Source organism: Microbacterium sp. MMO-20, assembly GCF_037147735.1.
Classification (GTDB): domain Bacteria; phylum Actinomycetota; class Actinomycetes; order Actinomycetales; family Microbacteriaceae; genus Microbacterium.
Genome location: NZ_JBBCUU010000001.1, coordinates 674,355 through 727,975, shown reverse-complemented (window position 1 = coordinate 727,975; position 53,621 = coordinate 674,355). Strand labels below are relative to the sequence as shown.

Below are 53,621 nucleotides of genomic sequence, written 5' to 3'. Positions count from 1 at the left end.
TCTTCGCCGATCCGTCCCGGGCGACGTGCTCCATGAGGACGATGACCTGACCGGCGCCGTGGACGAGGTCCATCGCGCCGCCGGGGCCCTTGACCATCTTGCCGGGGATCATCCAGTTGGCGAGGTCGCCCGAAGCGGAAACCTGCATCGCCCCGAGGATGGCGGCGTCGATCTTGCCGCCCCGGATCATCCCGAAGCTCAACGCCGAGTCGAAGAAGGCGGATCCGGGCAGGACCGTGACCGTCTCTTTGCCCGCGTTGATGAGGTCGGGGTCGACGTGTTCCTCGGTCGGGTACGGACCGACACCGAGGATGCCGTTCTCCGACTGCAGCACGACGGTGACGCCGTCGGGAACGTAGTTCGGGACGAGCGTCGGCAGACCGATGCCGAGATTGACGTAGGAGCCGTCGGCGAGTTCGGCGGCCGCGCGCGCGGCCATCTCATTGCGTGTGAGTGCCATGGTCAGGCTCCTTCCGGGACGGGACGGCTGAGGGCTTGGTCGACCGAGACGGTGCGTCGCTCGATGCGCTTCTCGATGTCCGAACCCACCTCGACGATGCGGTGCACGTAGATCCCCGGCAAATGGATGCTGTCGGGGTCGAGCTCCCCCGCGGGGACGAGTTCTTCCACCTGGGCGATGCAGATCTTGCCGGCCATCGCGGCGAGCGGGTTGAAATTACGGGCCGCCTTGTTGAAGACGAGGTTGCCGTGCACGTCGCCGCGCGCTGCGTGCACGAGCGCATAGTCGGTGACGATCGCCTCTTCGAGCACGTAGTCACGCTCGGTGCCGTCGGGCGCGAAGGGCCGGACGTCCTTCCGCGGGGATGCCACGGCGATGCCGCCCCGCCCGTCGTACTTGCGCGGCAGGCCGCCCTCGGCGACCTGCGTGCCGACGCCGGTCTGTGTGAAGAAGGCGGCGATGCCCGCGCCGCCCGCGCGCAGCTTCTCGGCGAGCGTGCCCTGCGGGGTGAGCTCGAGTTCGAGCTCACCGGAGAGGAACTGACGCTCGAACTCCTTGTTCTCGCCGACATAGGAGGACGTCATCTTCCGAATGCGCTTCGCGTTCAAGAGCACGCCGAGGCCCCAGTCGTCGACCCCGCAGTTGTTGCTGACGATGGACAGGTCCGTCGTACCCTGCGCGAGGAGCGCTTCGATGAGGGCGATCGGATTGCCGGACAGCCCGAAGCCGCCGACGGCCAGCGAAGCTCCGTCGGGGATGTCGGCGACCGCCTCCGCTGCCGATCCGTAGGTCTTGTCGATCACGTGAACTCCTTCGTCATCCGTGTGTCTCTATCGTGCGCCCCGTCGAGGCACCGTGCGTCACGCGTGTTTGCGATGTGGGCGCCGCTTCGCCTAATGTCCACATCATGGACACCACGTCGTCGCGCAGCGTGCCGGGCGCGCAAGCGATCGCGCGCGCTGCCGCCCTCCTCCGCCTCGTGACGGGCGCGGGCGAGAGCGGGACAACCGTCGCCGAGCTCGCGCGGCGGGCCGACCTCACCCGCCCGACGACCCATCGACTTTTGACGGCGCTGCGTCACGAGGGCCTCGTCGATCAGGATGACCGGTCCGGACGATGGATGCCGGGGCCGGAGCTGTATCTCATGGGCACCGTCGCGGCATCCCGCTACGACATCACCGCGATCGCCCGCGACATCGTGCGCTCACTGGCCGTGCGTACCGAAGAGAGCGCGTTCCTCTCCGTCCGACGCGGCGACGAGACCGTGTGCCTCCTGCGCGAAGACGGCGCGTTCCCGATCCGTTCGTTCGTCCTCTCCGAGGGCACGCGGTTCCCGCTCGGAGTCGCCTCGGCAGGGCTGGCGATCCTCGCGTTCCTGCCGCCCCACGATGTGGACGCCTACTTCGAGCGCCACCCGGAGCTGCCCGAGCGGTACGGCAGCCCCCACGCGGAGCCCCGCCTGCGCGCGCGGCTGCGCGAGACGCACGCCCGCGGCTTCGCCCTGAACCCGGGGCTCATCGTCGCGGGGAGCTTCGGACTCGGTGCGGCGGTGTTCACCTCGTCGGGACACCCGCAGTGGGCTCTGAGTCTCACGGGCGTCGAGTTCCGGTTCACGCCGGAGCGCATTCCCGAGCTCGGGCGCACCCTCCTCGCGCACGCGCACCAGCTGTCCACGCGCGTCGCCGCCTCCGCCCGCTGAGGATCACGCCGCCGCGAGTGCCAGCTCGTCAGCGACGACGCGGGCGAGCCGTTCGGCGCCGGCCGCGCTCAACACCACCGTGTAATGGTTGAAGCCGTTCCAGCGCTCATGCGCGATCTGCGGGTGCTCCGCGAGCAGGCGAGTGAGGTGCTCGTCAGGGTACAGACCCGGCTCCTCGTTCTGCAGTCCGCGCGGCACCGTGATGAGCGTTGCCGGACGATCGAGCATCGCGAGCGCGTCGGCCACCGTCGTCGTGGTGTTCATGTCGATCGTGTCTTCGACTGTCGTCGCGTACGCGGTCGCGGGGCGGAGCCCCTCCTCCCCCGCCGAAACGAGGTCGTAGGCGAGGTATCGCTCCAGCTCCGGCGTCCAGTCGCGCGCGAACGCCGGGTGCGAGCGCCAGAAGTCGAGGTACTCCGCGACGCTCGAGAAGCGCAGATTCAACCGCGCCGCGGTGGGGCCCAGAATCGCATCGACGAGCTGGTCGGGGGCGAGCCCCGCCGGCGCGCCGAGCGGCAGGCCCCCGTCGACGAGGACGAGTCGTGCCACGAGTTCCGGATGCCGCGCGGCGAAGGCGACCGCGACGAACGCTCCCATCGAGTGCGCGACGACGACGACAGGACCCAGGTCGAACGCGGCCGAGACGGCGGCCAGATCGGCCGCATGCGCGGCCATTCCGGCGGGTCCCGCGATCTCATTGCTGCGTCCCCGGCCACGGAGGTCCGGCGCGACGATCCGCACCCCGGGGAGGGATTCGGCGAGGAACTCCCACGCGAGGTGCGAAGAGGTCACGCCGTGGATCGCGAGGATCGTCGGCGCGGCCGGGTCCTCGGCATCCCACACGCCGACGGTGAGGTCACCCCCCGCGACCGGAACAGCCACCCGGTGGCTCGCGCGCGTCATCGCGCCGTCCAGCCGCCGTCGATCGTGTAGCTCGCTCCCGTCACCATGCCCGCCTTGTGCGACGCGAGCCAACCCGCGAGGGACGCGACCTCGTCGGCCTCGACAAGACGCTTCACGACGCCCTCGGTCAGCATGATGTCTCGCACGACATCGCTCTCCGCAATGCCGTGCACCTTCGCCTGGTCGGCGATCTGCTTCTCGACGAGCGGCGTCCGCACGTAGGCAGGGTTGATGCAGTTGCTCGTGACGCCGTGCGGACCGCCCTCGAGGGCCGTCACCTTCGACAGTCCTTCGAGCGCGTGCTTCGCCGACACGTACGCCGACTTGAACGCGCTCGCCCGCAGGCCGTGGGCACTCGAGATGTTGATGATGCGACCCCAGCCGCGCTCGTACATCTTGGGCAGCGCCGCTCGGGTGAGCAGGAACGGCGACTCGACCATCAGCCGGTGCATGAAGCGCCAGCGCTCAGGGTCGAACTCCTCGATCGGGGCCACGGTCTGGACGCCAGCGTTGTTGAGCAGGATGTCGACATCGAGTGCGAGATCCTCCTGAGCAGCGGTGTCGGAGAGATCGACGACCCAGGCCTCGCCGCCGAGCTCGGCTGCGACGGCGGCTGCCGCCTCGCCATTGAAATCGGCCACGATCACGTGTGCGCCGCGTGAAGCGAACTCGCGGGCGCACGCGAGGCCGATTCCGCTCGCTCCCCCGGTCACGAGGGCGCGGTGCCCGGCCAGATCCTGCTCAGTCATGGGAACCTCCCGAAGTGCGACGCGGCTCGAGCGCGTTGCGGATGAATCTCGTCATGTGGTCGATGACCGCCTCTGGCATGGCACTCGGCGCGTTGTCCTGCTCGTCGCGCTCCCAGAGCAGATAGCGCATACCGATGAGCTCTCCGGCGCCCATGAGGGCCCACGCGGTGACCTCGGGGTCGAGCGCCTCGTCGACGTCGCCCTCTCGTTGCGCCGCGCGCAGACCCGCCTCGTATCCGTCCACGATCCGCGTGTAGTGCAAGCGCAGCATCTCGGGCGAGACGAACTCGGCCTCCCGGACGACGCGATAGAGCGCCGGATGGGCGGCCGTGAACCGGAAGAAGCCCTCGAATCCGGCGCGCTCGGCCTCGATGCGTCCTGACGCTCCGGCCATCGCCTCGCTCATCGAGTGGCGCACCCGCCTGTTGAGGTCGACGACGAGCTCTTCGAAGATCTGCTGCTTGCTGTCGAAGTAGAGGTAGAACGTTCCGAGACCGATGCCCGCGCGCTCTGTGATCTTCACGATGGATGCCTCGTGGTAGCCGAGGCCCGCGAAGACCTCCTCGGCCGCTTCGAGGAGCTTGCGCCTCGTCGCCTCACCGCGCTTGGTGAGCGGCTTGCCGGTCGCCGAGAGGGCGGGCATCGGCTCGGCCGTATCCGACGCCATGCGTGACACCGCGTCATCCATGGGTGGTCTCCTTCATCAGTTCCGCCGCTGCGGCACGCAGACGCGAGCGGGCGAGCTTCTCGATCGTCGACCGCGGGAGCGCCTCGACGAACGCGACACGCACGGGGACTTTGTAGCCCGCGAGCTCCGCGCGCGCATGCGCGATCACCTCGTCCTCGCCGAGCGCGGCGCCGTCGGCGCGCACGACGAAGGCGACTCCGCGCTCACCCCAGACCTCATCGGGCACGCCGACGACGGCGACTTCCGCGATCGCGGGGTGCAGCGCGAGCGCGCGCTCCACCTCGGCGGGCGCGACGTTCTCGCCGCCGGAGATGAAGATGTCCTTCAGGCGGTCCACGATCCGGTAGACGCCGCCGCGGTCACGATGCACGATGTCGCCCGTCCGCAGCCATTCCCCCGCGAGCACCCGGGCCGTGGCTGCGTCGTCGTTCAGGTAGCCGGAGAAGACGCTCGGGCCGCGCACCCACAGCTCGCCGGTCGCCTCACCCTCGAGCACGAGTCCCGTCTCGGGGTCGGCCACGCAGACGTCCACGTGCGGATACGGTCGTCCCACGGCTCCCGCGTGGCGGCCGAGGTCGGATGCCGGCAGGCACAGCACGTTCGGCGCTGCCTCGGTGAGCCCGTACCCCTGGGTGAGCGGCACACCCGCCGCCGCCCATTGCGCCGCGAGATCCGCCGGGACCGTCGCTCCGCCGACGAGAGCCTGGCGCAGCGGCCCCGCCGCGATCTGCGCGAACGCCGGATCGTCGGCGAGAAGGCGGTACTGGGTCGGCACGCCCATCATCGCCGTGACCCCGCGCTCGGCGAGCAGCTGGAGGACGCGCCGCGGTTGGAAGGAGCGCTCGAGCACGACCGTCGCGCCGACCCACCACGCCAGGAGCGGCTGGCAGTTCCACGCCGCGACGTGGAACTGCGGGAGCATCGAGAGGACGACGTCGTCCCCCGTGAGCTGCTGGGCGCCCGCGAGCGCGAGATTGTTCCAGAAGCAGTTCGCGTGCGTCAGCACGACGCCCTTGGGCGCGGATTCGCTGCCCGAGGTGTAGATGACCAGGAGCGGGTCGTCGTCGCGGACGCCCCGCAGCGGGACCGCCGGTCCGAGGCGTGCGGGAACGGCGGCTTCGACCCCGGTCGTGCCGAGCGGTGCCACCGGGCACCGCTCGGCGACCCGTCGCAAGGCGTCGGCGGCCAGGCCCTCGTACTCGTCCTCGACGAGCACGAGGGCGGGGGCGGAGCCTGTCAGCACCTCGGCGAGTTCACGCGGAGCGAGCCGCCACGACAGGGGCACGAACGCGACGCCGCTCTTCGCACAGGCGAAGAACGCCACGACGTGGTCGATCGAGTTGCCCGACACGGTCGCGATCCGGTCACCGGGACCGTAGCCCGCTCGCCGCAGTCCTGCGGCGAGCTCGCGGGAGCGGGTCTCGAGGTCGGCGTAGCCGATCCGCACACCGCGATCGTCGATCGCGGTGTGCGCGGGCACGGTCGCGGCGCGATCGGTGAGCCATCGGCCGATCGTGTGCGCGCCGTCGATCAGCGCGGAGCCGTCCATCCCGGCATCTATCCCCGAAGTCATACGCGGGCCTCAACGGCGTCATCGACGACCTCGGTCGTCTCGTCGAGCTGGCGCAGTTGCGTGCGCGTGCGCTCCCCGCGGCGCCGGCGCACCCACGCGTCGACTGTCCCCGCGATGCCGCCGGGCAGGAACATGACCACGAGGATGAACAGCACGCCGAGGAGGAACAGGGGCTCCGACAGCGGGATGTGCAGCCAGCCCGGGAGTGCGTCGATCCACTCCGAGCGGGCGAGCACCTTCAGTCGCTGATCGAGGATCGTGTAGAGCACGCCCCCCACGATGGCACCCCAACGGAACCCGACGCCACCGAGAACCACCATGACGAGCACCGTGATCGTGAGATCGGCGCCGACGCTCGAGGGCTGGGTGCCCGACTGCAGCAGCATGTAGGCGATGCCCGCCAGCGACGCGCACAGCGCCGCGACGACGAAGACGATGAGCTTCGCCGAGTACGGCCGCAGGCCCAGCACCTGCACGCGCAGCTCGTTCTCGCGCGTCGCCTGCGCGAGGTGGCCGAGCCGCGAGCGGTCGACCCACAGGACGACGAGGTAGATCACGACGAGCGCCGCGAGGCAGACCCAGTAGAGGTTGCGGGTGTTGACGACGCCGACGAGCCAGTCGGGCACGAGCTCGACGGGCAGGCGCAGCCCCTCTTCGCCGCCCGTGACCTGCTGATTGCGGCGGACGAGCACCGACCCCGCCTGCGCGAACGCCAGAGTCACCATCGCGAACGGGATGCCGGAGACCCGCATCGCGACCGAGCCGGTGAACGCTGCGATCACGAGTCCGCCGAGGAGCGACAGCGGGATGCCGAAGGCGAGCGGCACCTGGAGGAGTTTCAGCACGAGCCCCAGCCCGTAGGCACCGGCACCGAAGTACAGCGCGTGGCCGAACGACAGCATGCCCGAGGTGCCGAGCAGGAGGTTGTAGGAGAGCGCCAGCGCTGCGTAGACCATGCACAGCGACAGGAGCGCGAGCGATCCCGGAGTGTAGGTCGCTCCCGGGAGGATGCCGGGGATCGAGATGTTCAGCAACGGCAGCAGCGCCATCAGGACCACGAGCGCGGCACCCACGATGAAGGGCAGATACGCCCCCTTGCGGCCGGGAACGAGGGTGGGGACCCCGGTGGTGACGGTCATGCTTTCCTCCCCATGAGGCCGGTGGGGCGCACCAGCAGGACGACGGCCAGGAGGGCGACCACGATGAAGTCGCCCGTGCCGCTCAGGTAGACGTTCGCGAACTGCTGCAGCACCGCGACGAGCACCGAGGCGATCGCCGCGCCCGTGAGCGAGCCGAGACCGCCGATGACGGTCACGATGAACGCGAAGATGAGGAGCGTCTGACCGAGGTGCGCAGAGACGAACGTCGTGTAGTGCATCGCGAGCACGCCGCCGATTCCCGCCGCCGCGCCGCCGATCGCGAAGACGAGGGTGAAGCTCTTCCGCACGTCGATGCCGAGCGCCGTCACCATGGAACGGTTCTCCACGCCGGCGCGGATGATCATGCCGTACCGGGTCTTCTTGAGGAACAGCACGAGCGCGACGAGCACGATCGCCGCGGCGAGCATCAGGATCCAGTACGTGTTCGGGATGCGGGCGCCGAGGACCTCGGTCGTGCCCTTGAGCCATGACGGGCCCGCGATGTTCACGGCATCCGTGCCCCAGATCCCCTCGAACAGCGCCACGGCAGCGAACGAGAGGCCGACCGTCACCAGGACCTGTTCGATGTGGCGTTCGTAGAGCGGCCGGATCAGGACGAGCTCGGTCAGCGTCGCGAAGATCGCGCCGACGACGGCGCCGACCAGGATCGAGACGAGGAAAGATCCCCAGGAGGCGGTGCCGAGCGCCTGTGCGACCTGCCAGCCGATGAAGGCGCTCAGCGTGAGGAACGCTCCGTGCGCGAAGTTCAGGACGTGCATGAGACCGTAGATGAGGCTGAGGCCCGAGGCGACGAGGAAGTAGAGGGCGCCGAGACCGACGCCCGTCAGAAGGATGAGGACGATGCTGCTCATGCGTGTGCCTCCGCGCTGACGCCCAACAGGCGTGTGGTGAGGGACTCGTCGTCGAGGATGTCGCGCGCCTTCCCGGTGTGCACGACGCGGCCTCCGGCGATGACGATGGCGTCGTCGGCGAGGCGCCTGACGACGTCGAGGTTCTGTTCGACGAGCAGGATCGGGACCGTCTTCGACGCCTCCTGCAGCGCGTCGGCGACTTCGGCGACGATCTTGGGGGCAAGGCCCTTCGTCGGCTCGTCGACGAGGAGAATGCGGTTGTCGTTGAGGAGCGCGCGGGCGACCGACACCATCTGCTGCTGGCCGCCCGAGAGCGTCCCCGCGGCCTGGCTGCGCCTCGCGACGAGGTCGGGGAAGAGCTGGGCGACGAAGTCGCGCCGCGGATTCTTGTCGCGCTCGGCGAGGGCGAGGTTCTCGGCGACGCTGAGGCCGGCGAACACTTCGCGGTCCTCGGGCACGTAGCCGACGCCGCGCTGCACGATCTGGTGTGTCTTCAGTGCGTCGATCCGCTCCCCCGCCAGCGTGATCTCGCCGCGGCGCTGAATGAGACCGAGGATGCCACGGATCGAAGAGGTCTTGCCGACGCCGTTGCGCCCGAGAACAGCCGTGATGCCCGAAGAGGGCACCTCGAACGTGACATCTTCGACGACCTGCTGGCCGGCGATCGAGGCGGACAGGTTTCGCACGGTGAGAATCGGCTCGCTCATGCGGCGTTCCCTTCGGTGCGACCCAGATAAGCGCTCTGCACGAGCGGGTTCTCCATGATTCTCTGCGGGACGTCGAACGCGATGATGGACCCCGAATACATCACGGCGACCTGGTCGACGAGTCCCATCAGCACGTCGATGTGGTGCTCGACCATCAGCACGGTGCACTGCGTGTCGCGCTGCATCTCGCGGATGTTGTCGACGAGCCCCGGGACGTCGCCCGAGGCGACTCCGGCCATCGGCTCGTCGAGCAGGACGATGCGCGACTCGGTCGCGAGGAGCACGGCGATCTCGAGCTTGCGCTTGTCGCCGTGCGAGATGTCCCCCGCGGCCGTGTCGAGCTTGTGGGTCAGCCCGACTTTCGTGAGCTGCTCGAGTGCGGTGCGCGTCGCGGCATCCGATCGCCGCGGGAAGCGCAGCAGGGAATAGTTGCCGCCGAGTCCGACCTGAGCGGCGATCCGGACGTTTTCGAGAACGCTGAGCCGCGGGAAGAGGCTCGACGTCTGGAAGGTGCGCCCCAGTCCCGCCCGCGCCCGCTGGGGCACGGACGAGCGGGTGATGTCCTCGCCATGCATCAGAATGCGACCCGATGTGGGCTTCGCGACGCCGGAGATCACGTTGAACAACGTGGTCTTGCCGGCACCGTTCGGTCCGATCACGCCGACGAGGCTGCCGGGCGCGATGTCGAGATCGACATCCTTGAGGATGGTGGCGCCGCCGATCTGGAGGCCGAGACCTTCGATCGTGAGCGCGGACGGGACTGGAGTGCTCATGTGTACGACTTCTCCTCGGAGGGCAGGATCACTGCTTCTCGGCGGGGGCGACGTCCTGCGCCGGAACCGTCGCGACGAGTTCCGGAGCGAATGCACCGTCCTTCGCGACGAGCTTCACCTGGTACATGTCCTGGATCAGCGCGTGGTCGCCGGCGCGGACCTCGAGCTTGCCCTTCGGGCCGTCGAAGGTGAAGCCTTCGAGGGCCTTGACCATGGCATCCACGTCGCCCTTGCCCTCCTTGACCGCCTGCACGAGCATGATGGCCGCGTTGAAGCCGTCGGGGGTGAAGAGGTCGGGCGTGCCACCGGCCGCCTCGACCGCCTTGATCATCTCGTCGTTGATCTCGTTGTCCGGGGCGCCGGGGAAGTAGTGGTTCAGGAAGCTGATCTTGTCGGATGCCTCGCCGTAGGCTCCGAACGTCGCCGAGTCGCCGAGACCCGTGACGACGGGGACCTTATCGAAGACACCCTGCTGGCTCATCGCCTGCCACATCGCGCCCGAGGTCGCACCCGCCCACGCGACGAAGACGAGGTCGGGGTTGCCGGAGAGCACCTGCTGAGCGAACGGGGTGAACTCGGTGACGTCCTCGGCGACGAGGACGGGGGTGATCGTCGCGCCCTTGGCGCCGAGGATCGCCTCGACGGCGGCGGCATTGCCCTGCCCGAACGCATTGTTCTGAGCGAAGACGGTCACATTCTTGCCCTCGAGGTCGCCGAGGAACGTGCCGGCGGTGGCGACGTCCTGGGCCGACTGGCGGCCGGTGCGGAACGTGTACCCGTTGATGCCGGTGATCGCGTCGGCGGCGGCCGGGCCCGAGAGGAAGAGGACCTTGTTCTGGCCGGCCTGCTCGGCCAGCGCGGCGGCGACACCCGAGGAGGCGCTCCCGGCGAGGATGTTGGTACCCGAGCCGATGAGCTCCTTGGCGATGGCCACAGCCGTATCGGGAACACCCGCGTCGTCGCGGTAGTCGATGTTGAGCTTCGTGCCGTTCACCTCGCCTGTGCCGTCGGTGGCCCAGTCGAGGCCGGCCTTGAAGCCGTCGAGGTACTGCTTGCCGTAGCCCGCGAGGGGGCCGGTCTCGCTCGTGATGATGCCGACGGAGAGCTCAGCGGGGCCGGCCTCTCCGCTCTCGCTCGCGGAGGGCGCCGCCGTCTGCGGCGCACAGGCCGCCAGGGCGAGGGCGGCTGTGGCGACCACAGCCCCCACCAACGCTGCCTTCGGGAGCAACTTCTTCGTAACCCGCATGTGCGTGCCTTTCACCATTGGAAGGGATACCTGAAACGTGATTCAGATAATGAGAGTCTGTTCAGGTCCGGCATCCATGTCAAATACGGCACGCCTGGAGTCATCACGATTCGGCAACTCGCATTTAAATACCATAGGTATATACTTTTGGTATGCAACACGACCGAGACATCCTCCGGCTCGTCACCGGCGCGCACGCCCTCACCCGCGTCGCGTCGCTCGAGACCCGGAACGAAGCGCCCGCTGCGCAGTGGCGGACGATCACGCTCCTGCGAGAGTACGGACCCCAGCGCATCGGCGACCTCGCCGCTCTCAGCCGCGTCACGCAACCGGGAATGACGCGCCTCGTCGCTCAGATGACCGAAGCGGGCCTGCTCGAGCGGAGCACGGATGCGAACGACTCGCGCGCGACCGTCGTCACCGTGACGGATGCCGGGCTCGCCGCCCTCGACGACTGGATGCGCGTCCTCGGCGAAGCGCTTGCGCCGCGGTTCGCGGACCTCGACGACGACGAGTGGGCCGCCATCCGCCGCGCCGCCGACATCGTCGAGTCGCGCACGCGTCTCGACGCGCCCGCCCTGGAGGCGACCCGATGAGCGGCGTCGCCGTCCACGCCGAGAAGGTCAGCGTGTGGCGTCAGCCGGCGCAGGTGTGGGCTGTCGCGTTCGCGTGCGTCATCGCCTTCATGGGGATCGGGCTCGTCGACCCGATCCTCCCAGCCATCGCCGAGTCGCTCGAGGCGAGCCCCGTGGAGACGGAGCTGCTCTTCACGAGCTACCTCGTCGTCACGGGTCTCGCGATGCTCTTCACGAGCTGGATCTCCTCGCGCATAGGCACCAAGGCGACGCTCTTGACAGGTCTCGGCCTCATCGTCGTGTTCGCCCTCCTGTGCGCCCTCTCCGGCAGCGTCGACGCCGTCATCGGCTTCCGCGCGGGATGGGGCCTCGGCAATGCCCTGTTCATCTCGACGGCGCTCGCGACCATCGTCGGCGCCGCGTCGGGTGGATCTGCCGCCGCGATCATCCTCTACGAGGCGGCCCTCGGCCTCGGCATCGCGATCGGGCCGCTCCTCGGCGGCATCCTCGGCGAGATCAGCTGGCGCGGGCCGTTCTTCGGCGTCGTGGCTCTTATGGCGATCGGCTTCATCGCGGTGTCTGTGCTCGTGCGCTCGAACGGCGAGAAACGCGAGCCGATCCCCCTGTCGGCGCCCTTCAAGGCCCTCGGCCGCCCGGCCCTCGCAGTGCTCGCGATCGCCGCGCTGTTCTACAACATCGGCTTCTTTGTGCTGCTCGCGTTCTCTCCGTTCCCACTCGGATTCGGCGCGATGGGCATCGGGCTCACGTTCTTCGGCTGGGGCGTCGCTCTCGCCGTCACGAGCGTATGGGTGGCACCGCTCCTGCTGCGCGGAATGAAGCGCAGCACGGCGATGCTCCTCGTCCTGCCCCTGCTTGCGATCGACCTCGTCGTGGCCGGTCTCGTCGTCGGGTCACCGGCGGCCCTCGTGACCTGCATCATCGTGGGCGGCCTGCTCCTCGGCCTCATGAACACGATCCTCACCGAGTCGGTCATGGAGGCCACCGATCTGCCGCGCTCGGTCGCGTCGTCAGCCTACTCGGCGGTGCGCTTCCTCGGCGGAGCGGCCGCTCCCCCGATCGCCGCGGCGCTCTGGCACGCGTTCAACGCGTCGGTGCCGTTCTGGTTCGCCGCGGCATCCGTCGTGCTCTCCGCCCTCGTGATCCTCCTCGGACGCCCCGCGCTGAAGCGCATCGACGAGCACGAGGCGGATGCCGCCGAGGAGGCGGAGTCCGTGCTCATCGGCGATGCCGCCTGAGCCGCCCTTCGAACGCGACCGGAATCGCACGACGACAACGGATTCGGATGCCGCGACCCGTGGCATCCGAATCCGTTGTGCGTCTGCGAATCCGCTCGCCGCAAACACGAACGGCCCCGGAAAGATCCGGGGCCGTTCGTGAGCGGTGCACCCCCTGGGACTCGAACCCAGAACCCACTGATTAAGAGTCAGTTGCTCTGCCGATTGAGCTAGAGGTGCGTTCCGTGTCCGCCCGATTCCGATCGAGAACCGGAGGGGCGAACCGAGCGTCAACGTTACCATCACGATGCGGCACATCGCGAATCGAGCATGCACGCCCCCGTATCCTGAAGGGGTGACCTCCCCCGCACACGCCCCCTCCTGGAGTGCGCCCTTCGAGGGCGACCTCGCCGCAGACCTCGACCTCGCGCTGCGGCTGGCCGACGCGGCCGATGCCGTCGCCATGTCGCGCTTCGACGCCGCCGATCTCGACGTGCAGACGAAGTCGGATGCCTCGCCGGTGACCGAAGCGGACCTCGCGACCGAGCGGGCGATCCGCGGCATCCTCGCCTCCGAGCGGCCCGCAGACGGCGTTCTGGGCGAGGAATTCGGCACGAGCGGCACAACGTCCCGGCAGTGGATCATCGACCCGATCGACGGGACCGCGAACTACCTCAAGGGCATCCCCATGTGGACGAGCCTGATCGCCCTCGCGGTCGACGGCGTCCCTCGCGTGGGCGTCGCGAGCCAGCCCGCGCTCGGGCGGCGCTGGTGGGCGGCCACGGGCCTCGGCGCCTGGACGAACGTTCCCGGCGGGGATCCGAAGCGTCTCGCCGTCTCGAGCGTCGCCACGGTCGCCGACGCGAGCGTCAGCTTCCAATCGCTCGCGCAGTGGGACGAGGTCGGCCGTTCCGACGACCTGCTCCGCCTCAGCCGTGCCGTGTGGCGCGACCGCGGTTACGGAGACACGTGGCCGTACATGCTCCTCGCCGAGGGGCGGCTCGAGTTCGTCGCCGAGTTCGGTGTCAAGGAGTACGACATCGCCGCGCTCGTCCCGATCATCACCGAGGCCGGCGGCCGCTTCACCGACATCGACGGAGCCGACAGCATCGCCACCCGGTCTTCCCTCGCGACGAACGGACTGCTCCACGACGACTTCCTCACCCTGCTGAACACCCCCACGGAGAACGATCGATGACCCCCCGCAGCTTCGCCTCCCTCGCCGCCGTCGGCCTCACCGCGCTCCTCCTGACGGGGTGCGGCGCCGGCTCGCAGGACCCCGCCCCCACCGCCACCGTCGGCACGGACGCGCCGACCACGGCTCCGACTGCCGCCCAGCCCGACCCGACGTCGAGCCCGGACGCCGGGGGCCTCGACGCGACGTGCGACTCGATCGTCGTCGCCGACGTGCACGAGCAGCTCGTCGCGAAGGGCTGGAGCTTCAAAGAGACACCGTTCGCCGCCGGAGGCGTCACGCTCGACGACGGCTTGCAGTGCACGTGGGCCGACTTCACCAAGCCGTCGGGCAACCTGCTGCTCTTCGGCTGGGCACCGCTCACGAGCGACCAGGCCACCAAGATCCAGAACTCCCTCGAGCAGCAGGGATGGAAGCGCCAGAGCGAAGGCGACTACGTCTACCTGACGCAGGATGCCTCACAGGCCCCCACGGTCGACGAGAACGGCTACGGCATGACGTACGAATTCGGCGACGGCTGGGTGACCCTGTCGGACACGAAGCAGAACCTGCTGCTCATCCAGCGTCCGAACTGAGTCTGCGGACGGTAAACCGAAGGCCGGCCCCGCTCGTGAGAGCGGGGCCGGCCTTCGGCGTTCCACGTGACAGCGGCTGGTGGAGCTGGGGGGAATCGAACCCCCGTCCAACGCTGAGATACTGCGTCTTCTCCGGGCGCAGTCTGTGAAGACGTTCTGCTCGGCTCCGACCTTTGTCACAGACACCTAAGTCGACGAGCCCAGTCTCAGAAGAGTCCCGTGCGACGTCGAGACCCCGTCGCACAGCAAGATCCCTAGATGACGCCAGGGTCCGTAGCGGGATCGCCTACGGTCTGACGGACTTCAGGCTCGCTTAGGCAGCGAGGGCGAAGTCGTTGCGCTTTGCATCGGCAACTATTGGTTCGCAGAGGTCGTTTACGAGATAACCCTGCATCCTCGGCCCGCTTCCCGCAGCTTCACAGGCGCTGTCGAAACCGATCAGCCCCGTGCGCCGTGCGGCAGGGTGAGCCACTGTCACGCTGTGGAATTGTGTGGCGGATGCCCAGGCACCCGAGCGTTACAGTCTATCCCATGAGCGATGTCATCATCACCGTCCGCGGCGAGAGCCAGACCCGGGTCGCCCCCGAGCGGGCCGTCGCGCACGTGAGCGCCGCGGCCGACGGCGCCGAACGCGGCGCCGTGGTCGAGCGGATCGCCGCCCTCGCCGAGCCCGTTCGCGCGGACCTCGCGGCCCGGAAAGCAGCGGGCGGCATCGCGGACTGGTCGAGTCAGCGCGTGTCGGTCTGGGCCGACCGTCCGTGGAACAGCGACGGCCGACAGCTCGACCCCGTGCACCACGCCTCGGTGGAGCTCACCGCGACGTTCACGGACGTCCTCGCCTTGTCCGATTGGCTCAATCAGATCGCCGCGACGGAAGGATTGCAGGTCGGGGTCGTCGACTGGCAACTCTCGCCCGAGACGCGCGCCCGTGTCGAACGAGACGTCGCCACTGACGCGGTCGCCGCCGCCGTCGAGCGCGCGACCGCCTATGCCAGCGCGATCGGACTGACGCAGGTCACGCCTGTGCAGATCGCCGATCTCGGGCTGCTGAACGGCGGCGCGCCCGAAGCTCCCGCGCCACGCATGTTCGCGCGCGCCGCGATGGCGATGGATGCCGCACCCCCCGCTGCCGTCGACTTCCGCCCCGACGACATCGTCGTCACTGCCGCCGTGGAGGCGCGCTTCAGCGCGGCGTGATGCCGTCGGAGGGTCAGTCGCCGAGGCGGTTTCGGCTGCGCATCGCACGCTCCGCTTCGCGCTTGTCCTCGCGCTCGCGGATGGTCTGGCGCTTCTCGTACTCGCGCTTGCCCTTCGCGACCGCGATCTCGACCTTCGCGCGACCGTCGGAGAAGTAGAGCTTGAGCGGGATCAGCGTGTACCCACCGGCGCTGATCGCGTGCGACAGCTTGATGATCTCCTGCTTGTGCAGCAGCAGTTTGCGCGTGCGCTTGGAGGAATGGTTCGTCCAGTGGCCCTGCGAGTACTCCGGGATGTGCACGGAGTCGAGGTAGGCCTCTCCCCCGTCGATGTACGCGTACCCGTCCGAGAGGTTCGCACGGCCTTCGCGCAGCGACTTCACTTCCGTGCCGGTGAGCACGAGGCCCGCCTCGTAGGTCTTCTCGATGGCGTACTCGTGGCGCGCGCGACGGTTGGTCGCGACGACCTTCTCCCCGCGTTCCCTGGGCATGGTGACTCCTCATTCCGGATGCCGTGGATACGGCAGCCCGTCAGTCTATCTCAGGAGCGCGCGGTGTCAGGCCCGCAGCCAACGGCGGATCGCGAAACCGGCCGAGAGCGCGGCGAGCACGAGGCCGATCACGATGATGATCGGGATGACCACCGCGGCATCCGCCACACCCACCCAGTCGGTGATGAAGGTGACCCGGTCGCGCAGGTACCCCCCGACTCCGAACTGCACACCGGCGAGGATCGCGCCCCCCGCCAGGAGAGAGCCGATGAAGGCGGCGAAGACGCCCTCCAGGATGAACGGGGTCTGGATGAACCGGTTCGAGGCGCCGACGAGACGCATGATCCCGACCTCGCGCCGCCGTGCGTACGCCGACAGCCGGATCGTCGTCGCGATGAGGAGGACGGCGGCGATGAGCATGAGAGCGGCGATGCCGACCGCGATGTAGGTCGCGACCGTCAGAGCGGAGAAGAGCGGCTCGAGATACTGCATCTGGTTGCGGACGCCCTCGACCCCCTGCGTACCGGAGAACGCCTCGGTGATGACATCCGACTTTCCGGGGTCGATGAGTCCGACCCAGTACGTATCACCGAGCTGCGCCGGAGTGACGTAGTCCTTGTACTCGTCGCCGTAGAGGTCGAGGAGGTTCTGGTAGGCCTCGTCGCCCGACTCGAAGCGGACGTCGCGCACGAGCGCCGCCAGTGCGGGGCTCTCGAGCCGCTCCGCGACCGCCGAGATCTGGTCCTCCGTCGCCGCACCGTCGGCGCACGTCGCGGCCGTCGAATCGTCGCGGCACATGACGACGGAAACCTGTGCCCGCTCGGCCCAGTAGGACTGCATCTTCGCGATCTGCATCTGCATGAGCATCGCCGCGCCCACGAACGTCAGCGAGACGAACGTCACGAGCACGACGGAGATCACCATCGAGGCGTTGCGCCGAAGGCCGGTCAGGGCCTCGGCGAGGATCAGTCGCACCCTCACGAGGTCGGCCCCACTTCGTCGTCGTCGGATGCCAGGCCGAGCCGCTCGGCCACGGTCAGGTCGTCGAGCTCGAGTCCGTCGAGCTGCACGATCGGCGCGTCGATCTTTATCGGCCGGGTCGTCGGCGTCGATTCGCGCGCCGGCTCGGGGGCGACATCGAGCTCGGCGTCGGGCATCACGTCGGGCGTCACCGCGACAGCCGCGGCGACCGCGGATGCTGAGACCGCTTCCGCCGCGGCATCCTTGACCGCGCTCGGCACAGGTTCGACGGGAGACGCGGCGATCTCGCGCTGCAGCTCGAGCACCGCGGTCAGGGCAGCCGTCGCGGCGGCACCCTTCTCCTCCTGCGGAGCAAGGCGCGGGATCGCGGACGTGTCCCCGTAACCGCCGTGGCGGTCGTCACGGACCATGACGCCGTCCTGCAGCTCGATGACGCGTCGCTTCATCTGGTCGACGAAGCCGGCTTCATGCGTGGCCATGACGACCGTCGTACCGCCTTCGTTGATGCGCGCGAGCAGCTGCATGATGTCGACCGACGTCGCGGGGTCGAGGTTTCCCGTCGGCTCGTCGGCGAGGAGGATCTGCGGTCGGTTCACGATCGCGCGCGCGATCGCGACGCGCTGCTGTTCACCACCCGAGAGCTCGTGCGGGAGACGCTTCTGCTTGCCGTCGAGGCCGACGAGGGTGAGCGCCTCGGGGACCGCCTGCTGGATGAAGGCGCGCGAGGCACCGATCACCTGGAGCGTGAACGCGACGTTCTGGAAGACGGTCTTGTTCGGCAGCAGCCGGAAGTCCTGGAAGACGGCGCCGATATGGCGGCGGAAGTAGGGCACTTTGCGGGTGGAGAGCGCGTGCAGGTCTCGGCCGAGCACGACGACGCGGCCGTCGCTTGGGGTGTCTTCTCGCAGGATCAGCCGCAGACACGACGACTTTCCCGAGCCGGAGGCGCCGACGAGGAAGACGAAATCGCCGCGCTGCACATCGAAGTCGACATCGTTGAGGGCGGGCTTCTTGGTGCCGCGGTACTTCTTGGTGACGTGCTCGAACCGGATCATGACCCGACGAGCCTAAGCGCGCAGACTATGGATGCCGGACGGCGCGCCCGCGCGTCGCGGTTCCCGCCGCGGCACCTGATCAGTCGTCGTCGTCTTTGCGCTTGCGCCAGCGGATGCCGGCCGCGATGAGGCCGTCGAGGTCGCCGTCGAAGACGACCGCGGGGTTGCCGACCTCGTAGCCGGTACGGAGATCCTTCACGAGCTGCTGGCCGTAGAGGAAGTAGGAGCGCATCTGGTCGCCCCAGCTCGCGGTGATCGTCCCCGCGAGCTCCTTCTTCTTGGCGGCCTCCTCTTCGCGCTTGAGCAGGAGCAGGCGCGTCTGCAGCACGCGCATCGCGGCGGCGCGGTTCTGGATCTGGCTCTTCTCGTTCTGCATCGAGACGACGAGGCCGGTCGGGATGTGCGTGATGCGCACCGCCGAGTCGGTCGTGTTGACCGACTGCCCACCCGGGCCCGACGAGCGGAAGACGTCGACGCGGATGTCGCCTTCGGGCACCTCGACCTCGACGGCCTCTTCGAGCGCGGGGATGACCTCGACCGCAGCGAACGACGTCTGCCGCTTGTCGGCGCCGCCGAAGGGGCTGATGCGCGCGAGACGGTGCGTCCCGGCTTCGACGGACAGCGTGCCGTAGGCGTACGGGGCATCCACTTCGAAGGTCGCCGACTTGATGCCCGCACCCTCCGCATAGGAGGTGTCCATGACCTTCACGGAGTACTTGTGCCGCTCCGCCCAGCGCAGGTACATGCGCAGGAGCATCTCGGCGAAGTCCGTCGCATCGTCGCCGCCGGCGCCCGAGCGGATCGTGACGACGGCAGGACGATCGTCGTACTCTCCGTCGAGGAGCGTCTGCACCTCGAGCTGGCCGATCACATCCTGCAGATCGGAGATCTCTCGCCGCGCCTCGGCGGCGGTGTCCTCGTCGTCCATCTCGCGGGCGAGCTCGACGAGCACGTCGAGGTCGTCGAGGCGCTGCTCGAGGTCGGTGACGCGCTTGAGGTCGGCCTGGCGGTGACTCAGGGCACTCGTGACCTTCTGCGCCTTCTCGACGTCGTCCCAGAGGTCGGGGGCACCGGCCTCCTCGGAGAGTCGATCGATCTCCGCGCGGAGCGCGTCGACGTCGACCACGGCCTGGATGTCGGAGAACGTGGAGCGCAGGGCCTGGATGTCGGCGGAGGGATCGAAATCAAGCATGACACTCCAGACTAACGTGGATGACGTGACGGATGCCGACTCCCCCGCCCCGATGCGGAGCATGCTCTGGCGTCTCGCGCCCGTGATCTACGGGCCGACCGTTCTCTTCGCGCTCGGCGAAGGGGCCGTCATCCCGCTTCTGCCGATCTTCGCCTCGCGCCTCGGCGCCGACGTCCCGACCGCCGCACTCGTCGCCTCCGCCCTCGTCGTCGGGCAGCTCTGCGGCAACATCCCCGCCGGCTGGGCCGTCGCCCGCATCGGCGAACGGGTGACGATGGCGATCGGCGGCGGCATCGCGATGGCGGGTGTCGCGGGACTCGCTCTCGCGCCGAACCTCGCGGTGCTCGCGGCATCCGTCTTCGTCATCGGCTTCTGCGCGGCCGTCTTCGGGCTCGCGCGGCACTCTTTCATGACGACGCGCGTGCCGCTGACGTTCCGTGCCCGCGCGCTGTCGCTGCTCGGCGGCACCTTCCGCCTCGGCATGTTCGTCGGCCCCTTCATCGCGGCCGCCCTTCTCGCGGTGTTCGGCGACGAACACGCGACCGTCTGGTTCTTCAGCGTGTGCCTGGTCGCGACGGTGCTGCTCGTCCTGCTCGGGCCCGACCCCGAAGCCGACGGCGCAGCGCCCGGTGGGCCGTCCGCGCGGGGCGACTCGCGCGTCGCCGAGGACACCGGCGAGCCGGTCACGGGATCGATCCCCACGCGTGAGCGCGTGGGCGTCTTCCGGACGATGTGGCGCTTCCGCGGGGTGCTCTCGCGGCTGGGACTCGCGGCGGCGTCGCTGTCAGCGGTGCGCTCGGCCCGCCAGGTCGTGCTGCCGCTGTGGGGCGTCTCGATCGGTCTCGACGCGCAGACGATCGCGCTCGTCGTCGGCATCTCGGGCGCGATCGACTTCGCCCTGTTCTACGCGAGCGGGCAGGTCATGGACCGCTTCGGGCGGCTGTGGGCGGCTCTCCCCGCGATGATCCTCATGGGCGCCGGGTTCCTCGCCCTGTCGTTCACGCACGATCTGCCGCAGGCCGCAATGTGGTTCGCACTGTTCGCCGCGGTCCTCGGCGTCGGCAACGGGCTGTCCAGCGGCATCCTGCTGACGCTCGGTGCCGACGTCGCACCCCAGGACGATCCGGCGCCCTTCCTCGGGTCGTGGCGGACGTTGACGGATGCCGGGGGCGCCATCGCACCCTTGCTCGTCTCCGCTCTCGCCGCCGCCTTCTCGCTCGCCCTCGCGACCGGAGCCATGGGTGTGATCGGTCTCGCGGGAGCGGCCGCGTTCGTCCGCTGGGTTCCTCGATTCGTTCCGCGGGCGCGCTGAGAGGCTCCCGCCCGCGAGGCGCCGCGCGACGTCAGCGCAGCGCCGTGCGGCTCGTTGCCGTCGCACCCAGCGTCCAGCCATCGGGGACGAAGAGGGCGAGGACGGGCGGGCGCCAGTCCACCTCGACGCGGACGCGGGCCGATACCCCGTCGGGCGTCGACGCCGACACGAGCCGTGCGGTACCGAGCGCGTCGAGCAGCTCTGCGGCCTGGGCGTGCACGCCGTCGTCCGAGAGCCGGGCCACGGGCCCACCACCCTCGATCGTCAGGGTGAAGCCGTCCGCGCCGGCGAGGGCCGCGGCGTCGGCGGCGGCATCCGCGCGCTTCTGCGTGAGGTAGAGACTGGTCGCGTCGACGCACACGAGTACGAGGACGAGGGCGAGAAGCGCGTAACCGAGAGTCAGCACGAGCACCGAACCCTCGTCGTCCGCGTCGGCTCCGCGAGCGCGCATCAGGGGGTCGCTCCCCAGAAGCGCGAGATCTTCTGCGCCGAGGCGGCTTCGACCGGCACCCGGGCCAGATCGTCGAGGCCCAGGATCGCGGGAACAAGGGGCAGCGGAACCTCCGTGCGGACGGTGACGGTGAGGATCGCTCCCGGCTCGGGGCAGGTCGCCCGCGAGCACGACACCTCGATGTCGAGGGCACCGGGATCGAGGCCGTATTCGCGCACGATCGCGTCCCGCACGCGGTTCGCGCGGGCGTCCGCCGTCGCCGCATCCGGTGCCGATGCGATCGCGCGGGCGAGCTGGCGCGCCCCGGTCTCGACACCGAGCGCCTGCCCTTGGATCGCGCCGAGGGCGATGACGAGGTAGACGATCGGGACGAGCAGCACGAGGCCGACCAGGATGAACTCCAGCGCCGCCGACCCGTCGTCGTCGCTGCGGAAGTCGCGCGCCGGGGCGCCGCGTCGATGCTCAGTCGAAGCTCTCGCGCGGAGCATGCGCCGTCACCTCCATACCGGCGGGGATGCCGATGAGCCCCACGAGCGGGAGAGTCGCCGTCACGGTGACCGCGACCTCCGCGCCCGATGGCCCCTCGTGCACGGCCGAGATCACCGCGGCATCCAGCCCGCCGCCCGTCGCCGCCGCGATGAGCGCCTGCGTGCGGAGGGCGCCGTCGGCCGGTTGGGTGTCGGCGAGGGCTCCGTAGTAGGCGCCTTCGACAGCCGCGTCGTGGACGACGTTGCGGATGTAGACGGCGAGCGCGAGCTGGACGACGGCAAGAGTGAGGAGCGTGAGCAGGGTGCCGACGAGCACGAACTCGACCGGCGCGGAACCCGCCTCGTCATCGCGCAGCGCACCACCGCTCGCCGGCAGACGCATGGGATTCTCAGAACCCCGAGACGCGACTCAGCGCCTGCTCGAAGAGATCGGCGAGCGCCGGACCGGCAAGGGTCCAGATCGCCACCACGAGACCGGCCGTCATGAGCGTCACAAGGACCCAGCCGGGCACATCACCTCGCTCGTCGTCGAGGGTGTCGCGCAGCACCTCATCACGCCAGGCCTGCGCCCGGCTCCACAGCGTGCGGATCATCTCCGCCTCCTTCCGACCGTCACCGGTCATCCGATTCCGAGCTTGAGCATGACGATGCCGGGGAACACGGCGAACAGCACCGAGAGCGGCAGAATCAGGAAGACGAGCGGCAGGAGCATCAGAATCTCCTTGCGACCTGCGGACTCGATGAGGACCCGCTTCGCGTCCTCGCGCGCGTCGACCGCCTGGTCCTGCAGGACCTGAGCGAGCGGTGCTCCGCGGTCGATCGCAGCGACGAGGTGCTCGACAGCACGCGACAGCGCGGGCACGTCGCACGTCTTGGCGACTGTGAGCAACGCATCGGAGAGACTCGAACCGGTGCCGCTGGCGAGCACGGCCGCGCGCAGTTCTGCCGTCAGTACGCCCGAGCCCACATCGCCCACGCGGCGCAGCGCATCGCGCAGCCCTTCACCGGCTGCGAGGCACAGCGCGAGGAATTCCAGAACGGTCGGGAGCTCCTCCTCGATTCGTGCGACACGTCGCCGCGCGGCGAAAGACAACCGCTGATCGGCGACCACGATCGCGATCGCCGCGACCAGCGGAGGCAGCACCGCCGCGACGGGGCCGCCGCGCCCCGCAAGGGTCGCCGCGATCGCGAGCGCTCCGCCGACGGCGAGGCCGCTCACCGCCCATCCGAGCTGCCCGGCCCGGAACGCCACCACGTCGCTCCGTCTCCCCGCCTGCCGCAAGCGCTGCGCGAGAGCCTCCCCACCGCCCAGACTTGAGGCGAGCGTCGTCGCCATCCGTCTGGGCACCGTACGCCAATCCCCGACCGTGGGCACGGGTTGCAGGGGCGTCATTCCCGCGGGGTCGGCGAGGTCGCGAAGGTACGGCGCGATGCGTCGCGACAGCGTCGGGGCCGACCACCGCGGCATCCGCTGCAGCGCCAGCAGCGCACCCGCGGCGAACGTTACGCCGAGAACCACGGCGCAGGTGAACAGAGTCACCCCGCTCATCCGAACCACCGCTGTGGCTCGGGCAGCCGGCCGAGCCGGATCGTGAGACGGTACGCACACACCGACACGAGGGCTCCGACGAGCACGACGACGACCCCCGCTCCCGTGGCGTAGGCGGCGACCCCCTCCGGTCGCAGCACGAGCAGGCCCAGCACGATCCAGGGCGCGACGACGCCGACGACGGCGGCACCACGCACCCATGATTGACGAGCCTCCACCTCGGCGCGCAGCGTCGCGTCGGCCCGCACCGACGCCGACAGGGCGCGCAGCACACCCGTGAGTTCCGTCCCGCCGACGTGCCGCGCCATCCGGAGCGTCTCGATGATCCGGTCGGCCACGGGGTCGGCGAGCGCGGCCTTCAGCCGCAGCGCGCTCGAGTCGAAGTGACCGGATGCCGCCATGTCCTCCGCGAACCGCGCGAACGCGGGGCGGAGGGGCGCGGGACCGGTGCTCGCGAGCGCGGAGACCGCGTCCGGCAGCGAGAGCCCCGCCCGTACGGCTGAGATGAGCAGGTCGCAGACGTCGGACCAGAGCGCTCGGCGCGAACGCCGGAGCCTGCGCGCCCGTGCCCGCAGCCAGGTGAACGGCGTGGCAGCCCCGGCCACCGCAGCGACGAGCGCGACGGCGGGCAGTCCGGTCGCGAGCCACGCCATCACGGCACACACGGATGCCAGTACGCCTGCGATCAGGACGGGACGTCCCGCCGGCGCGTGCGCATATCCGGCCTGCTGCAGCAGACGCACGACGCTTCCACTCTCACGACCCGGTGACGGAACCGCCGTCCGAGCGCCGCCGGGCCAGAGCCAGGGCGCGAGGATCAGCAGGATGCCCGCGGCCAGAGCCGCTCCCCACAGGGCGGTCACGACGCCGCCCTGTCGCGCGCGTCGGGACCGCTGGCCCGGTAGAGCGGCCGGGTCTGCACAGCGTCGTCGATGACCTCCCCCGTCACGTCGACGACTTCCTCCACGAAGCGGCGTCCGTCGGCGCCTCGTCGGCAGTGCACCACGAGGTCAACGCTCGCCGCGATCGCGGGCAGCACGAACCCCGCGTCGATATTGCGTCCCGCGAGAAGCGGCAGCGCGGCGAGTCGACGCAGCGCGTCGTGGGCAGAGTTCGCGTGGATCGTCGCGGCTCCTGGCACACCTGTGTTCAGCGCAAGCAGCAAGTCCAGCGCCTCGGCGTCGCGCACCTCCCCGACGACGAGACGATCGGGACGCATGCGCAGCGCCTCCTTGACGAGCCGGCGCAGACTCACTGCGCCGGTGCCCTCGAGGCTCGGCTGCCGCCCCTGGAGAGCGACGATGTCGGGCGCCGCGACGGCGAGCTCGAAGGTCTCCTCGACCGTGACGATGCGCTGCGCCGGCGGGCAGGCGCCGATGAGCGCTGACAGCAGCGTCGTCTTGCCCGCGTGGGTCGCGCCGGAGACGAGGACGTTGCGCCCCTCCGCCATCGCATCGGCGAGGAGGGCCGCGATCCGTGCCGGCATCGATCCGGCGGCGACCAGGTCGCCGAGACGGCGGTGCGTCGTGAGGAACTTCCGGATGTTGACGGCGTAATGGGCGCGCGTCACGTCCGGGATGACGACGTGGAGGCGCGACCCGTCCGGCAGCGACGCATCCACGAACGGCTGACTGAGATCGACGCGTCGGCCCGTCGCGTGCAGCATCCGCTCGACCAGATCACGGACCGCCTCATCGGTGAGGCGGATGGGGGCACGCTCGCTGCGACCGGCCCGCGCCACGTAGACAGTGGCGGGGTCGTTGATCCAGATCTCTTCGACCTCAGGGTCATCCAGCAGCGCCTGCAGCGGGCCGTAACCGGAGACACGTGCGAGCACCTCGTGCACGCACGCCGCTTCGTCGTCGACGAGTTCCCAGCCGCGAGCCAGGGCGAAGTCGTTGTGCCGACGCACCTCTGCCAGAGCAACCGCCGCCGCACGATCGGGGTGGCGCAGCGGATCGGCCTGCTCTTCCCGGAGGCGATCCCGCACGCGTTCCGCGACGGACTGCACGGCGGACGCCGGGAGCTCGGATGCGGTCAGGGTCATCCCGGCATCCTGACAAGCGCGCGTCACCGAGCGTGGAAGTTATCCACAGGAGGCCGTCATCCGAGCGCCTGCGTCCCGATCACGTGGAGGAGCGCCAGCTTGTCCGCGTCGACCGAACCCGGCTCCGCGGTGTAGACGAGGAGAGTGTGGCCGTGTTCCGGGTCGATCAGCGTCTGACACGCGAGCGTGATCTCGCCGACCTCGGGATGCACGAACCGCTTCGTCGTCTCGGGACGCAGGTCCACCTCCCCGCGCGCCCAGAGCCCACGGAACTCGTCGCTGTGCGCCGCAAGCTCCGCGGCGATGCGCGCCGCACGCGAGTCGGGACCGCGTTCCCCCACGACTCGGCGGAGGTTCGCCACCCAGAGACGCCCCAGTGCGTCCCGGTCCGCCTCGGCGTACAGAAGCCGCGCGGAGGGCTCGGTGAACCAGCGGTACGCGATACTCCGTTCGATCCCCACGCGACCCCGGGCGTCCCCGAGGAGCGCCGCCGCGAGCGGCGTCTGGTGCAGGGTCTCCCCGAGTTCGCTGACGACTTCGGCGGGAGTGTCGATGAGTCTGTCGAGGATGCGCATGAGCGCCGGTGCGACGTGATCCGTGGAGCCGTCGCGATCAGGGACTGGGCGACCCGCGAGGCGGTGGAGGTGATCTCGCTCGGCGCGAGTGAGTCGGAGCGCCTGCGCGATCGCGGCGAGCATCTGGGCGGACGGTTGCGGGCCCGACGCCCGCTCCAGTCGCGCGTAGTAGTCCGGCGACATGTAGGCGAGCGCCGCGACCTCCTCGCGGCGAAGGCCCTCCGCGCGGCGGCGGCGCCCGCGCGGCAGACCGACGTCCTCAGGCTGGAGCGCGCCGCGGCGCACGCGCAGGAACTCCGCGAGGCCTTCGCGATCGATCGACATGATCCTCCTCTGCACTCCGTTCTATCTCCGTCCCGGCGCCAACTCCACCGGCCGAGCCGCAACCACACCTCTCAGGCGTGCCCTGAGAGGTCCTGGATGCCGCCCCCCGCCTCGCGCAGAGTGGACTCACCCACCGAGCTTTGGAGTATTCATGCCGCGCCGCGCCGTCGACATCACCATCCCCGATCTCTCCGGCACTCGTGCCGTCGTGACGGGCGGCAGCGACGGGATCGGGCTGCGCATCGCCGCGCGTCTCGCCGCGGCGGGCGCGGAGATCGTTCTTCCGGTCCGGAACCTCGAGAAAGGGCAGGCCGCCGTCGCGGAGATCGTTCGCACGGCGCCGGGCGCGTCCGTGACCGTCCGGGCGCTGGACCTCTCGTCGCTGACGACGGTGCGCGCTCTCGGAGACACCCTCCGCGACGAAGGAGTGCCCATCGGCCTCCTCGTCAACAACGCGGGCGTGATGACGCCGCCCACGCGTCGGACGACCGCCGACGGGTTCGAGCTGCAGTTCGGCACCAATCATCTCGGCCAAGTCGCTCTCGTCGCCGAGCTGCTGCCGTTGCTCGAGGCGGGGCGGGCCCGCGTCGTCTCCCAGGTCAGCATCTCCGCGGATCGCGGTGGCATGAACTGGGACGACCCGCAGTGGGAGCGCTCGTACGACGGCGAGCGCGCCTACAGCCAGTCGAAGATCGCCCTCGGCCTCTTCGCGCGAGAGCTCCAGCGACGCACCGCCGAGGGCGGCTGGGGCATCACGAGTGTCCTCTCGCACCCCGGCATCGCCCCGACGAGCCTGCTCTCGGCGCGGCCGGAGATCGATCGCGATAACGACACCGCGGCCGTACGTGTCATCCGCTGGATGTCGGCGCGCGGACTCATCGTGGGGTACCCCGGCGTCGGCAGCGCTCCCCGCACTGTACGCCGCGACTTCCCCCGACGCTGTGCCCGGCGAGCTCTACGGGCCCAGCGGTCCAGGTCATCTCGGCGGCACGCCGGGCCATCAGCGCATGTACTCGCGCCTCGCCGACGACGACGCCGCGAGGCGCGTCTGGACGATCTCCGAGCAGCTCATCGGAAGGTCGGTGACGTCTCTGCGCTGAGGCGGCAGGCGGCGTGCACGCGAACTGGTCATGACGCCTGGCACTGTGGTCTGACCACATGTAAGATCGTGTCGTGCTCACGATCCCCGAGACCCTCCACGCGCAGGCATCCGCCGCCGTTCACAAAGCCGACGGTCTACGCTCCCCCGGGCGATTCGTCGTCTCCGGCATGCTCGCGGGCGCGTACATCGGGATCGGCGTCGTCCTCATGGTGTCCACCGCCGGCCCACTCGCGGCCTCCGGGGACGGACTCGCCAAACTCGTGAGCGGCCTCGTCTTCGGCGTCGCACTGACGCTCGTCGTCTTCGCGGGCGCCGATCTCGTGACCTCCGCCATGATGGTGCTCCCACAGGGCGCTCTCCTGCGCGCCGTCGGACCGTGGCGCGCCCTCGGTACGATCCTCGCGACGTTCGCCGCGAATCTCGTGGGCGCGCTGTCGTTCGCGGGCCTCGTCGCGGCGTCGGGCGTACTACGCGCCAATGCCGCGGCGGGCACAATGCTCTCCGACATGCTCGCCGCGAAGGCGCACGAAGGCCCCGTCGAGCTCTTCGTCCGCGGCATCCTGTGCAACGTCCTCGTCTGCCTCGCGATCTGGATGTGCGCACGCGTCCACTCCGATGTCGCGAAGATCCTGCTGATCTTCGCCGCGATCCTCGCCTTCATCTCCTCGGGTTTCGAGCACGTCGTCGCCAACATGACGACCTACGGCATCGGGCTCTTCACGGGAGACGCGAACGCGACCCTCCCGCTTTTCGCGAGCAACCTGCTCTGGGTGGGGCTCGGCAATTTCGTCGGCGGTGCGCTCATCGTCGGCGTCGGCTATTGGGTCATCGGCGGATCGCCGCGCCTCACCCTGCCCGCCGAGACTCGGGAGCGCGCACTCGCGCCGGTAGACTGACACTCCCCGCGGGAGTGGTGAAATCGGCAGACACGCAGGATTTAGGTTCCTGTGCCTTCGGGCGTGTGGGTTCAAGTCCCACCTTCCGCACAGGGTGAGCCAGGATACGCTCTATCCAACCGGCTCCGCCGACCTCCTCCCCCGCCCACCGACCGACGGGAACCGTGTGCACTCTCTGGCCCTCATCCCCTGGCTGGACCCCGAGAACATCATCAGCGCGGCGGGGCCGTGGGCTCTGCTCGTCGTCTGCTTCATCGTCTTCGCCGAGACGGGCCTGCTCGTCGGCTTCCTGCTGCCGGGAGACACCCTGCTCGTCATCTCCGGGCTCCTCTCACACTCGACGCCGGCTGCACCGAACGGCATCTTCGGCATCAACGTGTGGTGGGTCGCCCTTCTCATCGCACTCGCGGCATTCGTCGGTGGCGAGGTCGGGTATCTGATCGGCCACAAGGGCGGACCAGCCGTCTTCGAACGCAAGGAATCGGGCCTGTTCAGCCGCAAGAACGTCGAGCGCACGAACGCGTTCTTCGAGCGCTACGGCGGTCTCACCGTCGTCCTCGCACGCTTCGTGCCCATCGTGCGCACCTTCGCCCCCGTCGCCGCGGGTGTCGGTCACATGCCGTGGCGCCGCTATTCGCTCTACAACCTCATCGGCGCGCTGCTCTGGGGCTTCGGGCTCACGATGTTCGGCTACCTCATCGGGTTCATCCCCCCCGTCGCGTGGTTCGTGCAGAACTACATCGATCTGATCCTGCTCGCCGCCGTCGGAGGCACGGCACTCGTCACGCTCTGGCACTACTTCTCCGAGCGCCGCCAGGTGCGCAAGGAGCAGGCGGCAGGCGTCGCCCCCGAGAGCGTCGAACCCCTCACCGACGACTCGCCCGCCTGATCAGGAGGCTTTGCCCGACCGCGCGGCACGGGCCTTCTCGACGCTCGCCTTGAGCGCCGCCATGAGGTCGATGACCTCACCCCCGGCATCTGGCTCCGCCCGCTCACCGAACGTCTCCGCCGTGTCGAGCGCGTCGCCCTGCGCGAGCTTCGCGTCGATGAGCGTCCGCAGTTCCTGCTGATACTCGTCGACGAACTGGTCGGGTGCGAAGTCGCTCGAGAACGACTCCACGAGGGATGCCGACAGCTCGAGCTCCTTCGCCGAGATCTTGACCGGCTCGTCGAGCCCCGGGAACGACGCCTCGCGCACCTCGTCCGCCCAGAGGAGCGTCTGCAGGACGAGCACGTCCCCGCGCACACGCAGCGCCGCCAAGCGCGTCTTCTGTCGGAGCGAGAAGCGCACGATCGCCGTGCGGTCGGTCTGCTCGAGCGTCTGGCGCAGCAGCACGTAGGCCTTCGGCGACGATGAGTCGGGCTCGAGGTAGTAGGCGCGGTCGAGGGTCAGCAGGTCGATCTGGTCGCTGGGCACGAACTCGACGACCTCGATCTCGCGGCTGCGCTCGGCGGGGAGCGACGCAATGTCCTCCGCCGTGAGCACCACCGTGCGCTCGCCGTCGTCGTACGCCTTGTCGATCTCGGCGTAGGGCACGACCTCGCCGTCGAGCTCGCAGATGCGCTGATAACGGATGCGCCCGCCGTCGGCGGCATGCACCTGGTGCAGCGGCACATCGTGGTCCTCCGTCGCGGAATAGACCTTCACCGGCACGTTCACGAGGCCGAAGGTCAGTGCACCCTTCCAGATCGCTCTCATCACACCAGTGAACACCGGTCGCACCCGTGACGCTAGCCTGGCGCCATGGCTGCGCCCACACCCGGAATCTCGCCTGGACCGCGTGGGGAACTCGTCGACGTCGACGGACGCCGACTGCGCCTCACGAACCTCGACAAAGTGATGTACCCCGCCACCGACACGACCAAGGGCGAGGTGATCGACTACTACTCGCGCGTCGCACCGGCGATGCTGCCCCACCTGCGCGGCCGCCCTGTGACGCGCATTCGCTGGCCGGACGGCACGGGCGGCGAGCGCTTCTTCGCGAAGGACCTCGAGGCGGGCGCTCCGGACTGGCTCGCCCGTCACGCCATCGACCACTCCTCGGGCGCGAAGGATTACCCCCTCGTCGGCGACCGCGCTGGACTGGTCTACCTCGCCCAGGTCGCGAGTCTCGAGCTGCACACTCCGCAGTGGCGCTTCGACGGCGCGGGCCGAGGCCGACCCGACCGACTCGTGCTCGACCTCGACCCGGGACCCGGCACGGGCCTCGCGGAATGCGCGGCGGTCGCGCGGTGGGCTCGCGACATCCTCGACGACGTCGGGATGACGCCGGTGCCCGTGACGAGCGGATCGAAGGGCATCCATCTGTACGCGCCCCTCGACGGGACGCGGACGAGCGAGGAGATCTCCGCGTTCGCGCGCGAGCTCGCCCGCGCCCTCGAGACCGATCATCCCGACCTCGTCGTGAGCGCCATGGCGAAGGCCGTGCGACCCGGCCGCGTCTTCGTGGACTGGAGCCAGAACAACGCCGCGAAGACGACGATCGCCCCGTACTCGCTGCGCGGGCGCGCCGAGCCGACCGTCGCCGCGCCGCGCACCTGGGCCGAGCTCGACGATCCCGACCTCCGGCATCTCCTGCTCGACGACGTGCTCGCGCGCGTCGCGGCGCAGGGCGACCTGCTGGCATCCGTCTTTCCTGGGCTCGCGGAGCCTCCGGCGCCGGATGCCGCGGCCGCGTCGCCCGACGCCGCGGCAGCCCTGCGCACGTACGTCGCCAAGCGGACGCCGGGCGCGACACCCGAGCCCTTCCCCGACGCCGCGGATCCCGCGCCCGGCGGCGAGACCCGCTTCGTCGTGCAGGAGCACCACGCCAGCCGGCTGCACTACGACCTGCGCCTCGAACGCGACGGCGTCCTCGTCAGTTGGGCCGTGCCGAAGGGGGTGCCGCAGCACGGCGAGCGCAATCACCTCGCGGTCATGACCGAGCCGCATCCGCTGGCCTACCTCGACTTCGCCGGGACGATTCCCGCCGGCCAGTACGGCGCCGGCACGATGACGATCTGGGATGCCGGGGAGTACCGCGCCGAGAAGTGGCGCGACGACGAGGTGATCTTCACGGCGACGGGTCGACCGGGCGGCCCGCTCGGCACGGCACGTTTCGCGCTGATCCGCACGACGGGCGACGGGGAGAAGTCGCAGTGGCTGCTACACCGCATGCCCGCGCAAGACGCCCGCGGAGGGCGCACGCCCGTCACAGCCCCCCGCAGCGGCACACGGAACGTGCACGACGTGCGCGACGCGCCCATGCTCGCGACGCCGTCCACGCCCGCCCTGGCGGCGGCGTCCGCAAGGCGGTGGGGCGTGCCCTGGGTCGAATTCAAGTGGGACGGCGTCCGCGCGATCGCGACGTGGGACGGCGCAGCCCTGAGCCTGCGTGCCCGCAGCGGCACCGATATCACGGCGCGATATCCGGAGCTGACGAACGCGGCCGCCGCACTCGGGTCGGTGCCCGCCGTCCTCGACGGCGAGATCGTCGCGATGGATGCCGCCGGCCGCCCGAGCTTCACGCGGCTGCAGGCGCGTATGCACCTCACGAAGCCGCACGAGATCGAACGCGAGGCCGCACGCACGCCCGTACAACTCCTGTTGTTCGACGTGCTGCGCACGGACGGGCGTGACGTGGCATCGCTCGCGCTCCGCGAGCGCCGGGAGATCCTCGACCGCATCACCGCGAACATCGCCGCACCGCTCGTCGTCCCGCCGGTCGCAGACGACGTCGACGCCGCGCTCGCAACGGCGCGCGCCCTGCACCTCGAGGGCATCGTCGTCAAGGATCCGCGATCACCGTACCGGCGGGGTGCGCGCTCCGAGGAGTGGCTCAAGGTCAAGATCACGGCGACGCGGGACGTCGTGATCGGCGGCATCCGTCCCGGCAGAGGCGCGCGCAGCGGTGCGATCGGGTCACTCCTCGTCGGCATCCCTTCGGACGGAGGGCTCCGCTACGTCGGCCGCGTCGGCTCCGGGTTCAGCGAGCGCGAGCTGAGCCGCCTGACAGCCCTGTTCGCCCCCCTCCGCTCCGAGCAGAACCCGTTCGTCGGCGTTCCGGCGGCGGATGCCGCGGACGCGCTGTGGCTGCGCCCCGAGGTCGTCGCAGAGGTCGAGTTCGCCGAGTTCACGCCGTCGGGCACGCTCCGCCACGCGCGCTGGCGGGGTGTCCGAGACGACGTCACGCCGGCCGAGGTGTCGGCGAACTCGGAGCTGCCATGAAGACGCCCACGACGTCGCCGTCGAGCACGAAGCTCAGAGCGGTGCCGTCGGGATAGTGTGCACGGAGCTCGGCGGGCGACTGATCGTCGACGACGAACTGCACCGTCGCGGGGAACGGACCCGCGCCGCAGCCGGTGTAGGTGCGACCCTCGTAGCTGATCGAGTCTCCGTCCCGGGTGAAGTTCGTGATGTCGCCGACCATGAGGCACGACTGGTCGGCGTAGAGCCCCTCGGGGAAGTGCACGGCGACCAGACCGAAGAAATCGAACGCGCTGGCCTTCTGCCCCGAACGCGTCCACAACGACAGCCAGTCGACGCTCTCCGGCGCCACCGGCTCATCGAGGGTCGCGACCTGCACGGCACCCGTCACCGGGGACACGGGGCGAATGGATGCCAGCGAGAACACGATCGCGCCCGTGATGACCCCGACGAGTGCGATCGATGCCGCCCACACGATGAGCCAGGCGCGCGGGATCGGTCGTGCAGCGCGTGCAGGCGCCGTCGTCGGCTCAACCGGGGCGTCCGTCGCCACGTCGGGCGCAGACGCACCGGATGCCGCGCGTGTGGCGGCTGCCGGAGCCGCCGTCGCCGCCGCATACGGCTGCGGGTCCGCGACGACAGGCTTCGCCTGCGCCTCGAGCTCGTGAAGCCGGGCGAGCGCGTCCGGATCATCGAGGATGTCGGCGCCGGGTCCGTAGGCGCGCTCCCGGAGTGTCGCGAGTTCGTCCTCGGGGGAAGTCATCCTCTGCATCGTCGCATACGACCGGTGCGCGGCATCAGTGCGCCTCGTGCTCCGTGTGCCCGGCGGGCTCGAACTGGAACGTCGAGTGCTCGACGTCGAAGTGCTCTGCGAGACAGGATTGCAGACTCGACAGCAGCGCGCCCGACCGACCGCTCGTGAGCACGTCGGGCTCGACGACAACGTGCGCCGTGAAGACGGGGGCGCCCCGCGTGAGCTGCCAGACGTGCACGTCGTGCACGTCGGCGACACCGTCGGCGGAGAGGATGTGCTCGCGGATCGTGGCGACGTCCGTGCCCTCCGGCGCGCGCTCACCGAGCACGGCGAACACTTCGCGCAGGAGCGTGATCGCGCGCGGCACGATCATGACCGCGATGAGAAGGGACGCCAGGGCATCGGCCGGCATCCATCCCGTCGTCCAGATGACGATCGCCGCGACGATGACGACGGCCGAGCCGATCAGGTCACCGAGCACCTCGAGGTACGCGCCGCGAACGTTGATCGACGTGCGCTGAGCGGCCGACAGCAACCACATCGAGATCGCGTTGGCCACGAGGCCCGTCACCGCGACGGCGAGCATGAGGCCGCCCGCCACCTCATGCTCGGACGGGGTCACGAGGCGACCGATCGCCTCGATGGCGATCCAGACGCACAGGGCGATCAGCAGCACGGCGTTGATGAGCGCGCCGAAGACCTCCGCGCGCTGATAGCCGTAGGTGTTGCGTTCATTCGCCGGGCGTGCGGCGACGAGGCTCGCGATGAGCGCGATCACGAGCGCCGAGGCATCCGCGAACATGTGCGCGGCATCCGCGAGGAGCGCCAGCGAGCCGGTCAGGACGGCGCCGACGATCTGGACGACCATGACGAGTGATGTCAGCGTCAGGGAGATGGCGAGAAGGCGATGGTTGGCCTGCCCGCGCACTCCCGAGACCCCGTGCGCGTGATCGTGCATGTCTCGAGGCTATGCCCGACTCGGCGCCGCGCGCGCGAAGGCTCCCCAGTCGGGAATGAGTGTGATTCTCAGTCGCCGGGAAGACTCGCCAAGAGCGGCGCAAGGGCGACGAAGGCGCGGGCGCGGTGGGATGCCGCGTTCTTCTCCGCCGCGGTGTACTCCCCCGCCGTGCGCTCGCTCCCCTCGTCTTGGCCGTCCGGGATGAAGATCGGGTCGTAGCCGAATCCTCCGGAGCCGGCGGGCGCGGTCGCGAGACGACCGGGCCAGACGCCCTCGACGACGTGCTCCGCGCCGCCCGGCAGAACGAGGGCGATCGTCGACGTGAAATGCGCCGCGCGGCGCGGGTCGGCGATGTCGGACAGCTGGTCGAGGAGCAGCTCGAGGTTCGCCCGGTCGTCTTTGCGGTGCCCCGCCCAGTACGCGGAGAAGGCGCCCGGCGCTCCGCCCAGGGCATCGACGCAGATACCCGAATCGTCCGCGAGCGCAGCAAGCCCCGTGTGCGCGGCGGCAGCGCGCGCTTTGATGAGCGCGTTCTCGGCGAACGTCACGCCGTCCTCGATCGGCTCGGGCCCGTCGTAGCCGACGACCTCGAGATCGGGGCGGACGCGCGCGACGATCGCACCGAACTCCTCGACCTTGTGCGTGTTGTGCGTCGCGAGGACGATGCGCATCAAGATTCCAGCGCCGCCAGCTGCGCGGTGCGCAGGTCGGCACAGCCCGCGACACCGAGCTCCAGCAGCGCATCGAGCTCGCGCTTGTCGAAGGGTGCCCCCTCGGCCGTGCCCTGCACCTCGACGAAGAGGCCGCGGCCTGTGACGACGACGTTCATGTCGGTCTCGGCGCGGACGTCCTCGACGTACGCGAGGTCGAGCATCGGCTCACCGTCGATGATCCCGACCGAGACGGCCGCGACGGAGTCGATGAGGGGTTTCGCGTTCTTCGAGACGAGGCCCTTCGCGCGGCCCCACTCGATGGCGTCGGCGAGAGCGACGTAGGCGCCCGTGATCGCCGCGGTGCGAGTGCCGCCGTCGGCCTGCAGCACGTCGCAGTCGATGACGATGGTGTTCTCGCCGAGCGCCTTCGTGTCGACGACGGCGCGGAGGGCCCGCCCGATGAGGCGAGAGATCTCGTGCGTGCGCCCGCCGATCTTGCCTTTGACCGACTCGCGGTCGTTCCGTGAGTTCGTCGCACGCGGCAGCATCGCGTACTCGGCCGTGACCCAGCCCTTGCCTTTGCCGGTCAGCCACCGCGGCACACCGCCCGTGAACGACGCGGTGCAGAGCACCTTCGTGCCCCCGAACGAGATGAGCGCCGAGCCCTCGGCGTGGGCACTCCACCCCCGCTCGATCGTCACGGGGCGGAGTTGATCGGTCGTGCGCCCGTCGGCGCGCGTGATGTCGGTCACTTAGATTCCCTTCGGAAGGTCGATGGCGCCGGTCTGCACGAGACGCACGGCGGACACGCCGCGACCCATGAGGCGGTCGGCGAGACGGAGGAAGTCGTCGGCGGAGTCACCCGTGGCTTCGTAGGTGTGGGATGCCACGGCATCCGGCCCGGCCAGCAGATCGCGCGAGACGAGCTGGCGGTAGACGTCCTTGGCGGTCTCGGTGTCGCTCGAGACCAGCGAGACCCCCTCGCCCATGACGTAGCTGATGGCGCCCTCCAGGAACGGGTAATGCGTGCAGCCGAGGACGAGCGTGTCGACGCCCGCGTGCCGGAGCGGCGCGAGATAGTGCTCGGCCACGTCCAGCACCTCGGGTGAGTCGGTCACCCCGGCCTCGACGAACTCCACGAAACGCGGGCAGGCCTGCGCAGTGACGGTGAGGTCGGCGTTCACCCCGAGCATGTCCTGGTAGACGCCCGACCCGATCGTGCCGGCGGTGCCGATGACGCCGATGCGCCCGTTGCGCGTCGTCGAGATCGCGGTGCGGACGGCGGGGCCGATCACCTCGACGACGGGAACGTCGTAGCGCTCACGCGCATCGCGCAGCATGGCGGCGGATGCCGTGTTGCACGCGATCACGAGCATCTTGACGCCTTCGTCGACAAGGGTGTCGAGGACTTCGAGGCTGTAGCGGCGGACGTCGGCGATGGGCTTCGGACCGTACGGCGAATGCGCCGTGTCGCCGATGTAGAGCACCGACTCGCGCGGCAGCAACTGCGACACGGCCCGCGCCACGGTGAGCCCGCCGACGCCGGAGTCGAAGATCCCGATCGGCGCGTCATCCACGATCGTCCAGCCTACTCGGCACCGGGGAGAGGCTGGGTAGAGTGACGGCATGTCCACGGCGCTGCTCACCGACCGGTACGAACTGACGATGATCGACGCGGCGCTACGGGACGGCACGGCGAGCCGTCCGTGTGTCTTCGAACTGTTCGGTCGCCGTCTGCCGGGCGCGCGCCGCTTCGGCGTCGTGGCGGGCACGGGCCGATTCCTCCAGGCCTTGCGCGAGTTCCGCTTCGGCGACGACGAGCTGCGGTTCCTGCGCGATCACGGCGTGGTCAGCGCGGAGACGATCGCGTTCCTCGAGGACTATCGGTTCACGGGCTCGATCCGCGGGTATCGCGAAGGTGAGCTGTACTTCCCCGGGTCTCCGATCCTCACGGTCGAGGGCACGTTCGCGGAGGCGGTCGTCCTCGAGACCCTCGCCCTGTCGATCCTCAACCACGACTCCGCGATCGCGAACGCCGCCGCCCGTATGAGCATCGCGGCCGGCGACCGGCCGCTCGCAGAGATGGGCTCGCGGCGGGCTGCCGAGCACTCGGCCGTCGCCGCGGCCCGTGCGGCGTACATCGCCGGTTTCGGCGCGACGAGCAACCTCGAGGCAGGGCGCGCGTGGGGCATCCCCACAATGGGGACCGCGGCGCACGCCTGGACCCTTCTGCACGACACCGAGGAAGAAGCGTTCCGCAGCCAGATCGAGGCTCTCGGCACGTCGACGACGCTCCTCATCGACACCTACGACATCCGCACCGGCGTCGAGACGGCGATCCGTGTCGCCGGGACGGGCCTCGGTGGCGTCCGCATCGATTCCGGCGACCTTCCCACGGTCGCGGCAGAGGTGCGCACCCAGCTCGACGCCCTCGGCGCGACCGGCACCCGGATCACCGTCACGAGCGACCTCGACGAGTTCGCGATCGCCGCCCTCGCGGCATCCCCCGTCGACTCCTACGGTGTCGGCACCTCAGTGGTCACGGGATCGGGCGCGCCGACGGCGGGAATGGTCTACAAGCTCGTCGCTCGGCAGGATGCCGCGGGTGGCTGGGTCGCGGTCGCGAAGGCCTCGACCGACAAAGCCTCAACAGGCGGGCGCAAGGCCGCCTTCCGGACGCTGGACCGCGGCACCGCGACGAGCGAGCTGATCGCCGTCTCGGATGGCTTCGAGCGCGTGGATACCGGAGAGGAGCACCCCGACGCCCGACCCCTGCAGGTGACGCTCGTCGAGAACGGCGAGCCGGATGCGGCGTACGAGGGCGCCGCTGGGGTCGCGCAAGCCCGCGCACATCACGCGTTCGTCCGCGAGGAGCTGCCGGTGACCGCGCTCGCCCTGAGCCGATCAGACCCCGCGCTGCCGACCGTCTACGTCGCCGCGGCGGGCTGAGCCGCCGGGAGCGCCGGTCCGCGCGATCAGCCGATCAGCGACTCGTAGATCTCTTTGCACATCGGGCAGATCGGGAACTTCTCCGGATCGCGGCCTGGCGTCCATTTCTTGCCGCACAGCGCGCGCACGGGCTTTCCCGTGATCGCGGACTCGAGGATCTTGTCCTTCTTGACGTAGTGCGAGAATCGCTCGTGGTCGCCGGGCTCGATGTTCTCCTCGCGAAGGAGCTCCTCGAGCTCGCGGTCGAGGGTCAGCGTGCCACCCTGTTCGGGGCCTTCCACGGGGGTGCTCATGGCACCCGAGTCTACCCAGGCCATCCATCGGCGGGGCGGGAGGGCCCGACTTGGGATCACGTCGACTCGGCGAACTCCATGAGACGCCCGCCGCGACGGGAGAAGTAGGCGCCCCCGCCGGCGACTCCCGCGACGAGCACGACGAGACCCGTGGCCAGGCCCGTCCAGAGCGCCGCCCACGCGGCATCCTCGTCGCCCGACAGCGCCGCCCAACCGAGCCACAGGGCCGGGGCGCTCACGACGATCGCGCCGACGAGGACGACACCCTGGGCAAGCCCGCCTCCGGTGCGCTGGGGCTGCTGGAACGGGCTGTCACCGGGGCGCGACACCGGGTAGGGCGCGACGACCGAAGACAGTGATGAGAGGCCGAGCCCGCAGAGGAAGAGGCTCGCGCAGACGCCGATCATCGCCGGCAGGATCATCCACCGCCCGTGCAGCGATACGAGGAGCGGGACCGAGACCGCGAGCGCGGCCGTGCCGACGAGGAGCACCGGAACGAGGCGTCCGACGCGATCGGAGGATCCGCGGACGGCGGATGCCACGTGCATCCAGAGCGCTGTCGAGTCGTACGCGAGGTCGTTGTGCGCCAGCCAGCCGAAGAAGAGAGCCATGAGCGGGGCAGGGACGAGGGCGACGTACTCGACGGGGACGCCGACGAGCAGGAGCGGGGCTACCACGACCCCCGCGGCGATCGGGACGATGACGAGATTCACGACATAGCGCGGATCCCGCAGCCAGTACAGGAGGCTGCGCGCGGCGATTCCCCCGCCCGGCGTACTCGGCGTCAGCGCGAACCAGCCGAGCCCCGCGCGCTCGCGCCCGGATCCCGGCCGTTCGGTCGTCGTGAGCAGCAACCGCACGAGCACGAACCAGAGGGCACCGAGCGCGATCACAGTGAGCACCGCGACGACGACCGCGGCGGCCGCAGAGCCCGACACCGCCGCTCCCGGAATCGCCCAGGCAGCGCCCAGCGGCGTCATCTCGAGGACCCGCACCGCCTCTGCGAGCGCCGACGGCACGCCTCCGCGCCACTCGAGCGAAACGAAGAAGACCGCCACCGGCATCGCGACGACGATGATCGTCACGATGAACAGTCCACTGAGCTCACGCGACCGTCGCTCGCGCAGCACGAGACTGCCGAGCGCGAGCGCCACCTTCGCCGCGAGCCCGCAGGTGAGCACGGCCAGCACCATCGAGAGGATGACGACCGCCGTCGACGCGCCCTGCGCACGCCACAGACCGCCGACGGCAACCGCAACGACGATGAGCGCGAGGATCGGCAGGCTGACGACGCTCGCGAGCAGCGTCGCGCCCGCGACACGCGCGGGAGATGCCCCGAACACGGCGAATCGCCGGGGATCGAGCTGATCGTCGAAGCCGCCGACGAGGGCGCCGATGAAGAAGCCGAGCGTGAGCGCGGATCCCGCGACGACGATCACCGCCTGCGCCGCATCGGCGCCGACGTCGTGCAGGCGTGCCGCTCCAAGGAAGACGCCGACGAGCACCGCGACCAGGAGAACGAGGCCCATGACGCGTCGAACGGTGTGCACCGCGTCGCCGCGGAACGCGCCGAGAAGCAGATCGAGTCTCAGTCGGAGAACGTGTGCAACCACTCCAGGCCCTCCACGTCGGTGAGACCGCCGGCGAGCTCCAGAAAGCGCTGCTCGAGCGAGCGCTCCCCGCGCACCTCGTCGACGGTGCCGGCTGCGAGCACCTGACCGGCGACGATCACCGCCACACCGTCGCAGACACGCTCGACGAGGTCCATGCCGTGGCTGGAGAGGACGACGGTGCCGCCGTGCGCGACATACGCGGAGAGGATGTCGAGGATGACCGCCGACGACACCGGGTCGACGGACTCGAACGGCTCGTCGAGCACGAGCAGCCGCGGCGAGTGGATCATGGCGCCCGCCAGCATGAGCTTCTTCGTCATCCCGGTCGAGTAGTCCGAGACCGTGCGGCCGAGGGCGTCCGTGAGGTCGAAGGCACGCGCAAGGTCGGCGGTGCGAGACTCGACGACCGATGACGACAGCCCGCGCAGGACACCGTAGTAATGCAAGAGCTGACGACCGGTGAGCCGGTCGAACGTCCGCAGCCGGTCGGGCAGGATGCCCATCTGCCTCTTCGCCCGCGCCGGGTCGGCCGCGAGGTCGATGCCCGCGATCTCGACAGTCCCCTCGTCGGCCCGGAGCAGCCCCGCGATCATCGAGAGCGTCGTGGTCTTGCCCGCGCCGTTGGGGCCGACGACCCCGTAGAAGGTCCCCGCGGGGATGGTGAGATCGACGGCATCCACGGCCCGCGTCTGTCCGAACCACTTGGCGAGGCCCCGCACGCGCAGTGCAGGAACAGCGGCGTCGATGTCGACATCGAGTTGGATGTCGATCGTCGGCGCCTCTTCGACCGGCTCGGGCTCGGGTTCGGGCTCGGGTTCGGGATCCGGCTCGCGTCCGAGCTCGGGTTCGGGTTCCGGATGCGGCGCGGACTCGGACGGGGCTTCCAGCTCCGGCGCGATCTCGGGTTCCGTGTCCTGGGGAGCATCGCTCTCGGGTGCGACGACATCGGGCGCGTGCGTCGCGCGCTGTGCCGCGGCGACGGCCGCGGAGACGGTCGGCGGCGGCGGTGCCGGTGCGGCGGCGGCTTCGGGCTTCACGGCAGGGATGCGCTTCGTCGCCGTGGTCTTCCGACGGGGTTTGCGCGGCGCGCGCGGAAGGGGCGGGGCGGGCGGCGCCGCCGCGGCATCCTCCGCGCTCTGGGCCGGCAGCGGGGGGAGCGTGACGGCACGCTCGCCCGGGTCGTTCTCGGGGAGCGGGGCTGAGGCGGTCACGCGTCCAACCTAGCAAGCGCAGTCGACTCGCGCGGGGCCCTGTTGACCGGTGTCAACGCATAGCGCAAAGATCACGAAAAGGCAACGGACCGGCCTCTTCCTGCGGTCTCCCAGCCGCCTTCGATACCATGGCGGGCGGCACGAAGGAGTGTCCACACGTCGAACAGACAGTGAACAGAATCTCCAGGAGCACCCCCTTGACCCTTCAGACCGTCATCCTCGCCGCAGGCATGGGCTCGCGTCTCGGCCGCAGCCTGCCCAAGCCCCTGACCGAGCTCAGCGACGGCCGCAGCATCATGCGCCAGCAGCACGACAACATCCGCGCCGCGTTCGGCTCGCAGGCGCGCATCACCACCGTCGTCGGCTACCGCGCCGAGACGATCATCGACGCGTTCCCGCACGTCGACTACGTGCACAACGACCGCTACGACCAGACCAATACGTCGAAGAGCCTCTTGCGCGCGCTCAAGGCGACCGGCAAGGGCGGCGTGCTGTGGATGAACGGCGACGTCGTCTTCGACCCCCGCGTCCTCGGTCGCGCGAGCATGCTCATCGAGCGCGACCAGTCCTTCGTCACCGTCAACACGGCGAAGGTCAGCGACGAAGAGGTCAAGTACACGGTCACGGCCGAGGGCTACATCAAGGAGCTGTCGAAGAGCGTCGTGGGCGGCATCGGCGAGGCCGTCGGCATCAACTACATCTCCTCCGCCGACAAGCGCGCCCTCATCACACAGCTCGGCCGCGTGGACGACCAGGACTACTTCGAGCGCGGCCTGGAATTGGCGATCGCCGAGAACGGCCTGCTGCTCGAACCGCTCGACATCTCGGACCTGTACGCCGTCGAGGTCGACTTCGCCGAAGACCTCGAGCGGGCCAACCAGTTCGTCTGACCCTCCTCCCGAGTGCCCGCCCGGGCGCATACGATCGGGGATGACATGGCCAAGGTGCACCGCATCCACTCGATGCCCGACGACGCCCCCTGGGACGGCGGCCTCCCGCCTCCGGGGTCGGCAGAGCATCCGCGTGTGATCCGCGCCCTCGACGGCGTGCTGCGCGTGCAGCGGCCCGCCGTCGTCGCGCACCTGCGCAGCATCCGCCTCCGGCATCCGAACGCCAGCACGGCGGAGATCGTACGCATGCTGGAGCGCCGCTACCTCGCGGCGGTGACGACCGGCGGTGCGGCCGTCGGCGCGACTGCCGTCGTTCCCGGCATCGGTACAGGAGTGACGCTCGCGCTCTCGGGGGTCGAGACGATCGGCTTCCTGGATGCCACGGCACTGTTCGCGCAGTCGCTCGCAGAGCTGCACGGTATCCCGGTGGAGAATCCCGACCGTGCCCGGGCGCTCGTGCTCACCCTCATGCTGGGTAAGGAGGGCGTCGACCTCGTCGGACAGCTGGGACGGCAGCTCGCCGGCAAAGGCGTCACCCGCTCGGCGTACTGGGGCGAGCTCATCACGAAGTCACTCCCCCGTGCGGCGGTGGGGCCGTTGGTCGATCGGTTGAAGTCCGCGTTCGTGCGTCAGTTCGCCGCGCGCGGCAGCGCGTCGATCCTCGGCAAGGCGCTTCCGTTCGGTATCGGCGCGGCTGTCGGCGGCACCGGAAACCATCTGCTGGGACGCCGGGTCGTGGTCGGTTCTCGACGCGCCTTCGGCCTTCCTCCACTGCAGTACCCGCCCGAGCTCGAGCCGCTCCCGGGGGCGGCGACCATCGAGGCGACGGCGTTCGGCGTGGTGCGCCGGGCAGGAACGTCGATCGGTTCGATGACCACGCGCGTCGCGGGCGCGGTGACGCGCGCACCACGGAAGCGAACAGTTCCGCGCGCGGACGACGCAGAATAGTCAAATGGGAATCTTCCAGAGTCGACCGGAGGAGCCGTCGGAGTGGGCCGGGCTCCCCGCGGAACCGTGGGAGGAGCGTGTCCCTGGAGAAGTCCTCCCGCCGCCTCTCGGCTCGACGTCCGATGTCTTCGGGCCGGCGAGTGTTGCGAGCATCGAGATCGCTGTCGACGCGGAACCCGACGCCGGCTGATCCTCAGTCCTCCTCGACCTCGTCGTCCGGCTCATCGGCCCCGCCGTCGGATGCCGTGGAGTGCCACTCGTCCCAACGCTCCATGAGCGTGTCGATGGCGGCCTCGAAGCGTGCGGTCGCCGCGCCGGGAGCGGTGTCGCCGAAATAATGCCGCACCCACGACTCGAGCGCGCGCGAGGCGTCCGGGTCGGAGAGCACCCGATTCGCCTCCTCGAGGAAGCGCTCGGACGCGGCGGCGCTCAACCACTCGGCATCCGACAGGTATCCGTGCGTGTCGACGAGCGCCTCGGGATCGACGGGCCGCGTCACGAGCAGGGGGCGGTCCGCCGCCAGACGGTCGTAGACCATCGCTGAGATGTCGACGACCGCGAGGTCTGCCGCGGCGAGCTGCCACCCGAGATCGGGGCCGTCGTCGTAGACGTGGTTCGCCGAAGCATCGGCGACGTTGGCGGCGGTGATGGCAGCGATGATGCGCTGATTGGCGGCCCCGTACTCGGGATCGACGACACCCGAACGCGGGTGCGGACGGTAGATGAGGCGGTGCGCGGGCGACGCGAGGATGGCGGCGGCGAGCGCCTCGCCGTGGGTCCGCACGGATCCGTAGTGGGCTGACGGACGGTCACCCTCCCACGTCGGGGCATAGAGGACGACGGTGCGCTCATCGGGGATGAAGGGGAGCGCACCCGAGTAATAGTCGGCCTGCGGGCGGCCGATCTCGATCGTGCGCGCGTCGAGGTCGTAGTCCCACAGCACGCGACGCAGGCGCTCGCGTGCCGCGTCACCCGCGATCAGGGCGTAGTCGTAGGCCTTGAACTGGTTGGTCGTCATGTACATCTTGTCGGACTCGCCGTGGTTGATGAACACGTGCCAGCGGCGACCGTAGCGGAACATCTGGAAGTTGCGGGTGTTCTGGTTGACATACAGGACGACGCGGATGTCATGCTCGGCGACCGCCTGCTCGAGGTCGCGCACGGTCGGCGCGTACACGACCGGGAGCGCACCGTCGCGCAGCAGTGCGCGCGCCCCCGTGGCGTTTCGGGCCAGCACGACGACGGGCCAGGTCTGCGCGAGGTGGGCGAGTGGTCTGTACCACTGTCGGATCTGGTACATGTTGACCTCACCGTCGGCGAAGTAGACCGCAACCGGGTAGCGCCCCGGTGTCACAGGCCCCTGCTGAGCGAGCGCGAAGCGCACCTCACGGACGGCGGCACGGGAGCGCAGCGCCCGCCGCGCGAGAGCGAGACCCTTGCGCGCGTCGGAGAAGATTCCCATCCCTCCAGCCTAGACGGGCACGCGGCCGGGCCCCGTGGCGGGGCCCGCGCGGTTCGGGGCGGCATGACATGATCGACGGATGCACGACGTCGCCCCCGGAGCGCGCGCCCACGGCGGGCCGCGCACGACGCGCGACGCGCCCGTCCCTCCACCCGGCTCCGGTGTGAGCTTCGTCATGCCGGTTCTCAATGAGGAGCGCTACCTGCGTAACGCCGTGGAGAGCGTCATGCAGCAGGAGGTCGACGGACCCGCCGAGCTGGTCCTCGCCCTCGGGCCGTCGACGGATGCCACGGACGCGATCGCCCGCGAACTCGCCGCAGCGGACGCCCGGATTCGGCTCATCCCGAACCCGGCGGCCGACATCCCGGTCGCGCTGAACCTCGCCATCGCGGCATCCCGTTACCCGACCATCGTCCGGGTCGACGCGCACTCGGCGCTCGAGCCGGGCTATGTCCTTCGGGCGATGGCCACCCTCTCGCTCGCGCGCGCAGCGAACGTGGGGGGTGTCATGAAGGCCGATGGGCGCTCCCCGTTCCAGCGCGCCGTCGCGCGCGCTTACAACTCCCGGATCGGCCTCGGTGGCGGCGCCTACCACTCCGGGGGCGCGGCAGGGCTCGCCGAATCCGCATACCTCGGCGTGCTGCGGCGCGCGGTGCTCGACGAGGTCGGCGGCTTCGATGAGTCCATCCGCCGCGGCGAGGATTGGGAGCTGAACCTGCGGATCCGCCGCGCCGGGTTCCGAGTGTGGTTCGACCCGTCCCTCGCGGTGACGTACTGGCCGCGTGAGAAGTGGACGAGCCTCGTGCGTCAGTTCCGATCGACCGGCACCTGGCGGGGCGAACTCGTGCGCCGCTACGGACGGCGGAACTCCGTGCGCTTCTTCGCGCCGCCCGCCCTCGTCGCACTCACCGCGGTCGCGCTCGTCGTCGCAGCGCTGCAGCTGACCGGCGTTCTGACCGGAATCGGCGCCGCCGCGGCATCCATTGTCTACCTCCCCCTCGCCGCCTACATCGCGCTCGTCGCCGTGTACGCGGCGAGCGCGCACGCGGGGCCGGGCTGGCGGGAGCGGCTGTGGGCTCTCGTCGTGATCCCGTCGATGCACCTGGCGTGGGGCGCGGGTTTCCTGGTGGGCGTCGCGCGGGGTGCGCGCGAGAACATCGACACCTCCCGGCTCCGCCGCAACACTCCCCTGCCGTAGCGGCGGGCGCCCGGTTACGCGCGGTCGATGTAGCCCTGGTCGAGGATGCGTGCGACGACCCGTTCGGACGCGTGTCCGTCGTCGCGCGCGTTGAACTGCTCCTGCCACCGGCGGTAGCGGTCGGCGTACTCTGCCGGGATCTGCGCGAACCCATCGGCGACGAGCGCGTCGGTGAGGTCCTCTTGCGTCGTCCGGAGCGGCCCCGGCGCGTGCGCAGCGAGGTCGAAGTAGAAGCCGCGCAGATCCTCGCGATAGTGCTCGAGGTCGGGGGTGAAGAAGAAGATCGGCTTGCCGGTCGCGGTGAAATCGAACATCAGCGACGAATAGTCCGTGACCAGAGCGTCGGCGGCCAGCAGGAGGTCCGACACGTCCGGATACGCGGTGACGTCGACGACGCGTGCGCCGCGGATGTCGCTGCCGGGAAGGAGCGTGCGCGAGTGGCCACGCACGAGCACGACTGCTCCGGTGTCGGCGGCGAGGCGCTCGAGATCGAGGTGATCGACGATCTCGTCACGATCGTCGCGCCACGTCGGCGCATACAGGATGACGCGCTCGCCCGAGCCGATCCCGAGCGCCGTGCGCACGGCATCCGGCACGCCTGCGACGAGCGCGTCATTGCGGGGATAGCCCTCGACCCACACGGGGCGCCCGAGGAAGGCATAGGCCTTTCGGAGGACCCTCTCCCCGTAGAGGTTCTGCGCGAGCAGGACATCCCAGCGTCGACCCTCGCGGATGACCGCAGCCATGCGGCGGGGGTCGAATCCCCGGCGGTGCAGCGCGAGTCGCTTGAGCGGCGTGCCGTGCCAGGTCTGCAGAACGACTTGGCCGGGCCGGCGCGCATAGCGCCGCCGCAGCCAGTCGTTCACGACGAGCAGGCGCGCGCTTCCCCGGGCGCGCCACCATTGCGGACTCCCCTCCACGACCGGAACGCCCCCCTCGGGCACCTCGACGGACAGGTCGACGACGCTCCAGTACCGGGTGACCCCCGGCGCGACGCGAGCAAGCTCACGATCGATCGCGCGCGGGTTGCAGCTCGCATTGCGGCCGTAGAAGCTCTCGAAGAACACCGCGTTCTCGAGGCTTTGCGGACGTGTCGCGTAGCGGCGCTCGAGCGCGTCCTGCCCCTCACCCGACTCATAGGCGGGATCGATCGGCGGCCGCACTCGAAGGGCTCCGTCCGCCAGCGCGACGCGCATCGTCGTGGTCATCGTGTCGGCGATCGCCGCGTCGACGGGAACGCGCGCACCGTCGCCGTCGACGACCTCGACGGCGTACACGCCACTGGGCAGTGGCAGCGGCGCCCGTCCCCAGCGCGCGGCCTCGAGCGGCAACCGCGCGGTCCACGTCGTGCCGCGTCCGGTCAGCCGCGCGTCGACGATCGCGCGCCGTCCGACGAGCCGGACGTGAGCGGGCCGCCTGCCGGTACCCGCGATCACGAGCGTCGGGACCGCGGGTACCGTGGTGTCGTCGAAGCGTGCGGTGATCGTCATGGTGCTCTTTCCGGTGCGGGAGCGGGGCGCAGCAGGCCGCGGATGACACGGTAGACCCTCGCAGTGCTGCCGCCGTCACGAAAGGCGTGCACGTGCGCGCTGAGCGCGCGGGCGCGGCGGAGTCGGTCCGCGAGCGCGCCGGGGTCGGTGAGGACGGCGCGCAGCGCGCGCGTCACGCCCTCCCAGTTCCGAGCGGGATCGTCGCCGGCGACCTCCGCGTACGTGCCGTAGAACCCCCGAGACGCTGTGTAGGCCTCGAGGTCCGGGGCGAAGAACACGGTCGGGAGCTCGGCGAGCGCCGCGTCGAACGCGAGCGACGAGTAGTCCGTCACGAGGACATCGAATCCGGGCAGGAGGGGCGTGATGTCGGCGACGACGCCGCTCCCGAGCATCCGTACGCGCGGGCCGCGCAGTGCCTCGTAGTCACCCACCCCGAGGTGGTGGGATCGGATCAAGAGGACGGCATCCGTCTCATCGAGGAGCGCTTCGATCCGCGCCGCGTCGCTGGGCTCGGGCGCCGCGGGATCGGCGCCGCCGTCACGCCATGTCGGCGCGTACAGCACGAGGCGCGTCGTCGACGCGAACGGACCGACGAGGGTATCGACGGCCGCACGTCCGTGCGCGCGCCGCTCGGCGTCGCTGCCGGTCCGCAGGACGTCCGTGCGCGGCTCCCCCGTGACCGGCACACGCGCGGTCTCCAGGCCGAACGCCGACTCGAGCCGCCCCCGGACGAGTTCGGAGGCGGCCGGGAGGACGCGGATGCGCGCCTGGGTCCGCCGGTAGAGCGCGCGCAGCAGGAGGACTGCTCCGCGCCGCGCGAACGGCACGGGACTCGCGGTCGTGACCTCGGCATCCAATCCGATGCGCTTGAGCGGGATGCCGTGCCAGAGCTGCACGACGATGCCGCCCGTCGCGCTGTAGCGGTTGACGTCGCCGAAGCCGTGCGTCACGACGATGACGGCGGCGCGCGCCGTGAGTGCGAACCCGCGCCACGACGACTTCGGGGCGGACGGGATGCCGCGCTCGCGCGCGAGCGCCGCTTCGGCATCCGTCCCCGTGAGCCAGACTGCGCGTTCCCCCTGGGCTGCGGCCTCACGCCACAGCGCCCAGGCTCCGTCGGCGAGCCCGACAGCAGAGCCGAAAACCCACAGATCGGCCGAGCGCGGCACGAGCGCCGTGACGACGCGGCCAAAGACGTACAGCGGGATGCGCAGGAGCTTCCCGGCGTTGCCGGCGCCGAACGAGAAGGACGCCATCCCGCGAGCCTATCGCGGGGTGGCGTCCTTCTTCCGGATGTCGCAGAACAGGAGTGATCTGCGCGGCCGCAGGCTACTGCGTGAGGGTTCCGAGCGTGACCTTCGCGGTCGCGGTCTTGCCGTCGCGGATGTAGACGATGTCGGCGCTGCTGCCGGCGGCGAGCGCGCGCACCTGGGCGGTGAGATCGGTCGCGTCGGTGATCGGGAAGCCGTTGAAGCTCGTCACGACGTCACCCTTCTTCAGCCCCGCGCTCGCGGCGGCGCCGCCCGCGGTTGCCTCGCTGATGTACGCACCGGACGTGGTGGCGCCCTCCTGACCGGCGGCGTTGCCCACCATCGCGCCCAGCAGGCCGTGCGTGGCCGCACCATCCGCGATGAGCTCATCGGCGATGCGCTTGACGATCGACGACGGGATCGAGAAGCCGACGCCGATCGAACCCGACTGACCGGACGAGCTGGATCCGCCCGCCGACGCGATCGCGACGTTGATGCCGACCAGTTCGCCGGCGCTGTTCACGAGCGCACCGCCGGAGTTGCCGGGGTTGATCGCCGCGTCGGTCTGGACGACCGCGATCGAGATCGACCCCGTGTTCGACTGCTGCTGCCCCTGACCGAAATCGAACTGGAACGGCGAGTCGCCCTGGCCCGGCGTCTGCTCCTGCTGGTCGCCGCTGTCGGGCGCGGCCGACGACGCGATCTGGATCGAACGGTTGAGCGCCGACACGATGCCCGTCGTCACGGTGTTCGACAGCCCCAGGGGCGCACCGACGGCGACCGTCTGATCTCCGACGTTGAGCTTGCTGGAGTCGCCGAACGTGATCGGCGTGAGGCCGGAGGCATCCTCGAGCTTGATGACGGCAAGGTCGTACGTCGGGTCGGTCCCGACGACGGTGGCCTGGTAGACCTTGCCGTCGGAGGTCGTCACGGTGAGCTTCGCGTCGGCCGTCTCGCCGTCCAGAGTCACGACGTGCGTGTTGGTGACGACGTAGCCGTCCTCGGTGAGGACGACGCCGGAACCCGTGCCACCCGACGAACCCGACGACGCCGAGATCGTCACGACCGACGGAACGACCTTCGCGGCGATCGCCGTCGTCTGGTTGACTGAATCGGTGTTGTTGACGGTGACGTTCTGCGGGGTCGAGGTCACGACCGTCTGCGACTGCGGGAAGATCGAGGCTCCGGCAGCCGCGCCGCCGATACCGGCCGCACCGCCGACGAGGGCCGCGGCGACCATGATGCCGACGATCTTGCCCGCGCCGACCTTCGCCCCGGGAGCGCTCGATGCCCCCGTGCCGGCGCCGCTGTGCTCGTCGGTCGCCGTGGCCGTCCCGACTCCGTAGGGGGCGGTCCCGTACGCGGGGGCACCGTAACCCGGAGCGCCGTAGGGGGTCGTGGGCTGCGTCGCGTTCGCCTGCGGCGGCGTGTACGGCTGCTGCGAGGCGTAGGCGCCGAACGCGTTCGGACCGCCATGTGCCCCGGGGCCGCCGTGCGCGCCGGGCGCCGCGTGCGTGCCGGGTGCCGCGTGCGCACCGTACGGCTGCGCGGGCTGTGAGACGGGCGGCTGCGGCGCCATCGGCTGCGGCGCGGCGGCGGATGCCGCGTCGGCCGCAGGCTGCGCGGGCACCGGCGGGCGCTCGGCGTTCGCGGCATCGTGCGGCTGTGCGTCATTCGACGTGGGGGTGTTGTCGCTCATGAGTGGTTCCTTCTTCCCAAGACACATTCAGCATGGCGCGGGTTTCTGTGTGTTGGTTATGCCGTGACCCCCACGAGCCTATGCATGTAGCGTGTGCGAGATGCGAGAGATTCCCGGCGCGTGGCGCCGCACGGCGCAGGGCGCCGGACTGCTGGACGCGGCCGACTCCCCCGCGCCGACGATCTTCGCCGAGATGACGGCACTCGCGACCCGCACGGGAGCCATCAACCTCGGGCAGGGCTTTCCCGACGAGGACGGTCCCGCCGAAGTGCTCGAGGCCGCCTTGGCGGCCATCGCCGCCGGTGCGAATCAATATGCCCCGGGCCGCGGGGTGCCGGCACTCCTGCACGCCGTCGCCGCGCACCAGCACCACTGGTACGGGCTCGATCCGGACCCCGAGCGCGAGATCCTCGTCACAGCGGGCGCGACCGAAGCCCTCGCGGCGACGATCCTCGCGCTCGTCGATGGCCCCGATGACGAGATCGTCGTCTTCGAGCCCTACTACGACGCCTACGCGGCGTGCGCGGCGCTCGCCGGGGCGCGCCTCGTCCCGGTGCCACTGCGCTTCCCCGACTTCCAGCCCGATCCGGGCGCGCTCGCGCGGGCGGTCACCGACCGCACCCGGATCATCCTCGTGAACGACCCGCACAATCCCACGGGCGCGGTCTTCACTGCGCAGGTGCGCGCCGAGATCGTCCGGCTCGCCGAACGGCACGACGCGATCGTCGTGACCGACGAGGTGTATGAACACCTCGTCTTCGAGGGCACGCACGTGCCGATCGCGACGCTCCCGGGAGCCGCCGAGCGCACCCTCTCGATCTCATCCGCGGGCAAGACCTTCTCCACGACGGGATGGAAGATCGGCTGGATCACCGGGCCGGCCGATCTCGTCGACGCCGTGCTGGCGGTGAAGCAGTTCCTGACCTACACGAACGGCACGCCCTTCCAGAGCGCGATCGCCACTGGGCTCGGGCTGCCGGATGAGTTCTTCACCGGCATCGCGCAGACCCTGCGCGTCAAACGCGACCTCCTCGGCGACGGCCTCCGCGCAGCGGGCCTCGCGGTCTCGACGCCTTCCGGCTCGTACTTCACCGTCGCCGACGCAGCGCCGTTCCTCACGGACGGCGAGGATGCCGCGGACTTCTGCCGTCGCCTCCCCGAACGAGTCGGAGTCGTCGGCATCCCGCTCACGGCGTTCGTCTCGCCCGCGCACCGCGAGGACTATACGAGCCTCGTCCGATTCGCGGCCTGCAAGCGCGTGGAGGTCATCACCGATGCCTCCGAGCGCCTCCGCTCCCTCGCCTGACATTCCCCGGCGACGACGGAGGGGGATCAGTCCGGCAGCGCGCTGCGTGGCACGACGCGGAAGCGGCGGAGGGCGAGGGCGGGGTTGAGCCGCCGCACCCGCTCGATGCTCGCGCGGTCGACGAACCCGACGGCGACGTCGGTCGTCACACCGACGCCGGCGATCTCGACGCCCTGCGGGTCGACGACGACCGAAATACCCACGCCCAGAGGTGGCGGATGGTCGGCGCCCGCCACGTAGAGCGTGTTCTCGATCGCCCGCGCGTGCAGAAGCGTCCGCCAATGGTGTTCCTTGAGCGGGCCGCGCACCCACTCGGCCGCTGTGAGGATGACGTCCGCACCGGTGTCGGCAAGCGTTCGCGCGACCTCCGGGAAGCGCAGGTCGTAACAGGTCATGAGGGCGAATCGGATGCCGCGGCGCACGAACGTCTCCGGCTCCGCGATATCTCCCGCCGCGATCCAATCGGACTCGCGCTGCCCGAACGCGTCGTACAGGTGGAGCTTCCGCGACGCGGCGAGGACGCCGACCGCGCCCACGGCGACGACGGTGTTCCGCACGCGTCCTTCCGACGCGCTCTCCAGAAGGCCGGCGACGATGACCACGTCGTGGACCGCGGCGAGCTCCCGCAGCGCCTCGGTGAAGGGGCCGACGACCGGCTCGGCGTGGGCAGCGAGAGTCTCGTCGAAGGGGTCGACGAAGTAGCTCGCATACTCCGGCAGCAGGACGACGTCCGCTCCGCGCGCGCGAGCGCGCTCGACGAGCGCCGCGATCGCGGCAATGTTGGCGGTCGTGTCAGCGGTGGGTGCGAACTGGGCGACGGCGACGCCGACAGGGGCGTCGGCGGCATCCTCGACGAGGGGCGCAGTCATCGCAAGGCACTCTCCTTCCGAAGCGTGAGCGGGATCGCGAGCCAGAGCACGACGACGGCGGTCGCGGCTCCACCGGCCGCGATCCATGCGGCAGCGCCGCCGACGACGACGTCGAACACGAATGCGACGACGCCGACGAGCAGGAAGGACACCGTCACGAGAGCGGTGACGAGCGCCGCATGTCCGTATGCGACGACGACGCGCTTCTCGCGACGTGCGAAGAGCATGCGGTGGAGGGCGACCGGGGCGAGGGCGACGATCGCACTCACGACAGCCACAACGACGAGGCACAGATACAGCGCCCGCTCGATATCGCCCAGATCGGCGAACGCCGGCTGGAATGCGACAGCGAGGAGAAAGCCCGTGAGGATCTGCGTGCCCGTCTGCAGCACACGGAGCTCCTGCAGCAGCTCGCTCCAGTTGCGGTCGGCGCGCTCGTTGGGCGTTTCATCGCGCCCGTCGACCCGGTCGTCGCCGTCGCGGGCGTCGCGGCGCGATGACGGAGGTGGAGTCGGAGCGGTCACGACCTCATCCTCCCGCGCCACCCGGATGCCTGCAACGTGCCCCGGGTCACGAGCACTCGAAACCCGTGCTAGGCTCTTATCTTGTGCCGCGGGGTGGAGCAGCTCGGTAGCTCGCTGGGCTCATAACCCAGAGGTCGCAGGTTCAAATCCTGTCCCCGCAACGAAAAACAGCCCCTGATCAGGTGAAAACCAGATCAGGGGCTGTTGGGTTTTCGGTTGAAAGTACCGAACTACGCTAAGGACTAGGCTAAAGCGATTCCGCCGTGATACTGCGTGATACTCCCGAGATCACGCGGATGTCGTGGCTCATGGGCCTGTCCGAAGCGGAGCGGCGGACGGGCCTGCCCGCTGCTCGGAGCGGAGCGGAGAGCACGGCCTACCTCATCCCCTCGAACGGGTCTGTGACGCCGTGCAGGCCCTGCTCAGGGCACGAGAACGCGACCCGAATGCCAACGCCCTCGCCGCCCTCGAATATCTCAGGCTCGCAGTCACGGCCGCAGACGGCGCAGGTGCGGTAGTTCTCGTTGCTCGAGCCGTCGCCGATGCGAATCATTGGCAGGTCGCTCATGAAAGACTCCCCTCGCCAGAATCGCCGGCTTCTTTAGAGACGATGGACATGAACTCGACCTGCTAATCACTAGAACGTCCAGAGCCTTCGCCTTTTGGCGAACGGGATCGTCGTTCGAGACCACGACCGGCTTGCGGAACGGACGGTCGGCTGCCGGTAGAGGCCGACGAACGCGAAGAGGGTGCTCAGTCGAGACAATCGAGCACCCTCTTCGGAACGGCGCGCGTCTACGCGCCGGAGAGGACGCGCTGCTTCTGCGCCTCGAACTCAGTTTCAGTGAGCACGCCCGCGTCCCGGAGCTGGCCGAGCTGCGCGAGCTGGTCGAGAACCGAAGTGCTGCCCCCAGCGGGTGCCGGTGCGGGCGGTGCGACGGGCTCCGGAGGAGCAGCCGCTGCAGCGAGAGCGGCGGCAGCTGTGTCCTGCGCGGCCCAGCGTTGTTGCTGGCGGCGGTGGGTGCTCCCGATGACCCGTGTTGCGACGGATGCGCGCGCTGCGGTGCGGAGGAGACTCATGACTGATTCCCTTCGTTGAGTGCTCGTTCGAGATCCTCGATGGCGATTCCGCCCGAGAATAGTTCTACGCCGCCCGCTGCCGCCCACGCGCCTGCGGCGACCGCGAGCGAGCGGTCTTCGTAGACGACGGCGAGGGCAATCTGGTCCTCTGCGAGCTCTGAGGCGATGCCAGTGAGGTCGTCCGTGTCGAGAATGCTGCTCTCGACTCCGTCGAATGTCGAGGTGTCGATGCCGGTGACG

General features: G+C 70.0%; 58 protein-coding genes, 3 tRNA genes, 1 other RNA gene and 1 pseudogene (2 of these 63 cut by a window edge). 20 read left to right on the top strand and 43 right to left on the bottom strand.

The window, feature by feature from the left end; genetic code table 11:
* On the bottom strand, nt 1-460 hold the 5' portion of the coding sequence (locus tag WFI52_RS03655; protein WP_336624904.1) for a 3-oxoacid CoA-transferase subunit B. It extends 194 nt beyond the left edge of the window; the window shows 460 of its 654 coding nt (coding positions 1-460); its start codon is at nt 458-460; the stop codon falls past the left edge of the window.
* Nucleotides 461-462: 2 nt separating this feature from the next.
* The gene (locus tag WFI52_RS03650; RefSeq protein WP_336624905.1) at nt 463-1,263 is read right to left on the bottom strand and encodes a CoA transferase subunit A; all 801 of its coding nucleotides are present in this window, start codon (nt 1,261-1,263) and stop codon (nt 463-465) included.
* 104 nt (nt 1,264-1,367) lie between these two features.
* Between WFI52_RS03650 and WFI52_RS03645 the strand changes: the two genes are divergently transcribed.
* Nucleotides 1,368-2,159: an IclR family transcriptional regulator gene (locus WFI52_RS03645; protein ID WP_336624906.1), complete on the top strand. Its 792-nt coding sequence runs from the start codon at nt 1,368-1,370 to the stop codon at nt 2,157-2,159.
* A 3-nt stretch (nt 2,160-2,162) separates the two neighbouring features.
* Here the strand turns inward: WFI52_RS03645 and WFI52_RS03640 are convergent, their stop codons facing one another.
* The 9 genes from WFI52_RS03640 to WFI52_RS03600 are packed head-to-tail and all read right to left on the bottom strand — an operon-like array spanning nt 2,163 to nt 10,809.
* Nucleotides 2,163-3,041, bottom strand: coding sequence for an alpha/beta hydrolase (locus tag WFI52_RS03640; protein WP_336624907.1), 879 nt, complete (start codon nt 3,039-3,041; stop codon nt 2,163-2,165).
* A gap of 17 nt (nt 3,042-3,058) precedes the next feature.
* On the bottom strand, nt 3,059-3,811 hold the full coding sequence (locus WFI52_RS03635; RefSeq protein WP_336624908.1) for a 3-hydroxybutyrate dehydrogenase: 753 nt from the start codon (nt 3,809-3,811) through the stop codon (nt 3,059-3,061).
* On the bottom strand, nt 3,804-4,454 hold the full coding sequence (locus tag WFI52_RS03630) for a TetR/AcrR family transcriptional regulator (protein ID WP_442927681.1): 651 nt from the start codon (nt 4,452-4,454) through the stop codon (nt 3,804-3,806). The genes WFI52_RS03635 and WFI52_RS03630 overlap by 8 nt, the downstream gene beginning before the upstream one ends.
* Before the next feature lie 37 nt (nt 4,455-4,491).
* Entirely contained in the window at nt 4,492-6,048 is a 1,557-nt protein-coding gene (locus WFI52_RS03625; protein WP_336624909.1) for a class I adenylate-forming enzyme family protein, read from the bottom strand.
* A 20-nt stretch (nt 6,049-6,068) separates the two neighbouring features.
* Nucleotides 6,069-7,211, bottom strand: a complete 1,143-nt coding sequence (locus WFI52_RS03620; protein ID WP_336624910.1) for a branched-chain amino acid ABC transporter permease — start codon at nt 7,209-7,211, stop codon at nt 6,069-6,071.
* Nucleotides 7,208-8,083: a branched-chain amino acid ABC transporter permease gene (locus tag WFI52_RS03615; RefSeq protein ID WP_336624911.1), complete on the bottom strand. Its 876-nt coding sequence runs from the start codon at nt 8,081-8,083 to the stop codon at nt 7,208-7,210. Before WFI52_RS03615 ends, WFI52_RS03620 begins: the two co-directional genes overlap by 4 nt.
* Nucleotides 8,080-8,790 (bottom strand): ABC transporter ATP-binding protein, encoded by a 711-nt coding sequence (locus WFI52_RS03610; protein ID WP_336624912.1) that lies wholly within the window; start codon nt 8,788-8,790, stop codon nt 8,080-8,082. Before WFI52_RS03610 ends, WFI52_RS03615 begins: the two co-directional genes overlap by 4 nt.
* Nucleotides 8,787-9,563, bottom strand: a complete 777-nt coding sequence (locus tag WFI52_RS03605) for an ABC transporter ATP-binding protein (RefSeq protein WP_336624913.1) — start codon at nt 9,561-9,563, stop codon at nt 8,787-8,789. Before WFI52_RS03605 ends, WFI52_RS03610 begins: the two co-directional genes overlap by 4 nt.
* A 28-nt stretch (nt 9,564-9,591) precedes the next feature.
* Nucleotides 9,592-10,809, bottom strand: a complete 1,218-nt coding sequence (locus tag WFI52_RS03600) for a substrate-binding domain-containing protein (RefSeq protein ID WP_336624914.1) — start codon at nt 10,807-10,809, stop codon at nt 9,592-9,594.
* A gap of 152 nt (nt 10,810-10,961) precedes the next feature.
* On the opposite strand from WFI52_RS03600, the gene WFI52_RS03595 reads away from it, so the two are divergent.
* Together WFI52_RS03595 and WFI52_RS03590 are read left to right on the top strand one after the other, a co-directional pair.
* Entirely contained in the window at nt 10,962-11,405 is a 444-nt protein-coding gene (locus WFI52_RS03595) for a MarR family winged helix-turn-helix transcriptional regulator (RefSeq protein ID WP_336624915.1), read from the top strand.
* Nucleotides 11,402-12,640, top strand: a complete 1,239-nt coding sequence (locus WFI52_RS03590; protein WP_336624916.1) for an MFS transporter — start codon at nt 11,402-11,404, stop codon at nt 12,638-12,640. The genes WFI52_RS03595 and WFI52_RS03590 overlap by 4 nt, the downstream gene beginning before the upstream one ends.
* 146 nt (nt 12,641-12,786) lie before the next feature.
* Here WFI52_RS03590 and WFI52_RS03585 read toward each other — a convergent pair.
* Nucleotides 12,787-12,859 (bottom strand) — tRNA-Lys (locus tag WFI52_RS03585).
* A 115-nt stretch (nt 12,860-12,974) separates the two neighbouring features.
* On the opposite strand from WFI52_RS03585, the gene WFI52_RS03580 reads away from it, so the two are divergent.
* Complete coding sequence (locus WFI52_RS03580; RefSeq protein WP_336624917.1) at nt 12,975-13,817, top strand: inositol monophosphatase family protein; 843 nt, start codon at nt 12,975-12,977, stop codon at nt 13,815-13,817.
* Complete coding sequence (locus WFI52_RS03575) at nt 13,814-14,389, top strand: nitrate ABC transporter substrate-binding protein (protein WP_336624918.1); 576 nt, start codon at nt 13,814-13,816, stop codon at nt 14,387-14,389. Before WFI52_RS03580 ends, WFI52_RS03575 begins: the two co-directional genes overlap by 4 nt.
* Before the next feature lie 77 nt (nt 14,390-14,466).
* Here the strand turns inward: WFI52_RS03575 and ssrA are convergent.
* Nucleotides 14,467-14,835, bottom strand: a transfer-messenger RNA (tmRNA) gene (gene ssrA, locus WFI52_RS03570).
* Between the two features lie 85 nt (nt 14,836-14,920).
* Between ssrA and WFI52_RS03565 the strand changes: the two genes are divergently transcribed.
* Nucleotides 14,921-15,586 (top strand): SIMPL domain-containing protein, encoded by a 666-nt coding sequence (locus tag WFI52_RS03565; RefSeq protein ID WP_336624919.1) that lies wholly within the window; start codon nt 14,921-14,923, stop codon nt 15,584-15,586.
* A 13-nt stretch (nt 15,587-15,599) separates the two neighbouring features.
* On the opposite strand, the gene smpB is transcribed toward WFI52_RS03565, so the two are convergent.
* The 4 genes from smpB to prfB all read right to left on the bottom strand — a co-directional run bounded on the left by smpB (nt 15,600) and on the right by prfB (nt 19,304).
* Entirely contained in the window at nt 15,600-16,076 is a 477-nt protein-coding gene (smpB, locus tag WFI52_RS03560) for an SsrA-binding protein SmpB (protein ID WP_336624920.1), read from the bottom strand.
* A 66-nt stretch (nt 16,077-16,142) separates the two neighbouring features.
* The gene (ftsX, locus tag WFI52_RS03555; protein ID WP_336624921.1) at nt 16,143-17,057 is read right to left on the bottom strand and encodes a permease-like cell division protein FtsX; all 915 of its coding nucleotides are present in this window, start codon (nt 17,055-17,057) and stop codon (nt 16,143-16,145) included.
* Entirely contained in the window at nt 17,054-18,112 is a 1,059-nt protein-coding gene (ftsE, locus tag WFI52_RS03550) for a cell division ATP-binding protein FtsE (RefSeq protein ID WP_336624922.1), read from the bottom strand. Before ftsE ends, ftsX begins: the two co-directional genes overlap by 4 nt.
* A gap of 79 nt (nt 18,113-18,191) precedes the next feature.
* Nucleotides 18,192-19,304 (bottom strand): peptide chain release factor 2, encoded by a 1,113-nt coding sequence (gene prfB, locus WFI52_RS03545; protein ID WP_336624923.1) that lies wholly within the window; start codon nt 19,302-19,304, stop codon nt 18,192-18,194.
* A 61-nt stretch (nt 19,305-19,365) separates the two neighbouring features.
* On the opposite strand from prfB, the gene WFI52_RS03540 reads away from it, so the two are divergent.
* Entirely contained in the window at nt 19,366-20,616 is a 1,251-nt protein-coding gene (locus WFI52_RS03540) for an MFS transporter (RefSeq protein ID WP_336625624.1), read from the top strand.
* 31 nt (nt 20,617-20,647) lie between these two features.
* Here WFI52_RS03540 and WFI52_RS03535 read toward each other — a convergent pair whose 3' ends face one another.
* From WFI52_RS03535 to WFI52_RS03500, 8 genes are read right to left on the bottom strand one after another with little or no spacing between them, the layout of a single operon-like run.
* Nucleotides 20,648-21,067, bottom strand: a complete 420-nt coding sequence (locus WFI52_RS03535; protein ID WP_336624924.1) for a pilus assembly protein TadG-related protein — start codon at nt 21,065-21,067, stop codon at nt 20,648-20,650.
* Nucleotides 21,067-21,555 (bottom strand): TadE/TadG family type IV pilus assembly protein, encoded by a 489-nt coding sequence (locus tag WFI52_RS03530; RefSeq protein WP_336624925.1) that lies wholly within the window; start codon nt 21,553-21,555, stop codon nt 21,067-21,069. Before WFI52_RS03530 ends, WFI52_RS03535 begins: the two co-directional genes overlap by 1 nt.
* The gene (locus tag WFI52_RS03525; protein WP_336624926.1) at nt 21,530-21,937 is read right to left on the bottom strand and encodes a TadE/TadG family type IV pilus assembly protein; all 408 of its coding nucleotides are present in this window, start codon (nt 21,935-21,937) and stop codon (nt 21,530-21,532) included. Before WFI52_RS03525 ends, WFI52_RS03530 begins: the two co-directional genes overlap by 26 nt.
* Nucleotides 21,938-21,944: 7 nt before the next feature.
* Nucleotides 21,945-22,148: a hypothetical protein gene (locus WFI52_RS03520; RefSeq protein ID WP_336624927.1), complete on the bottom strand. Its 204-nt coding sequence runs from the start codon at nt 22,146-22,148 to the stop codon at nt 21,945-21,947.
* A gap of 26 nt (nt 22,149-22,174) precedes the next feature.
* A complete protein-coding gene (locus WFI52_RS03515; RefSeq protein ID WP_336624928.1) occupies nt 22,175-23,104 on the bottom strand; it encodes a type II secretion system F family protein in 930 nt (309 codons plus the stop codon).
* Entirely contained in the window at nt 23,101-23,967 is an 867-nt protein-coding gene (locus WFI52_RS03510; protein ID WP_336624929.1) for a type II secretion system F family protein, read from the bottom strand. The genes WFI52_RS03515 and WFI52_RS03510 overlap by 4 nt, the downstream gene beginning before the upstream one ends.
* On the bottom strand, nt 23,964-25,151 hold the full coding sequence (locus tag WFI52_RS03505) for a CpaF family protein (RefSeq protein ID WP_336624930.1): 1,188 nt from the start codon (nt 25,149-25,151) through the stop codon (nt 23,964-23,966). The genes WFI52_RS03510 and WFI52_RS03505 overlap by 4 nt, the downstream gene beginning before the upstream one ends.
* Nucleotides 25,152-25,207: 56 nt before the next feature.
* The gene (locus tag WFI52_RS03500) at nt 25,208-26,050 is read right to left on the bottom strand and encodes a helix-turn-helix transcriptional regulator (protein ID WP_336624931.1); all 843 of its coding nucleotides are present in this window, start codon (nt 26,048-26,050) and stop codon (nt 25,208-25,210) included.
* On the opposite strand from WFI52_RS03500, the pseudogene WFI52_RS03495 reads away from it, so the two are divergent.
* The 5 genes and pseudogenes from WFI52_RS03495 to WFI52_RS03475 form a co-directional block, all read left to right on the top strand.
* A pseudogene (locus WFI52_RS03495) lies at nt 26,049-26,897 on the top strand (SDR family oxidoreductase); the annotation flags it as partial. The gene WFI52_RS03500 and the pseudogene WFI52_RS03495 sit on opposite strands and share 2 nt — an antisense overlap.
* A gap of 94 nt (nt 26,898-26,991) precedes the next feature.
* Nucleotides 26,992-27,150, top strand: coding sequence for a hypothetical protein (locus WFI52_RS03490; RefSeq protein ID WP_336625652.1), 159 nt, complete (start codon nt 26,992-26,994; stop codon nt 27,148-27,150).
* 73 nt (nt 27,151-27,223) lie between these two features.
* Nucleotides 27,224-28,048, top strand: coding sequence for a formate/nitrite transporter family protein (locus WFI52_RS03485; protein ID WP_336624932.1), 825 nt, complete (start codon nt 27,224-27,226; stop codon nt 28,046-28,048).
* Nucleotides 28,049-28,056: 8 nt separating this feature from the next.
* Nucleotides 28,057-28,138, top strand: a tRNA-Leu gene (locus WFI52_RS03480).
* Nucleotides 28,139-28,214: 76 nt separating this feature from the next.
* Entirely contained in the window at nt 28,215-28,937 is a 723-nt protein-coding gene (locus WFI52_RS03475) for a DedA family protein (protein WP_336624933.1), read from the top strand.
* Here the strand turns inward: WFI52_RS03475 and ku are convergent, their stop codons facing one another.
* The gene (gene ku, locus WFI52_RS03470) at nt 28,938-29,747 is read right to left on the bottom strand and encodes a non-homologous end joining protein Ku (protein WP_336624934.1); all 810 of its coding nucleotides are present in this window, start codon (nt 29,745-29,747) and stop codon (nt 28,938-28,940) included.
* A 45-nt stretch (nt 29,748-29,792) separates the two neighbouring features.
* On the opposite strand from ku, the gene WFI52_RS03465 reads away from it, so the two are divergent.
* Complete coding sequence (locus tag WFI52_RS03465; protein ID WP_336624935.1) at nt 29,793-32,255, top strand: ATP-dependent DNA ligase; 2,463 nt, start codon at nt 29,793-29,795, stop codon at nt 32,253-32,255.
* Here WFI52_RS03465 and WFI52_RS03460 read toward each other — a convergent pair.
* The 5 genes from WFI52_RS03460 to murI all read right to left on the bottom strand — a co-directional run bounded on the left by WFI52_RS03460 (nt 32,215) and on the right by murI (nt 36,176).
* On the bottom strand, nt 32,215-32,997 hold the full coding sequence (locus WFI52_RS03460) for a spermidine/putrescine ABC transporter permease (protein ID WP_336624936.1): 783 nt from the start codon (nt 32,995-32,997) through the stop codon (nt 32,215-32,217). The genes WFI52_RS03465 and WFI52_RS03460 overlap by 41 nt on opposite strands.
* 34 nt (nt 32,998-33,031) lie before the next feature.
* Nucleotides 33,032-33,946 carry a cation diffusion facilitator family transporter gene (locus tag WFI52_RS03455; protein WP_336624937.1) on the bottom strand — a complete coding sequence of 305 codons (915 nt, stop codon included), beginning with the start codon at nt 33,944-33,946 and terminating at the stop codon, nt 33,032-33,034.
* A gap of 68 nt (nt 33,947-34,014) precedes the next feature.
* Entirely contained in the window at nt 34,015-34,617 is a 603-nt protein-coding gene (gene rdgB / locus WFI52_RS03450) for an RdgB/HAM1 family non-canonical purine NTP pyrophosphatase (protein WP_336624938.1), read from the bottom strand.
* Complete coding sequence (gene rph, locus WFI52_RS03445; RefSeq protein WP_336624939.1) at nt 34,617-35,351, bottom strand: ribonuclease PH; 735 nt, start codon at nt 35,349-35,351, stop codon at nt 34,617-34,619. The genes rdgB and rph overlap by 1 nt, the downstream gene beginning before the upstream one ends.
* The gene (gene murI / locus WFI52_RS03440; RefSeq protein ID WP_336624940.1) at nt 35,352-36,176 is read right to left on the bottom strand and encodes a glutamate racemase; all 825 of its coding nucleotides are present in this window, start codon (nt 36,174-36,176) and stop codon (nt 35,352-35,354) included.
* A 49-nt stretch (nt 36,177-36,225) separates the two neighbouring features.
* On the opposite strand from murI, the gene WFI52_RS03435 reads away from it, so the two are divergent.
* The gene (locus WFI52_RS03435; protein ID WP_336624941.1) at nt 36,226-37,548 is read left to right on the top strand and encodes a nicotinate phosphoribosyltransferase; all 1,323 of its coding nucleotides are present in this window, start codon (nt 36,226-36,228) and stop codon (nt 37,546-37,548) included.
* Between the two features lie 26 nt (nt 37,549-37,574).
* Here the strand turns inward: WFI52_RS03435 and WFI52_RS03430 are convergent, their stop codons facing one another.
* From WFI52_RS03430 to WFI52_RS03420, 3 genes are read right to left on the bottom strand one after another with little or no spacing between them, the layout of a single operon-like run.
* Nucleotides 37,575-37,841 (bottom strand): DUF3039 domain-containing protein, encoded by a 267-nt coding sequence (locus WFI52_RS03430; RefSeq protein ID WP_336624942.1) that lies wholly within the window; start codon nt 37,839-37,841, stop codon nt 37,575-37,577.
* 56 nt (nt 37,842-37,897) lie between these two features.
* Nucleotides 37,898-39,454, bottom strand: coding sequence for a hypothetical protein (locus WFI52_RS03425; RefSeq protein WP_336624943.1), 1,557 nt, complete (start codon nt 39,452-39,454; stop codon nt 37,898-37,900).
* Nucleotides 39,430-40,665, bottom strand: a complete 1,236-nt coding sequence (locus tag WFI52_RS03420; protein WP_336624944.1) for an ATP-binding cassette domain-containing protein — start codon at nt 40,663-40,665, stop codon at nt 39,430-39,432. The genes WFI52_RS03425 and WFI52_RS03420 overlap by 25 nt, the downstream gene beginning before the upstream one ends.
* A 197-nt stretch (nt 40,666-40,862) precedes the next feature.
* Here WFI52_RS03420 and WFI52_RS03415 point away from each other — a divergent pair, with 197 nt between their 5' ends.
* From WFI52_RS03415 to WFI52_RS03405, 3 genes are read left to right on the top strand one after another with little or no spacing between them, the layout of a single operon-like run.
* Nucleotides 40,863-41,555: a phosphocholine cytidylyltransferase family protein gene (locus WFI52_RS03415; protein ID WP_336624945.1), complete on the top strand. Its 693-nt coding sequence runs from the start codon at nt 40,863-40,865 to the stop codon at nt 41,553-41,555.
* 45 nt (nt 41,556-41,600) lie between these two features.
* On the top strand, nt 41,601-42,503 hold the full coding sequence (locus WFI52_RS03410; RefSeq protein WP_336624946.1) for a hypothetical protein: 903 nt from the start codon (nt 41,601-41,603) through the stop codon (nt 42,501-42,503).
* Between the two features lie 4 nt (nt 42,504-42,507).
* Nucleotides 42,508-42,693, top strand: a complete 186-nt coding sequence (locus tag WFI52_RS03405; RefSeq protein ID WP_336624947.1) for a hypothetical protein — start codon at nt 42,508-42,510, stop codon at nt 42,691-42,693.
* Between the two features lie 3 nt (nt 42,694-42,696).
* Here WFI52_RS03405 and WFI52_RS03400 read toward each other — a convergent pair whose 3' ends face one another.
* The gene (locus tag WFI52_RS03400; RefSeq protein ID WP_336624948.1) at nt 42,697-43,965 is read right to left on the bottom strand and encodes a CDP-glycerol glycerophosphotransferase family protein; all 1,269 of its coding nucleotides are present in this window, start codon (nt 43,963-43,965) and stop codon (nt 42,697-42,699) included.
* Between the two features lie 79 nt (nt 43,966-44,044).
* On the opposite strand from WFI52_RS03400, the gene WFI52_RS03395 reads away from it, so the two are divergent.
* Nucleotides 44,045-45,163 (top strand): glycosyltransferase family 2 protein, encoded by a 1,119-nt coding sequence (locus WFI52_RS03395; RefSeq protein ID WP_336624949.1) that lies wholly within the window; start codon nt 44,045-44,047, stop codon nt 45,161-45,163.
* A 14-nt stretch (nt 45,164-45,177) separates the two neighbouring features.
* Here WFI52_RS03395 and WFI52_RS03390 read toward each other — a convergent pair whose 3' ends face one another.
* The 3 genes from WFI52_RS03390 to WFI52_RS03380 all read right to left on the bottom strand — a co-directional run bounded on the left by WFI52_RS03390 (nt 45,178) and on the right by WFI52_RS03380 (nt 49,602).
* Nucleotides 45,178-46,653: a CDP-glycerol glycerophosphotransferase family protein gene (locus WFI52_RS03390; protein ID WP_336624950.1), complete on the bottom strand. Its 1,476-nt coding sequence runs from the start codon at nt 46,651-46,653 to the stop codon at nt 45,178-45,180.
* Entirely contained in the window at nt 46,650-47,909 is a 1,260-nt protein-coding gene (locus WFI52_RS03385) for a CDP-glycerol glycerophosphotransferase family protein (protein WP_336624951.1), read from the bottom strand. Before WFI52_RS03385 ends, WFI52_RS03390 begins: the two co-directional genes overlap by 4 nt.
* Nucleotides 47,910-47,982: 73 nt before the next feature.
* Complete coding sequence (locus WFI52_RS03380) at nt 47,983-49,602, bottom strand: S1C family serine protease (RefSeq protein ID WP_336624952.1); 1,620 nt, start codon at nt 49,600-49,602, stop codon at nt 47,983-47,985.
* Between the two features lie 100 nt (nt 49,603-49,702).
* Here WFI52_RS03380 and WFI52_RS03375 point away from each other — a divergent pair, with 100 nt between their 5' ends.
* Entirely contained in the window at nt 49,703-50,908 is a 1,206-nt protein-coding gene (locus WFI52_RS03375) for an aminotransferase class I/II-fold pyridoxal phosphate-dependent enzyme (protein ID WP_336624953.1), read from the top strand.
* Between the two features lie 26 nt (nt 50,909-50,934).
* Here the strand turns inward: WFI52_RS03375 and WFI52_RS03370 are convergent, their stop codons facing one another.
* Nucleotides 50,935-51,777, bottom strand: a complete 843-nt coding sequence (locus WFI52_RS03370; protein ID WP_336624954.1) for a carbon-nitrogen hydrolase family protein — start codon at nt 51,775-51,777, stop codon at nt 50,935-50,937.
* The gene (locus tag WFI52_RS03365; protein WP_336624955.1) at nt 51,774-52,301 is read right to left on the bottom strand and encodes a DUF6328 family protein; all 528 of its coding nucleotides are present in this window, start codon (nt 52,299-52,301) and stop codon (nt 51,774-51,776) included. Before WFI52_RS03365 ends, WFI52_RS03370 begins: the two co-directional genes overlap by 4 nt.
* An 87-nt stretch (nt 52,302-52,388) precedes the next feature.
* On the opposite strand from WFI52_RS03365, the gene WFI52_RS03360 reads away from it, so the two are divergent.
* Nucleotides 52,389-52,462, top strand: a tRNA-Met gene (locus WFI52_RS03360).
* A 215-nt stretch (nt 52,463-52,677) separates the two neighbouring features.
* Here WFI52_RS03360 and WFI52_RS03355 read toward each other — a convergent pair.
* From WFI52_RS03355 to WFI52_RS03345, 3 genes are all read right to left on the bottom strand, one after another.
* Nucleotides 52,678-52,869, bottom strand: coding sequence for a hypothetical protein (locus WFI52_RS03355; protein ID WP_336624956.1), 192 nt, complete (start codon nt 52,867-52,869; stop codon nt 52,678-52,680).
* Nucleotides 52,870-53,096: 227 nt separating this feature from the next.
* Nucleotides 53,097-53,381: an SHOCT domain-containing protein gene (locus WFI52_RS03350; RefSeq protein WP_336624957.1), complete on the bottom strand. Its 285-nt coding sequence runs from the start codon at nt 53,379-53,381 to the stop codon at nt 53,097-53,099.
* Nucleotides 53,378-53,621, bottom strand: partial view of a hypothetical protein gene (locus WFI52_RS03345; protein WP_336624958.1) — the 3' portion only. The gene runs 194 nt beyond the window's last position; 244 of the gene's 438 nt are visible here — the last part of the coding sequence; its start codon lies off the right edge, out of view — the gene reads right to left on this strand; its stop codon occupies nt 53,378-53,380. The genes WFI52_RS03350 and WFI52_RS03345 overlap by 4 nt, the downstream gene beginning before the upstream one ends.

What these genes read in the sequence shown, in the direction of transcription:
- WFI52_RS03515 (WP_336624928.1), bottom strand. Translation starts at nt 23,104, where the DNA reads ATGAGCGGGGTGACTCTGTTCACCTGCGCCGTGGTTCTCGGCGTAACG.
- WFI52_RS03505 (WP_336624930.1), bottom strand. Translation starts at nt 25,151, where the DNA reads ATGACCCTGACCGCATCCGAGCTCCCGGCGTCCGCCGTGCAGTCCGTC.
- WFI52_RS03400 (WP_336624948.1), bottom strand. Translation starts at nt 43,965, where the DNA reads ATGGGAATCTTCTCCGACGCGCGCAAGGGTCTCGCTCTCGCGCGGCGG.
- WFI52_RS03600 (WP_336624914.1), bottom strand. Translation starts at nt 10,809, where the DNA reads ATGCGGGTTACGAAGAAGTTGCTCCCGAAGGCAGCGTTGGTGGGGGCT.
- WFI52_RS03615 (WP_336624911.1), bottom strand. Translation starts at nt 8,083, where the DNA reads ATGAGCAGCATCGTCCTCATCCTTCTGACGGGCGTCGGTCTCGGCGCC.
- WFI52_RS03405 (WP_336624947.1), top strand. Translation starts at nt 42,508, where the DNA reads ATGGGAATCTTCCAGAGTCGACCGGAGGAGCCGTCGGAGTGGGCCGGG.
- smpB (WP_336624920.1), bottom strand. Translation starts at nt 16,076, where the DNA reads ATGCCCAGGGAACGCGGGGAGAAGGTCGTCGCGACCAACCGTCGCGCG.
- WFI52_RS03355 (WP_336624956.1), bottom strand. Translation starts at nt 52,869, where the DNA reads ATGAGCGACCTGCCAATGATTCGCATCGGCGACGGCTCGAGCAACGAG.
- WFI52_RS03465 (WP_336624935.1), top strand. Translation starts at nt 29,793, where the DNA reads ATGGCTGCGCCCACACCCGGAATCTCGCCTGGACCGCGTGGGGAACTC.
- WFI52_RS03620 (WP_336624910.1), bottom strand. Translation starts at nt 7,211, where the DNA reads ATGACCGTCACCACCGGGGTCCCCACCCTCGTTCCCGGCCGCAAGGGG.
- WFI52_RS03390 (WP_336624950.1), bottom strand. Translation starts at nt 46,653, where the DNA reads ATGACGATCACCGCACGCTTCGACGACACCACGGTACCCGCGGTCCCG.
- WFI52_RS03455 (WP_336624937.1), bottom strand. Translation starts at nt 33,946, where the DNA reads ATGCACGATCACGCGCACGGGGTCTCGGGAGTGCGCGGGCAGGCCAAC.
- WFI52_RS03520 (WP_336624927.1), bottom strand. Translation starts at nt 22,148, where the DNA reads ATGATCCGCACGCTGTGGAGCCGGGCGCAGGCCTGGCGTGATGAGGTG.
- WFI52_RS03500 (WP_336624931.1), bottom strand. Translation starts at nt 26,050, where the DNA reads ATGTCGATCGATCGCGAAGGCCTCGCGGAGTTCCTGCGCGTGCGCCGC.
- WFI52_RS03460 (WP_336624936.1), bottom strand. Translation starts at nt 32,997, where the DNA reads ATGACTTCCCCCGAGGACGAACTCGCGACACTCCGGGAGCGCGCCTAC.
- ku (WP_336624934.1), bottom strand. Translation starts at nt 29,747, where the DNA reads ATGAGAGCGATCTGGAAGGGTGCACTGACCTTCGGCCTCGTGAACGTG.
- WFI52_RS03595 (WP_336624915.1), top strand. Translation starts at nt 10,962, where the DNA reads ATGCAACACGACCGAGACATCCTCCGGCTCGTCACCGGCGCGCACGCC.
- WFI52_RS03530 (WP_336624925.1), bottom strand. Translation starts at nt 21,555, where the DNA reads ATGCTCCGCGCGAGAGCTTCGACTGAGCATCGACGCGGCGCCCCGGCG.
- ftsE (WP_336624922.1), bottom strand. Translation starts at nt 18,112, where the DNA reads ATGATCCGGTTCGAGCACGTCACCAAGAAGTACCGCGGCACCAAGAAG.
- WFI52_RS03610 (WP_336624912.1), bottom strand. Translation starts at nt 8,790, where the DNA reads ATGAGCGAGCCGATTCTCACCGTGCGAAACCTGTCCGCCTCGATCGCC.
- WFI52_RS03590 (WP_336624916.1), top strand. Translation starts at nt 11,402, where the DNA reads ATGAGCGGCGTCGCCGTCCACGCCGAGAAGGTCAGCGTGTGGCGTCAG.
- WFI52_RS03625 (WP_336624909.1), bottom strand. Translation starts at nt 6,048, where the DNA reads ATGGACGGCTCCGCGCTGATCGACGGCGCGCACACGATCGGCCGATGG.
- WFI52_RS03635 (WP_336624908.1), bottom strand. Translation starts at nt 3,811, where the DNA reads ATGACTGAGCAGGATCTGGCCGGGCACCGCGCCCTCGTGACCGGGGGA.
- WFI52_RS03350 (WP_336624957.1), bottom strand. Translation starts at nt 53,381, where the DNA reads ATGAGTCTCCTCCGCACCGCAGCGCGCGCATCCGTCGCAACACGGGTC.
- WFI52_RS03575 (WP_336624918.1), top strand. Translation starts at nt 13,814, where the DNA reads ATGACCCCCCGCAGCTTCGCCTCCCTCGCCGCCGTCGGCCTCACCGCG.
- WFI52_RS03395 (WP_336624949.1), top strand. Translation starts at nt 44,045, where the DNA reads ATGCACGACGTCGCCCCCGGAGCGCGCGCCCACGGCGGGCCGCGCACG.
- WFI52_RS03435 (WP_336624941.1), top strand. Translation starts at nt 36,226, where the DNA reads ATGTCCACGGCGCTGCTCACCGACCGGTACGAACTGACGATGATCGAC.
- WFI52_RS03380 (WP_336624952.1), bottom strand. Translation starts at nt 49,602, where the DNA reads ATGAGCGACAACACCCCCACGTCGAATGACGCACAGCCGCACGATGCC.
- WFI52_RS03565 (WP_336624919.1), top strand. Translation starts at nt 14,921, where the DNA reads ATGAGCGATGTCATCATCACCGTCCGCGGCGAGAGCCAGACCCGGGTC.
- WFI52_RS03540 (WP_336625624.1), top strand. Translation starts at nt 19,366, where the DNA reads ATGCTCTGGCGTCTCGCGCCCGTGATCTACGGGCCGACCGTTCTCTTC.
- WFI52_RS03525 (WP_336624926.1), bottom strand. Translation starts at nt 21,937, where the DNA reads ATGCGTCTGCCGGCGAGCGGTGGTGCGCTGCGCGATGACGAGGCGGGT.
- WFI52_RS03630 (WP_442927681.1), bottom strand. Translation starts at nt 4,454, where the DNA reads ATGCCCGCCCTCTCGGCGACCGGCAAGCCGCTCACCAAGCGCGGTGAG.
- WFI52_RS03370 (WP_336624954.1), bottom strand. Translation starts at nt 51,777, where the DNA reads ATGACTGCGCCCCTCGTCGAGGATGCCGCCGACGCCCCTGTCGGCGTC.
- WFI52_RS03535 (WP_336624924.1), bottom strand. Translation starts at nt 21,067, where the DNA reads ATGCGCGCTCGCGGAGCCGACGCGGACGACGAGGGTTCGGTGCTCGTG.
- WFI52_RS03430 (WP_336624942.1), bottom strand. Translation starts at nt 37,841, where the DNA reads ATGAGCACCCCCGTGGAAGGCCCCGAACAGGGTGGCACGCTGACCCTC.
- WFI52_RS03645 (WP_336624906.1), top strand. Translation starts at nt 1,368, where the DNA reads ATGGACACCACGTCGTCGCGCAGCGTGCCGGGCGCGCAAGCGATCGCG.
- WFI52_RS03375 (WP_336624953.1), top strand. Translation starts at nt 49,703, where the DNA reads ATGCGAGAGATTCCCGGCGCGTGGCGCCGCACGGCGCAGGGCGCCGGA.
- rdgB (WP_336624938.1), bottom strand. Translation starts at nt 34,617, where the DNA reads ATGCGCATCGTCCTCGCGACGCACAACACGCACAAGGTCGAGGAGTTC.
- WFI52_RS03385 (WP_336624951.1), bottom strand. Translation starts at nt 47,909, where the DNA reads ATGGCGTCCTTCTCGTTCGGCGCCGGCAACGCCGGGAAGCTCCTGCGC.
- prfB (WP_336624923.1), bottom strand. Translation starts at nt 19,304, where the DNA reads ATGCTTGATTTCGATCCCTCCGCCGACATCCAGGCCCTGCGCTCCACG.
- WFI52_RS03605 (WP_336624913.1), bottom strand. Translation starts at nt 9,563, where the DNA reads ATGAGCACTCCAGTCCCGTCCGCGCTCACGATCGAAGGTCTCGGCCTC.
- WFI52_RS03410 (WP_336624946.1), top strand. Translation starts at nt 41,601, where the DNA reads ATGGCCAAGGTGCACCGCATCCACTCGATGCCCGACGACGCCCCCTGG.